At 43.9% G+C, this 57,671-nt stretch carries 59 protein-coding genes (2 of these 59 running past the window's edge); 10 read left to right on the plus strand and 49 right to left on the minus strand.

The genetic code is table 11. The features are described from left to right. Positions 1-137, plus strand: partial view of a DUF1697 domain-containing protein gene (locus tag ATG70_RS16705; RefSeq protein WP_098445383.1) — the final stretch only. It extends 418 nt beyond the left edge of the window; the window shows 137 of its 555 coding nt (coding positions 419-555); the start codon falls outside the window, past its left edge; it ends in the stop codon at positions 135-137. 50 nt (positions 138-187) lie between these two features. On the opposite strand, the gene ATG70_RS16710 is transcribed toward ATG70_RS16705, so the two are convergent. From ATG70_RS16710 to ATG70_RS16785, 15 genes are all read right to left on the minus strand, one after another. Beyond that, positions 188-589, minus strand: coding sequence for a F0F1 ATP synthase subunit epsilon (locus tag ATG70_RS16710; protein ID WP_098445384.1), 402 nt, complete (start codon positions 587-589; stop codon positions 188-190). A gap of 117 nt (positions 590-706) precedes the next feature. Then, positions 707-2,116, minus strand: a complete 1,410-nt coding sequence (gene atpD / locus ATG70_RS16715) for a F0F1 ATP synthase subunit beta (RefSeq protein WP_098445385.1) — start codon at positions 2,114-2,116, stop codon at positions 707-709. Between the two features lie 84 nt (positions 2,117-2,200). Further along, positions 2,201-3,064 carry a F0F1 ATP synthase subunit gamma gene (locus ATG70_RS16720; protein ID WP_048311367.1) on the minus strand — a complete coding sequence of 288 codons (864 nt, stop codon included), beginning with the start codon at positions 3,062-3,064 and terminating at the stop codon, positions 2,201-2,203. Between the two features lie 49 nt (positions 3,065-3,113). Then, positions 3,114-4,622: a F0F1 ATP synthase subunit alpha gene (gene atpA, locus ATG70_RS16725; protein ID WP_098445386.1), complete on the minus strand. Its 1,509-nt coding sequence runs from the start codon at positions 4,620-4,622 to the stop codon at positions 3,114-3,116. Positions 4,623-4,641: 19 nt separating this feature from the next. Beyond that, on the minus strand, positions 4,642-5,196 hold the full coding sequence (locus tag ATG70_RS16730) for a F0F1 ATP synthase subunit delta (protein ID WP_098445387.1): 555 nt from the start codon (positions 5,194-5,196) through the stop codon (positions 4,642-4,644). Beyond that, on the minus strand, positions 5,193-5,702 hold the full coding sequence (gene atpF, locus ATG70_RS16735; protein WP_098445388.1) for a F0F1 ATP synthase subunit B: 510 nt from the start codon (positions 5,700-5,702) through the stop codon (positions 5,193-5,195). Before atpF ends, ATG70_RS16730 begins: the two co-directional genes overlap by 4 nt. A gap of 103 nt (positions 5,703-5,805) precedes the next feature. Further along, the gene (gene atpE / locus ATG70_RS16740) at positions 5,806-6,018 is read right to left on the minus strand and encodes a F0F1 ATP synthase subunit C (protein WP_048311363.1); all 213 of its coding nucleotides are present in this window, start codon (positions 6,016-6,018) and stop codon (positions 5,806-5,808) included. Positions 6,019-6,082: 64 nt separating this feature from the next. Beyond that, on the minus strand, positions 6,083-6,793 hold the full coding sequence (gene atpB / locus ATG70_RS16745) for a F0F1 ATP synthase subunit A (RefSeq protein ID WP_098445389.1): 711 nt from the start codon (positions 6,791-6,793) through the stop codon (positions 6,083-6,085). A gap of 19 nt (positions 6,794-6,812) precedes the next feature. Then, the gene (locus ATG70_RS16750) at positions 6,813-7,181 is read right to left on the minus strand and encodes an ATP synthase subunit I (protein ID WP_098445390.1); all 369 of its coding nucleotides are present in this window, start codon (positions 7,179-7,181) and stop codon (positions 6,813-6,815) included. Further along, positions 7,182-7,412, minus strand: coding sequence for an AtpZ/AtpI family protein (locus ATG70_RS16755; protein ID WP_098445391.1), 231 nt, complete (start codon positions 7,410-7,412; stop codon positions 7,182-7,184). A gap of 301 nt (positions 7,413-7,713) precedes the next feature. Continuing rightward, entirely contained in the window at positions 7,714-8,343 is a 630-nt protein-coding gene (gene upp / locus ATG70_RS16760; protein WP_098445392.1) for a uracil phosphoribosyltransferase, read from the minus strand. Positions 8,344-8,774: 431 nt separating this feature from the next. After that, positions 8,775-10,022: a serine hydroxymethyltransferase gene (glyA, locus tag ATG70_RS16770; protein WP_098445394.1), complete on the minus strand. Its 1,248-nt coding sequence runs from the start codon at positions 10,020-10,022 to the stop codon at positions 8,775-8,777. Between the two features lie 137 nt (positions 10,023-10,159). Further along, positions 10,160-10,732, minus strand: a complete 573-nt coding sequence (locus ATG70_RS16775) for a TIGR01440 family protein (protein ID WP_224881512.1) — start codon at positions 10,730-10,732, stop codon at positions 10,160-10,162. A 13-nt stretch (positions 10,733-10,745) separates the two neighbouring features. Next, a complete protein-coding gene (gene rpiB, locus ATG70_RS16780; RefSeq protein WP_098445396.1) occupies positions 10,746-11,189 on the minus strand; it encodes a ribose 5-phosphate isomerase B in 444 nt (147 codons plus the stop codon). A gap of 2 nt (positions 11,190-11,191) precedes the next feature. Further along, positions 11,192-11,827 carry a low molecular weight protein arginine phosphatase gene (locus ATG70_RS16785; protein WP_098445397.1) on the minus strand — a complete coding sequence of 212 codons (636 nt, stop codon included), beginning with the start codon at positions 11,825-11,827 and terminating at the stop codon, positions 11,192-11,194. 139 nt (positions 11,828-11,966) lie between these two features. Between ATG70_RS16785 and hflK the strand changes: the two genes are divergently transcribed. After that, a complete protein-coding gene (gene hflK, locus ATG70_RS16790; protein ID WP_098445398.1) occupies positions 11,967-12,932 on the plus strand; it encodes an FtsH protease activity modulator HflK in 966 nt (321 codons plus the stop codon). Next, on the plus strand, positions 12,925-13,854 hold the full coding sequence (gene hflC, locus ATG70_RS16795) for a protease modulator HflC (RefSeq protein WP_098445399.1): 930 nt from the start codon (positions 12,925-12,927) through the stop codon (positions 13,852-13,854). Before hflK ends, hflC begins: the two co-directional genes overlap by 8 nt. 92 nt (positions 13,855-13,946) lie before the next feature. Here hflC and ATG70_RS16800 read toward each other — a convergent pair whose 3' ends face one another. Beyond that, positions 13,947-14,504: a manganese efflux pump MntP gene (locus ATG70_RS16800; protein WP_098445400.1), complete on the minus strand. Its 558-nt coding sequence runs from the start codon at positions 14,502-14,504 to the stop codon at positions 13,947-13,949. Positions 14,505-14,647: 143 nt separating this feature from the next. On the opposite strand from ATG70_RS16800, the gene ATG70_RS16805 reads away from it, so the two are divergent. Further along, positions 14,648-14,908 (plus strand): DUF2533 family protein, encoded by a 261-nt coding sequence (locus tag ATG70_RS16805; RefSeq protein WP_098445401.1) that lies wholly within the window; start codon positions 14,648-14,650, stop codon positions 14,906-14,908. A 41-nt stretch (positions 14,909-14,949) separates the two neighbouring features. Here the strand turns inward: ATG70_RS16805 and ATG70_RS16810 are convergent, their stop codons facing one another. From ATG70_RS16810 to prfA, 5 genes are all read right to left on the minus strand, one after another. Continuing rightward, entirely contained in the window at positions 14,950-15,990 is a 1,041-nt protein-coding gene (locus ATG70_RS16810; RefSeq protein ID WP_098445867.1) for an L-threonylcarbamoyladenylate synthase, read from the minus strand. A 188-nt stretch (positions 15,991-16,178) separates the two neighbouring features. Then, a complete protein-coding gene (locus ATG70_RS16815; protein WP_098445402.1) occupies positions 16,179-16,610 on the minus strand; it encodes a GNAT family N-acetyltransferase in 432 nt (143 codons plus the stop codon). A 76-nt stretch (positions 16,611-16,686) separates the two neighbouring features. Continuing rightward, positions 16,687-17,295 (minus strand): stage II sporulation protein R, encoded by a 609-nt coding sequence (gene spoIIR / locus ATG70_RS16820; protein WP_098445403.1) that lies wholly within the window; start codon positions 17,293-17,295, stop codon positions 16,687-16,689. Between the two features lie 93 nt (positions 17,296-17,388). Continuing rightward, complete coding sequence (gene prmC / locus ATG70_RS16825; RefSeq protein WP_098445868.1) at positions 17,389-18,234, minus strand: peptide chain release factor N(5)-glutamine methyltransferase; 846 nt, start codon at positions 18,232-18,234, stop codon at positions 17,389-17,391. 7 nt (positions 18,235-18,241) lie between these two features. Then, a complete protein-coding gene (prfA, locus tag ATG70_RS16830) occupies positions 18,242-19,312 on the minus strand; it encodes a peptide chain release factor 1 (RefSeq protein ID WP_098445404.1) in 1,071 nt (356 codons plus the stop codon). A 152-nt stretch (positions 19,313-19,464) separates the two neighbouring features. Between prfA and ATG70_RS16835 the strand changes: the two genes are divergently transcribed. Continuing rightward, positions 19,465-20,799: a CoA-disulfide reductase gene (locus tag ATG70_RS16835; RefSeq protein ID WP_098445405.1), complete on the plus strand. Its 1,335-nt coding sequence runs from the start codon at positions 19,465-19,467 to the stop codon at positions 20,797-20,799. A 30-nt stretch (positions 20,800-20,829) separates the two neighbouring features. Here ATG70_RS16835 and ATG70_RS16840 read toward each other — a convergent pair whose 3' ends face one another. From ATG70_RS16840 to ATG70_RS16880, 9 genes are all read right to left on the minus strand, one after another. After that, a complete protein-coding gene (locus tag ATG70_RS16840) occupies positions 20,830-21,204 on the minus strand; it encodes a hypothetical protein (RefSeq protein ID WP_098445406.1) in 375 nt (124 codons plus the stop codon). 126 nt (positions 21,205-21,330) lie between these two features. Beyond that, entirely contained in the window at positions 21,331-21,948 is a 618-nt protein-coding gene (locus tag ATG70_RS16845) for a thymidine kinase (protein WP_098445407.1), read from the minus strand. Between the two features lie 303 nt (positions 21,949-22,251). Beyond that, positions 22,252-22,458, minus strand: a complete 207-nt coding sequence (gene rpmE, locus ATG70_RS16850; protein ID WP_098445408.1) for a 50S ribosomal protein L31 — start codon at positions 22,456-22,458, stop codon at positions 22,252-22,254. Positions 22,459-22,610: 152 nt separating this feature from the next. Then, the gene (rho, locus tag ATG70_RS16855; protein ID WP_098445409.1) at positions 22,611-23,876 is read right to left on the minus strand and encodes a transcription termination factor Rho; all 1,266 of its coding nucleotides are present in this window, start codon (positions 23,874-23,876) and stop codon (positions 22,611-22,613) included. Between the two features lie 488 nt (positions 23,877-24,364). Beyond that, complete coding sequence (gene glpX / locus ATG70_RS16860) at positions 24,365-25,333, minus strand: class II fructose-bisphosphatase (protein ID WP_098445410.1); 969 nt, start codon at positions 25,331-25,333, stop codon at positions 24,365-24,367. 92 nt (positions 25,334-25,425) lie between these two features. Beyond that, positions 25,426-26,715, minus strand: a complete 1,290-nt coding sequence (locus ATG70_RS16865; RefSeq protein WP_098445411.1) for a UDP-N-acetylglucosamine 1-carboxyvinyltransferase — start codon at positions 26,713-26,715, stop codon at positions 25,426-25,428. 104 nt (positions 26,716-26,819) lie between these two features. Beyond that, a complete protein-coding gene (fsa, locus tag ATG70_RS16870) occupies positions 26,820-27,473 on the minus strand; it encodes a fructose-6-phosphate aldolase (RefSeq protein WP_098445412.1) in 654 nt (217 codons plus the stop codon). A 185-nt stretch (positions 27,474-27,658) separates the two neighbouring features. Then, entirely contained in the window at positions 27,659-28,522 is an 864-nt protein-coding gene (gene fba / locus ATG70_RS16875; RefSeq protein WP_098445413.1) for a class II fructose-1,6-bisphosphate aldolase, read from the minus strand. Between the two features lie 291 nt (positions 28,523-28,813). After that, complete coding sequence (locus ATG70_RS16880; RefSeq protein WP_098445414.1) at positions 28,814-29,182, minus strand: response regulator; 369 nt, start codon at positions 29,180-29,182, stop codon at positions 28,814-28,816. Between the two features lie 257 nt (positions 29,183-29,439). Between ATG70_RS16880 and ATG70_RS16885 the strand changes: the two genes are divergently transcribed. Next, positions 29,440-29,970, plus strand: a complete 531-nt coding sequence (locus ATG70_RS16885) for a DUF2529 family protein (protein ID WP_098445415.1) — start codon at positions 29,440-29,442, stop codon at positions 29,968-29,970. 222 nt (positions 29,971-30,192) lie between these two features. Here ATG70_RS16885 and ATG70_RS16890 read toward each other — a convergent pair whose 3' ends face one another. From ATG70_RS16890 to ATG70_RS16935, 10 genes are all read right to left on the minus strand, one after another. Further along, entirely contained in the window at positions 30,193-31,803 is a 1,611-nt protein-coding gene (locus tag ATG70_RS16890) for a CTP synthase (protein ID WP_098445416.1), read from the minus strand. 315 nt (positions 31,804-32,118) lie between these two features. Beyond that, positions 32,119-32,607, minus strand: a complete 489-nt coding sequence (gene rpoE / locus ATG70_RS16895) for a DNA-directed RNA polymerase subunit delta (protein ID WP_257147742.1) — start codon at positions 32,605-32,607, stop codon at positions 32,119-32,121. 286 nt (positions 32,608-32,893) lie between these two features. Then, entirely contained in the window at positions 32,894-36,157 is a 3,264-nt protein-coding gene (icmF, locus tag ATG70_RS16900; protein ID WP_098445417.1) for a fused isobutyryl-CoA mutase/GTPase IcmF, read from the minus strand. Positions 36,158-36,170: 13 nt separating this feature from the next. Beyond that, complete coding sequence (locus tag ATG70_RS16905) at positions 36,171-36,776, minus strand: TetR/AcrR family transcriptional regulator (protein WP_098445870.1); 606 nt, start codon at positions 36,774-36,776, stop codon at positions 36,171-36,173. Positions 36,777-36,793: 17 nt separating this feature from the next. After that, on the minus strand, positions 36,794-37,756 hold the full coding sequence (gene meaB / locus ATG70_RS16910) for a methylmalonyl Co-A mutase-associated GTPase MeaB (RefSeq protein WP_098445418.1): 963 nt from the start codon (positions 37,754-37,756) through the stop codon (positions 36,794-36,796). Between the two features lie 8 nt (positions 37,757-37,764). Then, entirely contained in the window at positions 37,765-38,907 is a 1,143-nt protein-coding gene (locus tag ATG70_RS16915) for an acyl-CoA dehydrogenase (protein WP_098445419.1), read from the minus strand. Between the two features lie 138 nt (positions 38,908-39,045). Then, positions 39,046-40,188 carry an acyl-CoA dehydrogenase gene (locus ATG70_RS16920; RefSeq protein ID WP_098445420.1) on the minus strand — a complete coding sequence of 381 codons (1,143 nt, stop codon included), beginning with the start codon at positions 40,186-40,188 and terminating at the stop codon, positions 39,046-39,048. Positions 40,189-40,208: 20 nt separating this feature from the next. Beyond that, positions 40,209-41,063, minus strand: a complete 855-nt coding sequence (locus ATG70_RS16925; protein ID WP_098445421.1) for a 3-hydroxybutyryl-CoA dehydrogenase — start codon at positions 41,061-41,063, stop codon at positions 40,209-40,211. A 14-nt stretch (positions 41,064-41,077) separates the two neighbouring features. Then, entirely contained in the window at positions 41,078-42,256 is a 1,179-nt protein-coding gene (locus tag ATG70_RS16930; protein WP_098445422.1) for an acetyl-CoA C-acetyltransferase, read from the minus strand. Positions 42,257-42,398: 142 nt separating this feature from the next. Next, positions 42,399-44,507: a heterodisulfide reductase-related iron-sulfur binding cluster gene (locus ATG70_RS16935; protein ID WP_098445423.1), complete on the minus strand. Its 2,109-nt coding sequence runs from the start codon at positions 44,505-44,507 to the stop codon at positions 42,399-42,401. A 241-nt stretch (positions 44,508-44,748) separates the two neighbouring features. On the opposite strand from ATG70_RS16935, the gene cls reads away from it, so the two are divergent. Together cls and uvsE are read left to right on the plus strand one after the other, a co-directional pair. After that, the gene (gene cls, locus ATG70_RS16940) at positions 44,749-45,930 is read left to right on the plus strand and encodes a cardiolipin synthase (protein WP_098445424.1); all 1,182 of its coding nucleotides are present in this window, start codon (positions 44,749-44,751) and stop codon (positions 45,928-45,930) included. A gap of 84 nt (positions 45,931-46,014) precedes the next feature. Next, the gene (gene uvsE, locus ATG70_RS16945; protein WP_098445871.1) at positions 46,015-46,971 is read left to right on the plus strand and encodes a UV DNA damage repair endonuclease UvsE; all 957 of its coding nucleotides are present in this window, start codon (positions 46,015-46,017) and stop codon (positions 46,969-46,971) included. Here the strand turns inward: uvsE and ATG70_RS16950 are convergent. From ATG70_RS16950 to bacA, 7 genes are all read right to left on the minus strand, one after another. Continuing rightward, positions 46,943-47,716: an alpha/beta fold hydrolase gene (locus ATG70_RS16950; protein WP_098445425.1), complete on the minus strand. Its 774-nt coding sequence runs from the start codon at positions 47,714-47,716 to the stop codon at positions 46,943-46,945. The two genes, uvsE and ATG70_RS16950, sit on opposite strands and share 29 nt — an antisense overlap. 18 nt (positions 47,717-47,734) lie before the next feature. Then, a complete protein-coding gene (locus ATG70_RS16955; protein ID WP_098445426.1) occupies positions 47,735-47,905 on the minus strand; it encodes a XapX domain-containing protein in 171 nt (56 codons plus the stop codon). A 114-nt stretch (positions 47,906-48,019) separates the two neighbouring features. Continuing rightward, positions 48,020-49,681, minus strand: coding sequence for an arginine--tRNA ligase (gene argS / locus ATG70_RS16960; protein ID WP_098445427.1), 1,662 nt, complete (start codon positions 49,679-49,681; stop codon positions 48,020-48,022). After that, on the minus strand, positions 49,678-50,106 hold the full coding sequence (locus ATG70_RS16965; protein ID WP_098445428.1) for a DUF1934 domain-containing protein: 429 nt from the start codon (positions 50,104-50,106) through the stop codon (positions 49,678-49,680). The genes argS and ATG70_RS16965 overlap by 4 nt, the downstream gene beginning before the upstream one ends. Positions 50,107-50,312: 206 nt before the next feature. Then, the gene (gene speB / locus ATG70_RS16970; protein WP_098445872.1) at positions 50,313-51,191 is read right to left on the minus strand and encodes an agmatinase; all 879 of its coding nucleotides are present in this window, start codon (positions 51,189-51,191) and stop codon (positions 50,313-50,315) included. Between the two features lie 2 nt (positions 51,192-51,193). After that, on the minus strand, positions 51,194-52,021 hold the full coding sequence (gene speE, locus ATG70_RS16975) for a polyamine aminopropyltransferase (protein ID WP_098445429.1): 828 nt from the start codon (positions 52,019-52,021) through the stop codon (positions 51,194-51,196). Positions 52,022-52,293: 272 nt separating this feature from the next. Further along, positions 52,294-53,073 (minus strand): undecaprenyl-diphosphate phosphatase, encoded by a 780-nt coding sequence (gene bacA / locus ATG70_RS16980; RefSeq protein ID WP_098445430.1) that lies wholly within the window; start codon positions 53,071-53,073, stop codon positions 52,294-52,296. 188 nt (positions 53,074-53,261) lie between these two features. On the opposite strand from bacA, the gene ATG70_RS16985 reads away from it, so the two are divergent. Beyond that, positions 53,262-55,319, plus strand: a complete 2,058-nt coding sequence (locus ATG70_RS16985) for a transglycosylase domain-containing protein (protein WP_098445431.1) — start codon at positions 53,262-53,264, stop codon at positions 55,317-55,319. Positions 55,320-55,344: 25 nt separating this feature from the next. Here the strand turns inward: ATG70_RS16985 and ATG70_RS16990 are convergent, their stop codons facing one another. Continuing rightward, entirely contained in the window at positions 55,345-55,590 is a 246-nt protein-coding gene (locus ATG70_RS16990; protein ID WP_098445432.1) for a DUF2164 domain-containing protein, read from the minus strand. Positions 55,591-55,767: 177 nt separating this feature from the next. Beyond that, positions 55,768-56,295, minus strand: a complete 528-nt coding sequence (locus ATG70_RS16995; RefSeq protein WP_098445433.1) for a YwhD family protein — start codon at positions 56,293-56,295, stop codon at positions 55,768-55,770. 187 nt (positions 56,296-56,482) lie between these two features. Here ATG70_RS16995 and ATG70_RS17000 point away from each other — a divergent pair, with 187 nt between their 5' ends. Then, on the plus strand, positions 56,483-57,671 hold the 5' portion of the coding sequence (locus ATG70_RS17000; RefSeq protein ID WP_098445434.1) for an NCS2 family permease. It continues 128 nt past the right edge of the window; 1,189 of the gene's 1,317 nt are visible here — the first part of the coding sequence; it begins with the start codon at positions 56,483-56,485; its stop codon lies beyond the right edge, outside the window.

Below are 57,671 nucleotides of genomic sequence, written 5' to 3' on the forward strand. Positions count from 1 at the left end.
GGGAAATTTATTTACTGTTTCATGAGAGCATTCGAAATTCAAAACTTGCGGCCTTCATCACTCGGTCTAATGAGTATGCGACCGTACGAAATTGGAAAACGATTAACAAAATGAATAGCTTACTACCGAATGTATAGTCTTAATTGCAAAAAAGCACCAGCGGGAAATTCCCGCTGGTGCTTTCCATTTATTTACCTGCCAAATCAAGGCGGTTGATTGCACGCTTAAGCGCTAGCTCAGCGCGTTTGAAATCAACATTGTCTTGCTTCGCTTGATCCAAGCGTTGTTCCGCTCTTTCCTTCGCTGCACGTGCGCGTTCCACGTCAATATCAGAAGGTAATTCAGCAGACTCAGCAAGGATCGTGACTTGCTTTGGCCTTACTTCAACAAACCCACCGCTAACGGCCAGTAAATGTGTATCCGCTCCATTTTTGAAACGCACCGCATTGATTGTAAGAGGGGCAACAAGCGGAATGTGTCCTGGTAAAATACCGAGCTCACCGCTCTTTGCTTTTACGCTGACCAATTCAGCTTCCCCTTCGTATACCGGGCCGTCAGGGGTGACTACACTGACTTTCAATGTATTCATTGTACCCCTCCCTGGGTGTGGTGATCGGAATTAGAGAAAGTAGAAGAAATTTAGCTAATCGCTGCTAAATCAAAAGTTCGTGCGGTAGACAAGTTAGGTCTCCGCACTACTTTTGCTTTACGCCATTTGTTTCGCTTTCTCTACTACTTCTTCAATTGTCCCAACAAGACGGAATGCGTCCTCTGGAATATCATCGTGTTTACCATCAAGGATTTCTTTGAATCCTTTGATTGTTTCTTTAACTGGTACGTATGAACCTTTTTGTCCAGTAAACTGTTCAGCTACGTGGAAGTTCTGAGAAAGGAAGAACTGAATGCGACGAGCGCGAGAAACAGTTAGCTTATCTTCATCAGAAAGCTCATCCATACCAAGAATTGCGATGATGTCTTGAAGCTCTTTGTAGCGCTGAAGTGTTTGTTGCACTTCACGCGCAGTGTTGTAGTGCTCATCTCCAACGATTTCAGGAGAAAGCGCACGAGAAGTTGAAGCAAGTGGATCCACCGCTGGGTAGATACCTTGTTCAGATAATTTACGTTCAAGGTTCGTTGTTGCATCAAGGTGAGCAAACGTCGTTGCCGGAGCCGGGTCAGTATAGTCATCGGCTGGTACGTAGATTGCCTGGATTGAAGTAACAGAACCTTTGTTAGTTGACGTAATACGCTCTTGAAGTTGACCCATCTCAGTAGCAAGTGTAGGCTGGTAACCTACTGCTGATGGCATACGACCAAGCAATGCCGATACCTCTGAACCAGCTTGTGTAAAGCGGTAGATGTTATCGATAAAGAGAAGAACGTCTTGTCCTTGCTCATCACGGAAGTATTCTGCCATTGTAAGACCTGAAAGGGCAACACGCATACGTGCACCTGGTGGTTCGTTCATCTGACCGAATACCATTGCTGTTTTCTTAATAACGCCAGAATCAGTCATCTCGTAGTAAAGGTCATTACCTTCACGCGTACGTTCACCAACACCAGCGAATACAGAAATACCGCCGTGCTCTTGTGCGATGTTGTTGATCAGTTCCTGGATCAGTACCGTTTTACCTACACCGGCACCACCGAAGAGACCGATCTTACCACCTTTAACGTATGGTGCAAGAAGATCTACTACTTTAATTCCTGTTTCAAGAATATCAGTAGTTGTTGAAAGTTCATCGAATACCGGTGCAAGACGGTGAATCGGATCACGGCGAACTTCGCCGATCTCTTCATTAAGGTCGATTTTCTCACCTAGTACGTTAAATACACGTCCTAGTGTGATATCTCCAACTGGAACGGAGATTGGTGCACCTGTATCGAGTGTTTCAACTCCACGTACAAGTCCGTCTGTTGAACCCATTGCTACGGTACGAACAGAGTTATCGCCAAGGTGAAGCGCGACTTCAAGCGTCAATTCGATGCTCTCTTCAGCACCAGTTTGAGCGATATAGTTAACTTTAAGGGCGTTGTAGATTTCTGGGAGCTTGCCGCTCTCAAACTTAACGTCTACAACCGGACCCATAACCTGGGTAATGTATCCCTTGTTCATCCTGTTCCCTCCTAACTTGCTTTAAGCTGCCAAAACAATAAGCATTCCTGTTTGGCATTTAAGACTATCTAATTCATTTCATTTCTACTCGAGTGCTGCCGCTCCACTTACAATCTCAGTAAGTTCCTGAGTGATTGAAGCCTGACGAGCACGGTTGTAAGAAAGTGTAAGGTCGCCGATAAGATCGTCCGCATTGTCTGTCGCACTTCTCATCGCTGTCATACGAGATGCGTGCTCTGCTGCTTTCGCATCGAGAAGAGCTCCGTAGATCAAGCTTTCAGCATATTGAGGAAGGAGGATCTCAAGAATTTCTTCTTCTGATGGCTCATACTCGTAGCTTGCCAGTGATTTGCCTCCACCTGTCTCAATATCCGTTAACGGAAGAAGTTTTCTCTCCGTTAAATCTTGCTGAATGGCACTTACATAGTGGTTGTAATAAAGATAAAGCTCATCGAAAGCTCCGTCTTCAAACATACCTACTGTTCGAGACGCAATGTCTTTAATGTCTGCAAAAGCAGGCTGATCAGAAAGACCAACGATACTTTCGACAACAGGCATTCCGCGCTTTTTAAAGAAGGAAAGTCCTACTTTACCAGCTACGATAATCGCGTACTCATCAGTTGAGTTATGACGCTCATTAATTGTTCTATACACATGACGTAGTACCGAGCTATTGTATGCCCCAGCAAGTCCACGGTCGGATGTGATCACCACATAGCCCGTTTTCTTCACTTCACGGCTTTCTAACATCGGATGACTTCCGCCGCTCGATCCATTTGCAATGCTTCCAACAACTTCTTGAATTTTCTCCATATATGGAACGAATGACTTGGCATTCATTTCAGCACGGTTCAATTTCGCAGCCGAAACCATCTGCATTGCTTTTGTAATCTGCTTTGTTTTCTTCGTCGATGTAATTCTCGACTTAATATCGCGTAAAGATGCCATTCATTTCACCACCTTTTAAGCTGGCCGCGGCGTTTCCGCCGCATCCCTCTTATTCAGATACTGCGAAGCTCTTTTTGAATTCTTCGATTGCACCGTTGAATTCTTTTTCATCAGGAAGAGCTTTTGTTTCACGAATTGTATTGAAAATGTCTTTCTTATTGTGTTCGATCCATGTCATCATTTCAGATTCAAAACGCTGGATATCGGTAACAGGGATATCGTCAAGGAATCCACGAGTTAGAGCGTAAAGAATCGCAACCTGCTTCTCAACAGCAAGTGGCTTGTTTAGCCCCTGCTTAAGAACTTCAACCGTACGAGCACCGCGGTTCAGCTTCGCTTGTGTTGCTTTATCAAGATCAGATCCGAACTGAGCAAATGCTTCTAGCTCACGGTATGATGCAAGGTCAAGACGTAGTGTACCGGCAACCTTCTTCATCGCTTTAATCTGAGCGGAACCACCTACACGGGATACGGAAAGACCGGCGTTAACCGCTGGACGTACACCCGAGAAGAAGAGATCAGATTGTAGGAAGATCTGTCCATCAGTGATGGAGATAACGTTAGTTGGGATATAAGCTGATACGTCGCCAGCTTGAGTTTCGATAAACGGAAGGGCAGTTAGTGAACCTGCTCCTTTTGCATCACTAAGCTTCGCTGCACGCTCAAGAAGGCGTGAGTGAAGATAGAATACATCCCCTGGATATGCTTCACGACCTGGAGGACGACGAAGTAGTAGGGAAAGTTCACGGTATGCAGAAGCCTGCTTTGTTAAATCATCGTATACAACAAGAACGTGCTTGCCGTTATACATGAATTCTTCACCCATTGTTACACCAGCATATGGTGCAAGGAAAAGAAGTGGAGAAGGCTGAGATGCGCCTGCCGTTACAACGATTGTGTAATCAAGGGCACCCTGCTTACGAAGCGTTTCAACAACGCCACGTACCGTAGATTCTTTCTGACCAATTGCAACGTAGATACAGATCATATCTTCGTCTTTTTGGTTTAGGATTGTATCGATTGCAATCGAAGTCTTACCAGTCTGACGGTCACCGATGATTAGCTCACGCTGTCCGCGTCCGATTGGAATAAGAGAGTCAATTGCTTTGATTCCTGTTTGAAGTGGCTCATGTACTGATTTACGATCCATAACCCCTGGTGCCGGACTTTCGATCGGACGAGTTTTTGTTGTACCTAGTGGGCCCTGTCCATCAACAGGTTGTCCAAGAGGGTTTACAACACGGCCAAGAAGTTCTTCACCGACTGGAACTTCCATGATGCGTCCAGTACGACGTACTTCATCGCCTTCACGAATTTCAGTGTATGGTCCAAGGATAATGATACCAACGTTGCTCTCCTCTAGGTTCTGAGCCATACCCATAACACCGTTTGAAAATTCAACAAGCTCTCCTGCCATCACGTTATCGAGACCGTGGGCACGAGCAATACCATCACCAATCTGGATAACGGTACCAACATCATCAACTTTAATATCAGTTTGATAATTTGCGATTTGCTGCTTGATCAGCGCACTGATTTCTTCAGCATTGATGCTCATGCATATTCACCCCTATCTTCTAGCTCTTCGCTGAAACTAATTCTCGTTCCATGCGTTTAAGTTTTCCGCTAATGCTACCGTCAAAAATGCGATTACCAATACGTACTTTAATACCACCGATTAAAGTAGGATCGATCACATTCTCGATCAGAAGCGTTGTTTTGCCTACTTGTTTCGCAAATACTGCAGAGACCTTCATCTGCTCCTCTTCCGTTAGAGGCTTCACAGAATAAACTTTCGCTACTGCTGTTTGCTTTTGTTCATAAGCGAGTGTTTCATATTGATCAACAAGTTCGAAAACGATTGCTGTACGCTTACGTTCGATCAGTGTAAAAAGCATATTCATCACGTGAGTGGATAGAGACGACCCAAAACTAGTCTGGATCATGTTCTTCTTCTCAGCTGTTGTGAATTTTGGATGTTTCAACACATTCATTAAATCTGGCGTTTGATGAAAGACATCTTTAACAACAGTTAGCTCATTCTTGATTTGCTCGACGTTATCGTTCTCACGAGCGATGTCAAAAAGAGCACCGGCATAACGTTTTGCGATTACTGCATGTTCTCTACTCATTTCTGATCGCCTGCCTGGTCAAGATACTCATCGATCAGCTGCTTTTGTGCGCGCTCATCAAGTTCCTTCTCAACAACTTTTGAAGCAATCATGACAGATAAAGAAGCTACCTGTTCACGTAGAGAGGCAACTGCACTTTCACGTTCACGTTTGATTTCAGCAGTAGCCGCTTCTTTCAAACGCTCGGATTCAAGACGAGCCGCTTCAATCATTTCCTGACCTTGTTGGTCAGCCATTTGTTTTTGATTCTCAAGCATAGCTTTCGCTTCCTGACGAACACGCTTCATTTCATCGCGCTGCTCATTCAAAAATGCTTCAGCTTCTTTACGGTTCTTCTCAGCTGAGTCGATTTCGTTCGCAATGTGCTGCTCACGTTCTTTCATGATGCCCATGAGCGGGCCCCATGCAAACTTCTTAAGTAGTGCAAGAAGAACAATAAATGCGACAAGTTGGAAAAGAATATCGCCTGCAGCAAATCCTGCTCCTAGAATTAAACTATTGAACACCGTGTTCACTCCCTTCAGAGGTCATACAAAACGAATGGCGAAGGTTTCATTTCGAAACTTTCTCCGCCATCATGAAACAAATCCGTATCTTTATCTAATTGAATTATTGACCCATTACGATAAATGCAATAACGACCGCAATAATTGGAAGTGCCTCAACTAGTGCAATACCGATAAACATTGTTGTTTGAAGCGTACCACGAAGTTCTGGCTGACGAGCAATTCCCTCAACTGTACTCTTTACGATAAGACCGTTACCAATCCCGGCACCTACTGCCGCTAAACCTACTGCAATTGCAGCTGCTAATAAACCCATGCTAAATTTCCTCCTTATAATTCATAAATATTTTTATATAATAATAACTCATTGATACCTTGTTTTAATGGTCGTCTGCCACTTTATGCGCCATGTAAACCATTGTTAGCATTGTAAAGATAAACGCCTGAATTGTACCGACAAAGATACTAAATCCTTGCCATAACAGCATAGGAAGAAAGGCTCCAAGCGCTCCAGCAATTCCTGCGCCACCGAGTCCTGCGAGAAGTCCAAGCAGAATTTCACCAGCGTAGATATTACCATAAAGACGAAGGCCAAGAGTTAAGGTGTTCGAGAATTCTTCAATAATTTTAAAAGGAAATAGGAATTTCAGTGGACTTACAAATCCTCTTCCGTACTCCTTCGCACCTTTCATCTTAATACCGTAATAATGTGTTAACAACACGACCATCGTTGCTAAGGTTAGCGTGATCGTTGGATCTGCAGTTGGAGACTTCCACCAAAGTTCAGAATCGACGGCAATGGCGAACGGTAGCCCCAGCATGTTTGATACAAAGATATACATGAGTAGCGTCATCCCAAGAAACAGGAAGCGTCCACCAGTTTTCCAATCCATTGTGCTTCCAATAAGTCCTTTAACAAAGTCCATTACCCACTCAATGAAGTTCTGCAATCCCGTAGGTCGCATCGCTAAGGAGCGAGTTGTCACTACTGCAAGAATGAATACAATGGCAGAAGCAATCGTGATCATCAAGACATTGGATAGATTGAAAGTCATTCCTAAAAATTCAGTTGTAGGTGCATGATGTTCCAACAGCTTTTCACCTCTCTTCCTACTTAAAGCGTATTTTGGATATTGAATCTATGAGAATGATAAGGTAGGTTGTCATTAACCCACTTACCACACCTAGCAAATTGAAATACTCTGGGTATCTTAATGCAATCAGTACGGCGAGTCCAGCAACAGCTTGTCTTGTTAGTAAACCAAGTGACCTTGCCTTTGTCCCTTTTACTGTAGCTTCACCAAGGCGATCGACCTTACGATACATGTTGAATAGGTTGTAAATACTTAAGATGGTGCCAAGAATTAACCCGAGGAATAATGCTTTATATGAGGTAATCCCCCAACCCATTACGAAAATGGCGAGCAAATACAGGGTGAATTGCATGTAGCGGCGAAAACTTTGAGTGTATTCTGTCATTTAATCTTCCCCTGTAAACTTATGTAGAAGACGAACCAATCCATAAACTCCTCCGCCCAAACCGAGCAAAAGACCAATTATGAGAAAAAGTGGAAAAGTGTCGAATAGGCGATCCATCCATCTCCCCAAAAATACCCCCGTAAGGATCGATCCAACAAGATAAGAAAGGATTGTCGTATAGAGAGCCATCGCCTTCAATAAAAGCGCTCCTTTGCTATAAAGGTAAGTCATTGAAAAGGATGTTTCGAGTAAATGAAAACCTTATCACTATACCCTTTGTAAGTCTACAATAGGGTGTACATGATGTCAATGTGTTTGGAGGAAATGGTGTGATCAAATTCACAAATGAAAAAACGCTTAAAAAAGCCTGTAATACCAAGGATAGTAACGCTTACAGGAGCAGAGTTGTGGTAATCAAAGAAAACAGGGAATGATTCCCTGTTATTTAAGGTCGAATTTGTCACTTTTTTTTCACATTTGTTGATATATCGACAAAAAAATCTCTTCCCGAGAAGGAAGAGATTTTTCCAAATTACTTCGTTCCGTACAAACGATCTCCGGCATCGCCAAGACCTGGAACAATGTAGCCTTTTTCATTTAGTTTCTCATCAAGACCTGCGATGTAAATATCGACATCAGGGTGCGCATCGTTAAGAAGCTCTACGCCTTCAGGTGCTGCGATCAGACACATCATTTTAATGTTTTTCGCTCCGCGTTTTTTAAGGGAGTTGATCGCTTCAACAGCCGAACCACCTGTTGCAAGCATTGGATCAATCACGATGAATTCACGTTCTTCAATATCAGCAGGAAGCTTCACATAGTATTCTACAGGTTGAAGCGTTTCAGGATCACGATAAAGACCAACGTGTCCTACTTTTGCAGCAGGAATTAACTTAAGGATTCCGTCTGTCATGCCAAGACCGGCTCTTAGAATCGGAACTAGTCCAAGCTTTTTACCTGAAAGAACCTTTGATTTCGCTTCGGTTACAGGCGTTTTGACCATCACTTCTTCAGTCGGAAGCTCTCTTGTAATTTCATAAGCCATTAACGCTGCCACTTCGTCCACAAGTTCACGGAACTCCTTCGTTCCTGTTTTCTCATCACGAATGTATGTAAGCTTATGCTGAATCAACGGATGATCGAACACGTATACTTTACCCATCGTATGCACTCCCCTTTTCGTTTTGGTTTCGTTCCTAAATCTTCTTCGCAATTTTACAGAAAAACGCGAGTTGATTCAAGGCTTTCAAAAATGATGAAATATTCACGCTCTTCCCACTGAGATTCATCTACAATTTAACAACCCATTATTGACTAAAAACGCCGGGAAAAGATGATCTCCCGGCGTCAGTGTCTATTTAATACACTCTTTTCGTAGATATTGTTGCTTTTAGATAAGTGGTTAATTTCCGCTCCAGGATGCTCGCTTTCCGCGGGGCGGGCGGTGAGCCTCCTCGTCGCTTTCGCTCCTGTGGGGTCTCACCTGTCCCGCTAGTCCCGCAGGAGTCGAGCATCCTTCCGCTACAATTAGCGAAGTGTGGTTTTTTATTCAATAATTGATTCAAAAGCAACCATCTATTAGAAAAGAGCTATTTAATAAGAAATATTTTCATACATTGGGAATTTAGCAGTAAGGTCTTGAACACGCTTCTCTGCTTTTTGAAGAGCATCCGCGTCTTCATGTTGCTTCAACACATCACCAATTATACTTGCGATTTCTTCCATTTCTGCTTCACCAAATCCTCGAGACGTTACAGCTGCCGTACCGATACGAAGGCCGCTCGTTACGAATGGGCTTTGTGGATCAAATGGGATCGTATTTTTATTCGTTGTAATGCCAATATCATCAAGGGCTTTTTCAGCCACTTTCCCTGTCAACTCAAGGCTTTGTAAATCTAGAAGGACAAGGTGATTGTCCGTGCCGTTTGAGACGAGGTTAATGCCCTCTTTTTCAAGTGCTGAAGCGAGTTTCTTCGCATTTGCAACAACCTTTTCAGAGTAACCTTTAAAATCGTCAGAAAGAGCTTCACCGAATGCAACCGCTTTTGCTGCGATCACGTGCATGAGTGGTCCCCCTTGAATACCAGGGAAAATCGACTTATCAATTTTCTTCGCAAATTCTTCTTTACAAAGAATCATGCCGCCACGCGGGCCACGAAGGGTTTTATGTGTTGTTGTCGTTACGAAATGGGCGTGTGGCACAGGGTTTGGATGATGACCAGTTGCAACTAGACCTGCAATATGCGCCATATCCACCATCAAGTAAGCATCCACTTCATCTGCAATTTCACGGAATCGTTTAAAATCAATTTCACGCGGATAAGCACTCGCACCCGCAACGATTAGCTTTGGACGATGCGCTTTTGCTTTCTCAAGAACGTCTTCGTAATCAATGCGATGTGAGTCTTTGTCAACGCCATACTCCACGAAGTTATATTGCACGCCACTGAAGTTAACAGGGCTACCGTGAGTCAAATGCCCACCATGAGAAAGGTTCATGCCAAGAACAGTATCACCCTGCTCAAGAATCGTGAAATAAACAGCCATGTTAGCTTGTGCACCTGAGTGAGGTTGCACGTTCACATGCTCTGCACCAAACAGCTGCTTCGCACGGTCTCTTGCAATATTTTCAGCGACATCGACATATTCACAGCCACCGTAATAACGTCGACCTGGATAGCCTTCCGCATACTTATTTGTTAAAACAGACCCTTGCGCCTCCATAACGGCTTCTGATACAAAGTTCTCTGATGCGATAAGTTCAATCTTGCTGCGCTGTCTACCAAGCTCGTCTTTCATTGCCTGTAAAAGTTCTTGATCCTGCTTTGCTAGGTTTTGCATTGATATCCCCTTTCCATCCCACACAAATTACCATTCGTGAACACGAACAGTTCGTATTTAATCTCGATTGCATTGTACCACAGAAGTTCGAATCCGTATATTAGATAAATGAACTAAATTATTGTTCGGTTTTAAGACTAAAAGCAGTGCTCATTTTTTCCTGGATACGACGCACGCTCTCCACCAATTAACTTTGGTCTTGAACGAACCATCGTCACGTGAGCCTCACCGATCGACGTGTGTCGCCCTCTCACAGGTACTGCTACATGCCGGATGTGCATACCAATAAACGTATCCCCTATGTCAATCCCGGCATCTGCTGAAATGAACTCCACAAGGACCGGATCTGCCATGTTTGCATACGCATGCGTGGCCATGGAACCACCTGCTCGTGTTGTCGGAATTGCTGCGACAATATCATACCCTTTCGCATAAGCTGTTTCACGTTCAACGACTAGTGCTCGATTTAAATGCTCGCAGCACTGAAAGGCAAGCTGAACACCTGTTTCTTTTTGAAAGACTTGAACACTTTCATAAATCGCTTCTGCAGCTGAAATGGTGCCCGCCGTTCCGATTCGCTGACCGACTACTTCACTTGAGCTCATCCCAACGACAAGTAAATGACGCTCTGAAAGACGCGCATCTTTCTGAAGGTCCCCGAGCGCTTCTAGCGTATGACGGGTGATTTGACGCGCTGTTTGTTCATTCACAGAAAACGCCTCCTTATCCCTTTGCTTCGTATTCCGTAATCTTACCGACTCGTTTTGCATGGCGACCTGCTTCATACTCTGTCTCAAGCCACACCTTCGCAATTTCAGTCGCAAGTCCTGGTCCAATAATACGCTCGCCCATTGCTAAGACGTTTGAATCATTATGCTGTCTTGTGGCTTTCGCACTGAAAAGATCATGCACGAGCGCACAGCGAATGCCATTTACTTTATTCGCTGCAATCGACATTCCGATCCCCGTACCGCAAATTAAAATACCGCGATCCGCTTCACCACCAGCTACTTTCTCGGCTACAGGGATCGCATAGTCAGGATAATCAACTGAATCATGGCAGTCACAGCCAAGATCGATCGGCTCCATCCCTAATTCTTGAATTACGTGAATAATGTCTTCTTTAATTTTCACACCAGCATGATCAGCACCTACGGCAACTTTCATGGTTATCCCTCCAATTCTTCTCGATCGAGCCGCTCAATCATTCGCTCAATCGCTTCCTCAATTTCTGCATATGTTGTTCGATATTGCTCAATGGTTCCACCAAACGGATCCGATATATCCATCGAAGGTAACGCTTGTTCAAGCGTTTGCAACTCACTTAACTCTTTTCTCATTTCTGCTTCGAATTGTTGACGCTTTTCAGCTTGTTTTTCTGTATCCAATTTTGTGATGTCATGAAGAAAAGCCGCTCGCTTCATTTCGATTTCAGCTGCTTTTTCCTGGTACTCATCGTACTTTTTTTCATTTTCTGTTGCGGCATATTCTTTTAAGGTATACACCTTATGAGAAATTTCAGGGAAATCCCGAAGCACGAGCGCTTTATGACTACTCGTCATCGTTAGGAGAAGATCGCCCCATTCTGCTAGATTCCGATCCAACATTTTCGCTGTATGCGTAAATGGTACGTTTTTCTCTTCTAAAAGTATTTCTACCTGACGGCTCGCCGGTGCGCCATTCGCTGCAAAAACGCCAGCCGATTTCGCTTCAATTTTGTTGTTTTTATTTTTTAAGATCACTTCCGCCATTGGGCTGCGGCATGTGTTACCTGTACACACAAATACAACTCTCACCTTGTCCACTTCCCTTCCCTTCTTATTATGAGAGAAGAAAGGGGATAAATCCACCCCTCGCGCGTAGCGAAAAAAACTTGAAGTTCTGAAACCTTTTTGTCATCTGTCCGTAATACTTGTAAGAAGCAAATCAAGGGGGGAAAGTCGCATGTCACAAAGAAAAGTCGTTATTTTAGCAGGAAGCATTGTTCTATTTCTTATTCTTGGCATAATCCTCGTTACAAGCTGGTATACGGTGGATGAATCCGAGCAGGCTGTCATTATGACGTTCGGAAAAGTTGATGAAGAAATTAGCGATGCTGGTCTTCATTTTAAACTTCCATGGCCGATCCAGCAGGTCGATATTCTACCAAGAGAAACATTCAGCTTAACGTTCGGATACGATGAGGAAGATGGAAAGATTGTGGACTATCCAGAGGAAACCAAAATGGTTACTGGAGATGAGAACATCGTGCTCGCTGACCTCGTCGTTCAGTGGCGTATCACTAATCCAAAACAATACTTATATTACTCAGACGAACCGAAAGAAATTCTCTACAATGCGACTTCTTCTTCATTAAGAGGCGTTATCGGTAGTTCCGAAATCGATGAAGCGTTAACGTCAGGAAAAGCGGAAATTGAAGGAAACGTTCGAGACATTCTTACTAAATTGATAGATCGCTACGAAATTGGCATTTCCATACTTGATGTAAAGCTTCAAGACGTGGAACTCCCAAATGATGAAGTACGAAAAGCGTTCACGAACGTTGTCGATGCGCGCGAACAAAAAGAAACGACCATCTATGGAGCGAAGAAATACAAAAACCAGGAACTGAGCGTTGTGGAAGGTCAAAAAGATGCGCGTATTTCCAAAGCAGAAGGTGAAAAAGCACAGCGAATCGAGCAGGCGCGTGGTGATGTCGCGACATTTAACGCTCTCTACAATGAATACAAGAACAATCCAGATATCACAAGACAGCGACTTGTCTTAGAAACGCTTGAAGAAGTGCTACCTGATACAAAGATTTATATTACCGATGAAGGCGGAGACACGGTGAAGTATTTACCGATCCAACCGGCGCAAGAGAAAACGACTGAAACACCGAAGCCAAAGGAGAGTGAAAAGAATGAGTGAGAACGTTTTTAATATGGATGAACATCGCCGTAAGATGAGTCCCGGCAAAATCGTAAAGAGCATTCTACTTATTGTTCTCCTCCTCCTTATCATTGGCAGCATTTTCAGCACTCTCTTCGTTGTAAAGGAAGGCGAGTACAAAGTGATTCGTCAATTCGGAGACGTTGTTAAGATTGAAACGGAGCCTGGACTAAAGATGAAGGTGCCCTTTATCCAATCTGTGACGACACTTCCAAAGTATCAAATGCTTTATGATGTGAATCCAGAAGAAATCACAACGAAAGATAAAAAGCGGATGACTGTTGATAACTATGCAGTTTGGTCAGTTAGTGACCCACAGGATATGATTACTAACGCACGGACGATTGAAAATGCGGAAGCAAAAATGGGGGAATTCATTTTCTCCGTTATTCGCTCAGAGCTTGGTCAGCTTGAGTACGACCAGATCATTAACGAAGAAAAGTCGAATCGAGGAAGTTTTAATGACAATGTGCGAGAGCGCGTGAATGAATTACTTGAACGCGATTCATACGGCATCCAAGTGACAGATGTGCGCATGAAGCGGACCGACCTTCCTGATGCGAATGAACAGTCTGTATACCAACGTATGATTTCAGAGCGTGAATCGAAAGCACAAGAGTACCTATCTCAAGGGGATGCCGACTCCGATCGAATCAAAGCAGAAACAGATAAAGAGGTTGATACGATTCTTGCCAAGGCCGATGCGGATGCGGAAGAAATTCGCGCAGAAGGTGAATCCGAAGCGGCTAAAATCTACAATAAAGCATTTAGCAAAGACCCCGAATTCTATGAACTTTACCGCACGCTTGAGTCGTATAAAACAACGCTAAACGACGAAACCGTGATTATGTTACCAGCAAATTCACCGTATGCGAGGCTTTTACAGGGCATTACGGAGTAAATTTTTTCAGGGAGGCCGCTTGTATGACCGAGCGCCCTCCCTGAAAGTGCTTTATTGGCCAAATCCCCACCAGCCCACACATCATCACACCATTACACGATCAACAACTTCAACCCAAAACAAAATAAGATGCAGCCTCCAAGCAGTTCGCTATAAGAACCGATCCAGCGCTGGAACTTTCGACCCATCATTAAACCAGACCAGGTTAAAAACATGCTGATCAGGCCGAACAATAGAATCGTGACAAATACTCTTGCTCCATAAATACCAAGACTTAGACCAACGGAAAAACTATCAAGACTAACGCTCAACGAAAAAACAAGCAGGCCGAATCCGATAGGGGTTACAAACGGTTTATCTCGCGATGATAGTGAAGAAAGTCCCATTTGAATACCGAGTAACAGCAAAAGGCCGCCGCCGACCATCGTCGCGACCGTGCCAAAATGTTCGGATAAAACGCGGCCAATCATCATTCCGGCAAGAGGCATTCCCATATGAAAAAGTCCAATCACCACACCGATTTTGGCAATTTGGCGGAGACGGAGCGGAATCATACCCATGCCAAGTCCAACTGAAAAAGCATCCATACCGAGAGCAAATGCCATTATGCTTAATGTGGCGAGCTCTCCAATTAATGCAGTGGAAATCATTCCATCTCCCCCCGGGACGTGCTATTCAACTTTTATGCACGTCCTCTTGAAAATAGAAGGGAAAGAATGAATAATAGATTAAGTAAGGCTCGTTAAGGGTAGTGTTTTAGTAATGATTGAGCCAAATTGGAGGAACGAATACGATGAGTGTGCATAAAGGGATTTCGAATCAGCTTAGTCAAAAAAACAGGGAAATCAATTTGTTTATTCAGTTAGATAAAGAGCGAGAAGCCGCAATTGCGCATGCCACCGAATTATGTGCAGCTAACGAACCATTTACAACGGATCGCATTAACGAACTTTCTCTACAAATTAATGAACTTGCAAAACAAGGAAGCATTCCTACCCGTACGTATGTAACACCGCAAATGGTAGAAGAGTTCGTCAACAAAAAACGCAGCTAGTCTATAGTAAAAACCCGCTCAAGGCCTGAGCGGGTTTTTTGTTATTCTTTGATTACACGATTGCTGGCTGCTTTTGATAGCCGGTTCATTACGGCTGCTCCTACGCCCTCATGTGTAAACATTTCGCTATAAATTTCATCAACGTCTGATTCATCGAACTGCCTTAGGACATCATACAAGCGGTTCGCAACTGAAATCAGATCTGCTCTTGTTCCGCACGGGATGACCACGTCGGCACGGTACGTTGCTTTCGATTCTTCCGTTGCGAGAACACCAATCTTTTTACCTTCTGCTCTACGCTTGTCCACAAGTGATTGCAAGTATGACGGGGAACCATCCACAAGCGTGACCGGAGCCGTCGGAGCATAGTGTGTGTACTTCACGCCAGGGGATTTTGGCTTTTGCCCTTCGTCACTTAGCGCTGGATCTACGTTCACTTCCCCAACAACTTCTTCTAACTGCTCTTTCGTCACACCACCCGGACGGAGGATCGTCACGTAATCGCCTGAACAATCTACAACCGTTGACTCAAGCCCTACACCTGTCGAACCGCCGTCCACAATACCAGCAATTCTGCCACTTAAATCATGAATCACATGTTTCGCTGTGGTTGGACTCGGTTTTCCTGATAAGTTTGCACTTGGCGCGGCGAGTGGTAAATTTGCCGCCTTTAAAAGCGCAAGTGCCACTGGATGGTCAGGCATACGAATGGCCACCGTATCAAGCCCCGCGGTCACATTTGAAGCTACGCTCTTACCACCAGGTAATACAATCGTTAATGGCCCTGGCCAGAATGCATTCATTAGCTTATCCGCTTGTTTTGGAATATGCGATACTAACTTTTCCACATGTGGACGACTCGCCACGTGTACAATCAGTGGATTATCCGCAGGACGGCCTTTCGCACTGAATATTTTGGCCACAGCTTCTTCCGATAGCGCGTTTCCCCCTAGGCCATAGACGGTTTCAGTAGGAAACGCGACGACTTCATTACGTTGTAAACATTCGGCAGCTTCCACAACCTGTGGATAAACTTTTTCGCTATCCACATTTTCATCCACATACCAAACATTTGTGTGGATACCTTCCACGTTATTCACCTTCTTATTCAATAAATGCTAATAAACCCGGTTATTTCGGGATAATAAGTGATCTTTCCACAGAATTCTACACAATTCGTAAAAACGCTTCCTTCCGCTTAACACACAAGTATCCACACAATGTGGATAACACATGTTCGATTTGTGTATAACCATGTTGATGAGATCAGCTAGTTTAAACGTTTTCTCATAATCACTCGCTGATCTGATTGATTGGAAAATAGCTCATTTTCCCTTACTAACTTTGGTACTTCTTCAACGGGAATTGTCGAGAAACCGAAAACTTGAAAGAAAAATGATTCTTCTTTTGATGTAAGAAACAACTCGTCCAAATTTGCTTTTTTCGCGAAAAGAAGTACCTGGTCAAAAAACTGTAATAATCCTTCAGAAGTTGATTCAGAGCTATTTAAGACGAGTGCTCTTAGAAGACCTGACGCACCTATCGTTTCAAGTCCAATCACGCCTAGCAGGTCTTTTTTTTCTGATTCTGCGATAAGAAACGACTCAATATTAGGTAGCCCGTCCACATCAAGGCCGGATTGCATAACAAAATTCCTAACGGCTACGGCATCATCTGTCGTTGCTTTTCTAACGAGAAACAAATGGATCTCCTCCTTCAATTTTCACACAAAACCGTTCTGTTATGGTCTTATGCGTTGAAGAAGGAGAATAGACCAGTTAGCTGAATATTCCTTTCACCCAGTCCACAATCGTATCCATGATTTTCACCAAGAAGAAGTCAACTTCCACGTCTTCTGCAGGCTCTTCTACAGGCGCGTCGCTTTCTGCCTGAACAGCGTCCCCATTTGAGAAGTCAAGGAAACAAAGCGGTGGGAAAAGAACGCACCACCAGTTATCCCCAAGACCTTCCCCAATTGTGATTAAGACGGCTTCGTAATCACCGGCAGGGTAAACAAAATCGCCATACAGTTTCGTTGGAAACGCGACTTCTCCAAAAGAAACAGAAAATGATTCACTGCTCCCAATCTGATCAAGCTCTTTTTCTACAATCGCTTCAATTTCATTCAAATGACTTTTAATCACGCTACGCGAATCTTCAATGGAAGTTAAATCAGCGACCCACTTATTAATTGATTCGTTTACTTCATCACGAATGCTACGCTTTACTGATTGATCTTCTTCACTATTACTATTTGCTAAAATGCGAAGACGAATCGCTTCGTCTGGAATAATCTGCTGATTTGCTGTAACAACTCCCGAACCCTGGAGACTTGAAGCAAGAATAAAAAATGAGATTAATAGATTAATAAGTCCTCTTTGATTCATCTTGTATCCCGTCCCTTCTAGCTCTCATTCTGGCCAGATTCATACGTTTTAAACGTAGAACTGTTCACCAGAATGTGAGTAGAATCGACAGGGTTACGTTACAACACCAAATACCATTCGTTCTTTCCCACTAATATCTTTCACAACCTCGACCCGAATACGCTCACCAAAAGAAGCTTCGAGCATTGCGGCAACTGTTCTTGCCTGCTTCTCGCCTACCTCAAATCCAATTAACCCTGGAGAAGAAATCAGCCCAGGCAAACCTTCCGCAAGTCTGCGATAAAGTACATAGCCATCTTCTCCTCCTACAAGAGCACGAATCGGTTCATGGTCTCGAACTAATGGGTCAAGAGCGGCATATTCTTCTTCTGAAATGTAAGGAGGATTAGAAACGACGATATCAAACGTTTGTCCTTGTAACGGCTGAAGTAGATCACCGTGAAGAAACGAGATGGGAGCGTCAAGCTGACGTGCATTTTCCTTCGCTACCTTAAGGGCCTCCTGAGAAATATCCACTGCTTTGACGTTTTGATTTTGCAGTTCTAGCGCAAGACTAATGGCAATTGCCCCGCTTCCAGTACCGATGTCGGCGATCGTGGCTTTTTCCGGGTTAGGAAACAGCCTTTTTGACCTAGAAAGAATGCCTTCCACAAGCTCTTCTGTTTCAGGTCTTGGCACGAGGACATGATGATTCACGCGGAACGTTCGTCCGTAGAACTCTTCTTTTCCAACGATGTGCTGGACAGGAATACCGCTCGCGTGCTCGTTTATTTTCGCTTCAAAACTTGCAAAATCCGGCATTTGATCTTGCATTTGAAGTAAGAGTTCTGTTCTTGATACGTTTAACTCGTGTTTGATCAGCCACTCGGCAGCAGATGCTTCACGTCCGTGCTTCTCTAAAAAAGAAGAAGCCCATTTAAGGGCTTCGAATACAGTCATCATAGGGTCACTCTCCAGCTTCCGCCATTAAGCGCGTTTGTTCTTCTGTAATAAGCGCATCAATGAACTCATCAAGCTTACCTTGAAGGATCTGGTCAAGCTTTTGGATCGTTAAGTTAATTCTGTGATCCGTTACGCGGTTTTGCGGGAAGTTGTACGTGCGAATACGTTCAGAACGGTCGCCAGTACCAACAGCGGATTTACGGTTATCGTCATACTCTTTCTGTGCTTCCTGCTGGAACTTATCATACACACGAGCACGAAGAACCTTCATCGCTTTTTCTTTGTTCTTAATCTGAGATTTTTCATCCTGACACGAAACGACAACACCAGTTGGCATATGCGTTAAGCGAACCGCTGACATCGTTGTATTAACACTCTGTCCACCTGGTCCACTTGAAGTAAAGGTATCAACACGAATGTCTTTATCATGAATGTCAACTTCTACTTCTTCTGCTTCAGGAAGCACCGCAACGGTTGCCGTAGACGTATGAATACGACCACCAGATTCTGTTGACGGAACGCGCTGAACGCGGTGTGCTCCGTTCTCATACTTCATTTTTGAATAAGCGCCAGCACCGTTGATCATAAAGATTATCTCTTTAAAACCACCGAGCTCGGTTGAACTTGATTCAATGACTTCAGACTTCCAACCTTGCATTTCAGCAAAGCGGCTGTACATTTTGTACAAGTCACCTGCAAATAGAGCGGCTTCATCTCCACCCGCTGCTCCGCGAACCTCGATAATTACGTTCTTATCATCGTTCGGGTCTTTTGGAAGAAGTAGCACGCGCAACCGCTCCGCATACTCTTCTTCTTTAGGTGTAAGCTCGGAAAGCTCAGCCTTCACCATTTCACGCATTTCTGCATCTTTTTCTTCCTCAAGCATCGCTTTCGCATCTTGAATGCCTTCGAGAATTTCCTTATATTCACGATACACCTGAACGGTTTCCTCAAGACTTGATTGCTCTTTGGAATATTCCCGGAGTTTCGTCGTGTCATTAATGACTTCTGGATCACTCAACAACTGATTTAACTTATCATAACGTTCTTCAACAATTTCTAAACGGTCTAACAAGATCTTTCACCTCGTTTTCGTTGCATAACATTCTAATTATAGTATAGGACATTTCACAGGTCAAAAGCAAAAATAGCTTGAACTTGATTTATTCAGGGTAAACTGGAAGTAGGTTAGTAAAAATGAACGATTCCGGAAGGGGCGGTTTGAACATGAAATTCGTCATTATTGGCGGCGATGCAGCTGGTATGAGTGCAGCAATGCAAATTATTCGAAATGATGAGGAAGCGGAAGTTGTGACGCTTGAGAAGGGGAATATCTACTCTTATGGGCAGTGCGGCCTCCCTTATGTCATTAGCGGAAAAATTGAATCCACTGAAAAACTTATCGCTAGATCTGTCGATACGTTTCGAGAGAAGTATGGCATCGATGCTCGTGTGTATCATGAAGTAACAAATGTGGATACCGATAAAAAAATTGTAAAAGGAATCAATTTAAAGTCCGGCGAACATTTTACCGAAAAATACGATAAGCTGCTGATCGCGACAGGGGTTAGTCCTGTGAAACCAAATTGGGAAGGAATCGATCTTAACGGAATACATACATTAAAAACGATTCCGGATGCTGAGAAGGTAATCAATGATTTGGATGACTCCGTTAAAAACGTTGCGGTTATTGGAGGGGGCTACATCGGACTTGAAATGGCTGAAACGTTCCGTGAACTTGGTAAAAATGTGCGCATCATTGAACTAGGGCCGCACCTCGCTAGCATTTTTGATGAAGACATGGCGAAGATGATTCATGATGAGGCAGAGCGAAACGAGGTTGCCGTTCATACAAACGAAGGCGTGCAATCTTTTAAAGGTGAAAAGCGCGTGAAAAAGATCGTAACAGATAAAGGAGAATATGAAGCAGATCTCGTTCTCGTTTCTGTTGGAGTAAAGCCTAATACAGGTTTCCTTAAGGAGTGCGGGCTACACACCGCTTCTAACGGGGCAATACAGGTGAATCGCTACATGCAAACGAGTAAAGAAGACGTCTATGCCGCTGGAGACTGTGCGACACATTACCATCGTGTCAAAGAACGTGATGACTTTGTTCCTCTAGGGACGACAGCAAATAAACAGGGACGTATTGCAGGACTAAATATGGTCGGACAGCCGAATACGTTTAAAGGAATTGTCGGTACTTCTGTTATTAAATTCTTTGACTTAACGCTTGGTCGGACAGGGCTTTCAACAAGTGAAGCAGAAGAACTAAACTTACCGTTCGCTAGCTGTTCTACTGAAGCGACAGATATCGCTGGATACTACCCTGATGCACGAGAGCTTTGTGTCAAAATCATTTTCCGAGATGATAACGAGCGCATCCTTGGCGGGCAGTTTATTGGAAAGTATGGCGTGGATAAGCGCGTTGACGTACTTGCGACTGCTCTTTATCATCAAATGACGTTACATGACATCGAGGACCTCGACCTCGCCTACGCTCCACCTTACAACAGCGTTTGGGATCCGTTGCAACAAGCAGCAAGACGAGCACAGCATTAATAAAAATAACCCTCTCGTTGATGAGAGGGTTTATCTTGCTCGCACGTGTATTTTGTATCTTGGCACTGCTTGATAAATTTTAGCAGCAAGCGTTTTTTTCTGATTATTTAGTTCGGCTTCTTGTTTATTCGTAAATTTAACATTTACCCACGCATGGTTGCCTGTAATCGAAATCAATCCAGCATCGAAACCTTCTGCCTCGACTACCTCTCGAATTTTATCTTGATCGTCACTAATCGTTGGCTTGTCCACGCTCATATTCCGATAGGACTGTGGGTTCAGATTAATATCGGTATTTAAATTTTGACCTTCTCCCGCCTGTCCATTTGCTTCTGGCGGCTTGAGTGGCGAACAGGCTGATACAAGCAACAGAAACACAAGCATCATCCAGGTTATCTTTCTCATCAGTCGGTCACCTCCTGTTTTTAAGGTGCCCAACAAATGATGGTTAGATTCAAATCAGCGCTTTTCTTATCCTTTCGTTACGAATCCACTATTTCGAAAGCACAAAAAAAGCCCGGTTTCCCGGACTTACTTTGAGATTTCTTGTTCTTGATGATCCCGTGCCGTCGGCTTCCCAGGCACTTTATGACAGTGACGACAGCGCGGTTCATAAGACTCAGATGCACCGACAAGGATGATCGGATCCTCGTAATGAGCAGGCTTGCCATCAATAAGACGCTGCGTACGACTTGCTGGAGAACCACACACGACACAAATCGCTTGAAGCTTTGTGACGGATTCTGCAACCGTTAAAAGTTTTGGAACTTGTCCAAAAGCTTCACCGCGGAAATCCTGATCCAGTCCTGCAACGATCACACGAACCCCTTCATCCGCAAGCTGTTGCGTTACATCAACAATGCCTTCATCAAAAAACTGCACTTCATCAACTGCAACCATATCCGTATCTTCTGCAACGCGGTCCAGGATCGCCTGTGAATGATCAACCGGAACAGCGATGACGGACATTCCATTATGAGATACAACAGATTCTTCGCTATATCTGTTATCCACTTTTGGTTTAAACACCTGAACTTTTTGTTTGGCATAAGTCGCTCGTCTTACACGACGAATTAATTCTTCAGACTTCCCGGAAAACATACTCCCGCAAACAACCTCAATCCAGCCGCTGTACTTCATAACATGCATTCAACCGCTTCTCCTTTCCCAGCATAAGCATAAAAAAATGACTGATCAGCGCAGTCCTTATTTTGCGTATACTTTCATCCAATTATTGATCGTAGAGTGCTTACAAGAAGCAATCACTCGTATTCGCTTAAAAAGGCTTCGCCCATCTTAAAAATCATCCTTCATAGGAAGAAACGAGTGAACAATGGTTTGTTCGAACCGTTTCTTCCTACAAATATGTGCAAAGTAGCTCTGCATGATGATCATTTCTTGCTTCATTGAGTTAAAAAACAGGCAAGGAGTAAAAACTTGCCTGTTCTATCATTAACCTTTTAGGTTGTATTTTTTTCTAAACTTATCTACGCGTCCACCAGCGTCATTGAACTTCTGACGTCCAGTATAGAATGGATGGCACTCAGAGCAAACCTCTACGCTCACGCCGTCCTGTTTTGTAGAACCAGTTTCGAATTCGTTACCGCAAGCACATCTTACCTTAATGGTTTCATAACCAGGATGAATCGCTTGTTTCATGAATTTCATCTCCTTCCGCCCTGATTCCTGAGGAAACAGAGTTAAATGAAGCTAAAAGGCAGTGCCTTTTAGCTTCTGCACACATAGACGTATTATAGCAGGGTGTTCCAGACAATGCAATTGATCATCTTGTGACGAAACACCTTCATTCTTTACCTGGAAGAACCGCTTTTTTCTTTCTCAAACAGGTCGAAAAACTCACGATTTTCTTTCGTTTTCTTCAGACGCTTTAAGAAATTATCCACGAATTCAAAGGAGTCATCCATGCTCTTACGTATCGTCCAAAGCATTTCAAGCTGTTCTTTTGGAAGAAGCAACTCTTCTTTACGCGTACCAGAGCGACGAATATCAATCGCAGGGAAGACACGGCGTTCTGCGAGACGACGATCTAGATGAAGCTCCATGTTACCCGTTCCTTTAAATTCTTCATAAATGACGTCATCCATGCGTGAACCTGTCTCAACTAGCGCTGTTGCTAAAATCGTCAAGCTTCCACCTTCTTCAATGTTTCGCGCCGCACCAAAGAATCGTTTTGGACGATGGAAGGCTGCAGGATCAATACCACCGGAAAGCGTACGTCCACTTGGTGGGATAACGAGGTTATAGGCACGAGCAAGACGTGTAATACTATCCAAAAGGATGACAACATCTTTCTTATGCTCAACCAATCGCATCGCACGTTCGAGCACAAGCTCAGCTACTTTAATATGGTTATCTGGCGTTTCATCAAACGTTGAATGAACCACATCGCCATCAACGGAACGCTCAATATCCGTCACTTCCTCAGGACGCTCGTCAATGAGAAGAACGATTAATTCCGTTTCAGGATGGTTCGTTGTAATGCTATTAGCAATTTCCTTCAAAAGCATCGTTTTACCAGCTTTAGGTGGCGCTACGATTAGACCACGCTGCCCATACCCAACTGGTGAAATCATGTCGATGATGCGAGTAGACAGATTGCCTGATTTGTTTTCGAAATTCATGCGCTTCTCAGGATAAAGCGGTGTTAGCGCTGGAAAATGGACGCGTTCTTTCGAAGAATCAGGGTCCTCCCCGTTCACTGCCGCTACGTGCAAAAGTCCGTAGTAGCGTTCATTTTCTTTTGGAGGACGCACCTTACCAGAAACGCGATCCCCGTTACGAAGGTCAAATCTGCGAATTTGAGATGCCGAGATATAAATGTCTTCTGCGCTTGGCGAGTAGTTGATCGGGCGAAGGAAACCAAATCCTTCAGACGAAATAATTTCAAGAATCCCTTCCATGAACAGAAGTCCTGATTGCTCTGCCTGGGCTTTTAAAATAGCGAAAACAAGCTCTCGTTTGTTTAACTTACTATAGTAAGAGACTTTGTATAATCGAGCCTGTTCATAAAGCTCTTTTAATGTCATTTGTTCTAGTTCTGATATATTTACTGCCATGTTGACACCACACTTTTTAAATGATTATGGGTTTTACCCAAATGATTGGAAAATGAAATAAGTGCACAAAAGGTTCATTCAAACAACAGAGGTATGTTGTGTACAGATCGTCCTTTTGATTATGAATAATAAAGAAAGAGAGAAAGAGTTTGTTGAGACCCTGTGAGAGGCTAGTATGTGATCCATTCAGGAATCTCTTAAGTGAGAGTAGAGGAAGTGCACAACGAAGGTGTTGCTTAGCAATCGTTACTCTTGAACATGTTCTTCTTTAATGATTTTTGGCTCATTTTCGCCATTAACTAAATCGGGACAAGTGGTCCACTACGCGAATGACGACATTTGAGCCAAAAATCAACTTTTCCACTCAACGATGTTGAGCGAATAGTAATAGGAAATAATACAGCACCTTATAGTTTTACCAGATTCCTAAAAAATATTCAACATGAAATGATACTTGTGGTGTTGAATCATGTACGTCTAATGAACTTTTAAGAACGAATGACAAGGTCTGGTTTCTTTTTTAAACTGTGTTTTCCGTCTATAAAGCGAACAGTACCGGACTTTGCGCGCATAACAACCGATTGGGTCGTACCAGAAGTTCCCTGGAATCTAACACCCTTTAATAATTCGCCATCTGTCACGCCAGTTGCCGCAAAAATGGCATCTTCCCCTTTTACGAGATCCTCCATGTAAAGAACGCGGGAAACATCATGAATTCCCATCTCGTTACATCGTTTCAACTCTTCTTCATTTTGAGGGAGAAGTTTACCCTGTATTTCTCCACCGAGACATTTCAATGCAACGGCTGCAAGTACACCTTCAGGGGCACCACCAGACCCAAATAAAATATCAACGCCTGTGTCATCAAAGGCCGTGTTAATTGCCGCTGCCACATCTCCATCAGAAATAAGCTTAATTCTAGCGCCTGCAGCACGAACTTCTTCTATAATCTTTTCGTGCCGTTTGCGGTCTAATATGACCGCCACACAGTCTTCAATTTCTTTTCCTTTCGCTTCAGCAACCGCCTTCAAATTATCGTAAACGGAAGCGTTAATATCGATTTTGCCAACCGCTCTCGGTCCGACCGCAATTTTGTCCATGTACATGTCAGGTGCATGCAGCAAATTGCCGTGATCAGCTACCGCTAACACAGCGAGTGCATTCCACGTTCCTGCTGCTACGATATTGGTTCCTTCAAGAGGATCAACCGCGACGTCTACGCGGGGACCATAACCAGTTCCAAGTTTTTCACCGATATAAAGCATCGGGGCTTCATCCATTTCCCCTTCCCCGATAACCACCGTTCCCTTCATCGGTACCGTGTCAAACACATCCCGCATTGCCGTGGTCGCGGCATCATCAGCTTCTTCTTTCTTGCCTCTTCCCATCCAGCGTGCTGAAGCGAGCGCAGCAGCTTCTGTGACTCTGACAAGTTCCATCGTTAAACTTCTTTCCATCATGCTTTCCTCCCCCGGGGTGCGCAACGTTAGTAAAACGCTTTCAAAATAGAGATAACAGAATGGTGGTTTTCACCACCATTTCTGCTAATTTAAGAACTTTCTACTTCTTTCAACTCTTCTTGGTCTAATTTCTCACGCCAAACCCGCGCACCAAGATTGCTAAGCTTCTCAACGAGTCGCTCATAGCCACGATCAATGTGCTCCAGTCCTGAGACTTCCGTGACGCCTTCAGCCATTAGGCCAGCGACAACAAGGGCTGCACCAGCACGTAGATCTGAAGCACGCACCTTTGCTCCCTGGAGCTTCACAGCGCCATTAATTATGGCAGAACGTCCTTCAACCTTAACGTTCGCACCCATTCGACGTAGTTCATCGATATGTTTGAATCTTGCACTATAGATCGTATCGGTTACAATACTGCTACCTTCAGCATTTGTTAAGAGCGAAGTAAACGGCTGCTGAAGATCGGTTGGGAAGCCTGGATAAACAAGGGTTTTAAGATCAACGCCTTTCCAACCTTCACGCGGCGAACGAATAAAAACTTGATCTTCATTTGTCTCGACTTGTACACCCATCTCACGTAGTTTCGCAATAAGCGATTCTAAGTGCTGAGAAATAACATTGTCGATCACAACTTCATCACCCATCGCAGCTGCCATGATCATATATGTTCCTGCCTCAATGCGGTCAGGAATAATGGAATGATAGCAGCCGGTTAGCTCGTCCACGCCGTCAATTCGAATAACGTCCGTTCCAGCCCCTTTAATCTTTGCGCCCATGCTTGATAAAAGTGTGGCAACGTCAATGATTTCAGGTTCTTTAGCTGCATTTTCAATCACGGTACGACCTTTCGCACGAACCGCTGCAAGCATAATGTTAATCGTCGCTCCAACGCTTACAACATCAAGGTAAATGCGAGCGCCTCTTAGTTCATCTGCACGAAGGTAAATGGCCCCTTGTTCATTCGTTACTTTTGCGCCAAGCGCTTCAAATCCTTTAATATGCTGGTCAATCGGACGTGGTCCAAGATTACATCCGCCCGGAAGTCCGATAACCGCCTTGTTAAAACGACCTAACATCGCACCCATTAAATAATAAGAAGCACGTAGCTTCTTTACTTTGCCATTCGGCAGCGGCATCGCAATCATATCTTTAGGATTTACAGTTAATGTATTTCCATTTAGCTCAGCTTGTCCCCCGATTTCCTCAAGCAAATCACGGAGAATCCCAACGTCAGAAATGTTCGGCAAGTGATCAATAGTGACAGTGGAATCTGCTAGAATAGCCGCCGGGATTAATGCTACCGCACTATTCTTGGCCCCGCTCACCTGAACGGTTCCACTTAAACGGTGGCCTCCAGCGATCATCAACTTTTCCATAACGGTCTCCCTTCTTCGTCCGCATCGTATGTTCCTCATTCTGTCATGATACTTCATAAGAATAGTATGGGCAAAAACAGGAAGTTCATGCCAATTCGTTCATTTTATTCGTTTGCTTTTTTCGCTTCTTCCCAATCAGTAAGGAATTGATCTATTCCTTTGTCTGTTAGCGGGTGCTCAAGCATCTGAAGCACGACTTTCAACGGCATTGTGCCAATGTCAGCTCCGCGCAGGGCAGCTTCTGTTACGTGCATAGGGTGACGAATCGATGCAGCAATGATTTCAGTTTCGATGCCATGCACCGCGAACAGTTCAGAGATTTCAGAGATAAGATCAAGACCATTTTGACCGATATCATCAAGACGACCAAGGAATGGTGAGACGTAAGAAGCACCAGCTCGTGCTGCAAGCAATGCCTGGTTCGCAGAGAAAACAAGCGTTACGTTAGTCTTAATACCAGCTTCAGAGAATGCTTTAACTGCTTTCATTCCTTCACGGTTCATTGGTACTTTCACTGTAATGTTTGGAGCGATTTCAGCAAGCTGTTTACCTTCTTCAATCATTTCCTCAGCTGTAGTGGAAACCACTTCAGCACTAACCGATCCAGCTACAAGGCTAGTAATTTCACGAAGACGATCGTGAAAATTCACTTTCTCTTTCATAACGAGGGACGGATTCGTTGTTACACCTGAAACGATACCCATATCATGTGCTTCTTTAATGTCAGTTAAGTTTGCGGAATCTATGAAAATTTTCATTGCATTCGTCCTCCTTTAATTTAGAAAGCGTTTACGAGAAAAATTTTAACATATTTTGTTTTGCGTTAGCAGATTTGGTTGTAAATAAATGAAAAATAGTCGCAAGGTAGTAGGTAGGGGATTAAAAAACGGAAATCAGAAACCGCTCATAATAGAGCGGTTTTGATGATCCGATTTTAAGAAGATTATGCTTTGTTTGAAGAACCGAATTCACGCATTTTGCCAATTACTGTTTCTTTAATTGCATCGCGTGCAGGTCCCATGTATTTACGAGGATCGTAAAGATCTGGCTTTTCTTCAAGTACAGAACGAACTGCTTTAGCAGAAGAAATTTGGCTCTCCGTGTTAACGTTGATCTTAGCATGTCCAAATTTGATCGCTTTTTTAACGTCAGCTGTTGGAATACCAGTACCACCGTGAAGAACGAGAGGAACACCAGTCATTTTGCTGATTGTTTCCATGCGGTCGAATCCTAGGTTAGGTTCACCTTTGTAAGGACCGTGTACAGAACCAAGTGCAGGTGCGAAGCAGTCTACACCAGTTTCATTGATAAGGCGCTCACACTCTTCAGGAATCGCGTAAGCAGCATCAGCGTCTTCAACCACAAGATCGTCTTCTTGTCCGCCGATACGTCCAAGCTCAGCTTCTACAGAAACACCAACTGCATGTGCAGCTTCCACTACTTTAGAAGTAAGTGCGATGTTTTCGTCTAGAGGGTAGTGAGAACCATCGATCATAACAGAAGTGAATCCAGCATTGATTGCTTGCATACACTTCTCGAAGCTAGAACCGTGGTCAAGGTGGATCGCAACTGGTACTGTAACCTTGTACTCTTCCATAAGCGCTTCTACAATTGTAACAATTGTTTTGAATCCGCCCATGTAACGAGCAGCACCTTCAGAAACACCAAGGATAACTGGTGATTGTTCTTCTTGTGCAGCTTGTAGGATCGCTTGAGTGAACTCAAGGTTGTTAAGGTTAAATTGGCCAACTGCGTAGCCTTCTGCTTTACCTTTTTCGAGCATTTCTTTCATAGAAACTAAAGGCATGATAAATCCTCCTCAATCTAATTTAAAATTGCCAGGTCTGACCTGGAACATCTTAATAACGAATACCTGTTATTGAAGCATGCAGATGCATCCAGAAAAAACTGTCTTCTACAAGATGGCACAAACGTGGTGTTTTTATGTATGCCACAGCTTAAGAAATTTCAGCTAATCTGAATTCATTTGGTCTACAATTTATCCAAAAACACGGTTCTATTATAGCATATCACTTCTATAATAGAAGGGGAAAAAGCCTGATTTAATAGGATTTGTTTATGTAAGCGTTACCTTTTGTTATGAAAGCGATGCTAATTCTTTTTTGACTGTTGCTCGAATCTCATCGATGTCAAAAGGCTTCGCAAAATGCGTTATTGCCCCTAAGTCCATCGCTTCATGGATCATGTCTAATTCGCCATATGCCGTCATGATGATAACAAGCGCTCTTGCTTCCATTTTTTTGATTCGCTTTAAAATCTCTAGCCCATCCATTCCTGGGATTTTCATATCGAGAATAACTAAGTCAGGATCCTCACTTTTTACGATTGAGAGTGCTTGAACGCCGTTTGCTGCCTGGAATGTTTGATAGCCTTCTTTTTGAAAGATTTCGTTAAGAAGGATGCGTATACCGTATTGATCATCTACGATTAAGATTTTTTCATTCATATGTGAGCACCTACTTTTCCGTTAGTCTTATGTTTAAGTTCGCTTAAAGATCGCGAATCCCTTCCTGATTATACATTGAGGGCTGATATTCGCAAGTGTTGAACAGTTTCGTTATAATAGTGACCGGTTATACATGTAAAATGTATTCGCTCATCCCACCTCCTTTTCGCTAGCCATTCATTTGTATACCTATACCCAGATCGACACAAAATTAGCTTTCATTTTTTCATAAAAAAAAACAGAAAGGTAGTGATCCAATGCTTAAGATTTTCACGACTCAGTTAATGGGTAAATTTAAAGGGATTCAGGATCAGCATGAAATGATCATTGAAGATATTTCACGCTTGTTTGCTCAAATTATTACAGGCGGTGGTACAGTTTATTTCTATGGAGAAAACGAACTTCAGGGAGCTGCTCTTGAAGCAGTATACGGCTCTGAAAAGCTTCCCTCAAGTGCGATTCTTCATGATCCTGCCGATTTAACTGAGAATGATTGTGTCCTTTTATTTTCAAGGCTTAGTGAAGACGAAGCGGCTGCGAAGCATGCGGAAAAGTTTAAAGCGACTGGTGCAACGGTCGTCGGTATTTCCGCTACGCGAAAAGAATCCGATCCTATCCTTGAGCAAAACACCGATTTTCATATTAACACCGGATTAACGACCGGTCTTGTTCCAAATGATGAAGGAGAACGCATAGGTTATCCGGCCTTACTTACTTCGTTATATGTTTATCATGCTCTCTATTTAACCACTCGGGAAATACTAGAAGAACATGGCTACGAATTTTAAGACTATACAAAAAGACATCCCTTTCTCTGTAGAAAAGGATGTCTTTTTATTAGGCTCTTTTCGTAGATATTGTTGCTTTTAGATAAGTGGTTAATTTCCGCTCCTACCCGCTTTCCGCGGGGCGGGCGGTGAGCCTCCTTCCGCTACAATTAGCGAAGTGTGGTTTTTTATTCAATAATTGATTCAAAAGCATCAATCTATTAGAAAAGAGCCTTTTTTTAATTAGTTATTCGCCATTGAAGCGCCGATAAATTCTTTGAATAACGGCTGTGGACGTGTTGGACGAGACGTGAATTCTGGATGGAATTGTGAAGCGACAAACCACGGGTGATCTTTCACTTCAACGACTTCAACGAGACGGCCATCAGGGCTCGTACCAGAGAAAATGAATCCTGCCTCTTCCATTTGCGCACGATACTGGTTGCTGAACTCATAGCGGTGACGATGACGCTCATAGACGACTTCGTCATTGTAAGCAGCATAAGCCTTTGTACCTTCTGTTAGCTTACAAGGGTAAAGACCAAGACGAAGCGTACCACCAAGGTCCTCCACATCTTTTTGTTCAGGTAGAAGATCAATGACAGGGTATTTCGTTGTTGGCTTAATTTCGGCTGAATGCGCACCTTCTAGGTTTAGAACGTTGCGAGCAAATTCAACAGAAGCAAGCTGCATACCAAGACAGATACCTAAGAAAGGTACTTTGTTTTCACGCGCATACTGAATCGCCGTGATCTTTCCTTCGATTCCGCGATCACCGAAACCACCAGGAACAAGGATACCATCGACATCAGAAAGAAGCTCTTTTACATTCTCTTGTGTCACTGCTTCAGAGTTTACCCACTTAATATCAATGTCTGCGTCAAACGCATAGCCAGCATGCTTTAGAGATTCCACAACTGAAATATAAGCATCTTGAAGCGCTACATATTTACCAACGAGGGCGATTTTCGTTTTTCTAGAAAGGTTTTGAACCTTATCTACAAGTGCGTTCCACTCATCCATGTCCGCTTCCTGACAGTTTAGCTTCAGGTGCTGACAAGTAATTTCGTCAAGCTTCTGTTCTTGAAGAGCTAGAGGTACTTTGTAAAGCGTGTCAGCATCCTGTGCTTCGATCACGGCATGCTCATCGATGTCACAGAACAAAGCAATCTTGTCTTTCATTTCTTGAGGAACCGGCTGCTCAGCACGAACAACGATCACATTTGGCTGAATGCCAAGACTACGAAGTTCCTTTACACTATGCTGTGTTGGCTTTGTTTTCATTTCACCTGCAGCTTTTAAATAAGGAAGTAGCGTACAGTGAATGTACATCACATTTTCCTTACCAATATCACTCTTAATTTGACGGATTGCTTCAAGGAATGGAAGACTTTCGATGTCTCCAACTGTTCCACCGATTTCCGTAATCACGACATCAGCGTTTGTTTCATTTCCAGCACGGAAAATACGCTCTTTGATTTCATTCGTGATGTGTGGAATAACCTGAACCGTACCACCAAGGTAGTCACCGCGACGCTCTTTACGAAGAACAGTTGAGTAGACTTTACCTGTCGTTACGTTCGAGTATTTCGAAAGGTTGATATCGATGAAGCGCTCATAGTGACCAAGGTCAAGGTCTGTTTCAGCGCCATCATCCGTCACAAATACCTCTCCGTGTTGATAAGGACTCATTGTCCCCGGGTCAACGTTAATGTATGGATCGAATTTTTGAATCGTTACACTCACACCACGGTTTTTCAAAAGTCGTCCTAGTGAAGCTGCTGTGATTCCTTTACCAAGTGACGAAACAACACCGCCTGTTACAAAGATGTACTTCTTATGTTTTGCTGTCATCTTTCTGCCCCCTCATGGTTTGTATTCTGCCCTTTTAGAAAGGGAGAGGATTCATCTGAAACGAGAGATTTTATTTTTTTAATAAAATCCATGCAGATGGATACAATTTTCTTTACTTAAACGGAAGGTCCACTCTTACTGGCTAAAAGCTTCTCAATTTGAGTATAAAAACAAAAAAAAACAAAAGTGGCACCTGTCCCATAAATGGGGGGCACTTTTGTTTTTATATCGGATCTATAAATTAGTTTAGTATTTTGGTGAAGCCCAAAAATGATTCTACCGATTTCGCTACTGAAAGTCAAGAAGCGACAGAAATTATTTCTTTTCTTCTTCGTCGTCTTCCACGTCGTCGTCATCTTCATCATCTAGGTCTTCATCATCCAAATCTTCTGTATCATCATCGAAGTCGTCGTCATCAAAATCGTCAAGGTCATCAACTTCAAGATCTTCAAGATCGTCTTCATCATCTTCATCGAAACCAAGGTCATCTCCAGACTTCTTGCGTTTCTTAGGCTTGATTGTTGTTGCTAGCTCTTCTTGTGATTGCTCAACTGGGTACCAGCCTTTTAGACCCCACTGGTTGTCTCCAAGCGTTACAAATCGACCATCCGTGTTCAGGTTTGTATAAACTTCTGCAAGCATTTCCTGAAGCTGTGAGGAAGATAAACCTTTCATCTTTCCAATCTGGTCCATCAGTTTATAGAAAGAAACGGGTTTCTTCTCGTCCTGCAGGATGAAATACATAATATCAATCATGGATGTTTCTTGAATGTCTTCAGCAGACAGCTGTTTTACGCTACTCACGATATCGGCACTCCCTTTCAATTATCTCCTATGAATAATAGCTACTAAAAAAACGAGCATTTCTTTTAAAACGATCGCGTTTCATGTTGCTCGTTATACCCTAATGCAAAACATACCATTCATTATAAACAAATTTACACAATCTATGCTACGATTTTCAAACAAATCTATTGAAATAACAGGATTTAATCTTCCATACGCTCTTCTCTTTCGAACGAAAAGGAGGAAGGGAAGTCCTTCCTCCTACAATAATATGAACGCTTGCATTTGACAAGTTCTTTACTGCCTACATATTACGACGGTATTTCCCGCCCACTTCATAAAGAGCTCTTGTAATTTGGCCAAGGCTCGCGACCTTAACGGTTTCCATTAACTCTACAAAAATGTTTCCTTTACTAAGAGCGGCACGCTTCAAGCGATTAAGCGCTTCTTCTGTCTTTTCAGAATGCGCTTCCTGGAACTGCTTTAAGTTCGTAATCTGCTGTTCCTTCTCTTCTTTACTCGCTCGCGCAAGTTCCATGTTCCACTCTTCTTCTGCTGGTGGATTCGGATTTTTATACGTATTTACACCAACGATCGGAAGCTCGCCGCTATGCTTTAACATCTCGTAATGCATGGACTCTTCTTGAATTTTGCCGCGCTGGTACTGTGTTTCCATCGCACCTAAAACCCCACCGCGCGCATTGATTTTCTCAAATTCACTAAGAACGGCTTCTTCCACAAGGTCTGTTAATTCTTCGATAATAAACGAACCTTGGAGCGGGTTTTCGTTCTTCGTTAACCCGTGCTCTTTTGTAATAATCATTTGAATGGCCATCGCCCGACGAACCGACTCCTCTGTCGGCGTTGTTACCGCTTCATCGTATGCATTCGTGTGAAGCGAGTTGCAGTTGTCATGAATCGCCATTAAACCTTGTAGCGTTGTGCGTATATCATTAAAGTCCATCTCTTGCGCATGCAGAGAGCGACCTGACGTTTGAACATGATACTTTAACTTCTGACTGCGCGCATTAGCGCCGTACTTCTCGCGCATCACCGTTGCCCAAATTCTGCGGGCCACTCTTCCAATGACCGTATACTCTGGATCCAGTCCATTGCTAAAGAAGAACGAGAGATTTGGCGCAAATTTATCGATATCCATGCCGCGGCTTAAATAGTATTCCACATACGTAAAACCATTGGCAAGCGTAAATGCCAGCTGTGATATTGGATTGGCCCCAGCTTCTGCAATATGATACCCCGAAATCGATACAGAATAATAATTACGCACGTTTTCGTTAATAAAATATTCCTGAATATCTCCCATCATTCGAAGGGCAAATTCCGTTGAAAAGATGCACGTGTTCTGTCCTTGATCTTCTTTTAAAATATCAGCTTGAACCGTACCACGAACGGTGCTCAGCGTGTGTGCCTTAATCTTTGTAAGCTCCTCGGCGTTTGCTTTCCGGCCTTCTTTTTCTTCAAAGCGCTGGATTTGCTGCTGGATAGCCGTGTTCATAAACATCGCAAGAATGATTGGCGCGGGGCCGTTAATCGTCATCGATACCGAAGTCGAAGGCGCACACAAATCAAACCCTGCATAAAGCTTTTTCATATCATCAAGCGTACAAATGCTTACGCCACTTTCGCCAACTTTTCCGTAAATATCTGGTCGATAGTCTGGATCTTCTCCATATAGCGTGACGGAATCAAAGGCCGTGCTTAAGCGCTTTGCGTCTTCATTCTCAGAAAGGTAATGAAAGCGGCGATTCGTGCGCTCCGGTGTTCCTTCCCCTGCGAATTGACGCTTCGGGTCTTCGCCTTTTCGTTTAAACGGAAAAACACCCGCTGTATAAGGAAACGAGCCTGGTACGTTCTCTTTTAGAACCCAGCGAACGATTTCTCCCCAGTCCTCGTATTTCGGTAGAGAAACTTTAGGTATATCAAGGCCAGACAAACTCTTTGTCGTAAGCTCCGTCACGATTTCCTTCTCTCGGATCACCGTCACAAACTCTTTTCCGCTATACTTTTCTTTCACTTCAGGCCAGTTCTCGATGATTTTACGGGTTTCTGTATGCATGTCGTCCGTGTTTTGATCTTTCATCTTCGTTAGCATGGCAATTGTCTCATCGCTATCTTCCGCACTCACAAGCATCTCAATTGTACCTTGGAGCTGGAACGCTTTTCGCGCAAGCTGAACTTGTTTCTCAACATATTCATGATAGCGTCGAACGGAGCCAGAGATATCCTGTAAATATTGCTGGCGCTGCGGCGGAATAATCAAATTCAGCTTTTCAACAATATCACTCGTTTCGATGTTTGTTGCCCAGTCATTGCGACATTTGCGATGAATGGTATCAACCAATGCTTTAAAAAGGGTATTCGTTCCCGGGTCATTAAATTGACTGGCGATCGTGCCATAGACGGGCATTTGATCTAAATTTTGCTCAAACAGCATGTGACTGCGCTGATATTGCTTCTTTACATCACGCAAGGCATCTTCAGAACCTTTTCGCTCGTATTTATTAATGACAATCAAATCAGCAAAGTCGATCATATCAATTTTTTCAAGCTGAGAAGGCGCACCGAATTCACTTGTCATCACGTACATGGAAACATCGGAAATTTCAACGATCTCGGCATCCCCCTGGCCGATTCCGCTCGTTTCAATGATGATCAAGTCATAGCCAGCCGCCTTCACAACTGTTAGCGCTTCACGAATCGAAAGCGAAAGCTCGGTTTTTGATTTCCGAGTTGCAAGGCTTCTCATAAAGACGCGATCATTGTGAATCGCGTTCATACGAATTCTGTCACCGAGCAGAGCGCCGCCAGTCTTTTGTTTTGTCGGATCAATGGAAAGGATCGCAACCGTTTTATCATCAAATTCATTAATGAAACGTCGCACAAGCTCATCGGTTAAGGAACTTTTCCCCGCGCCACCGGTTCCAGTAATCCCAAGAACAGGTGAATCGGTTGCCATATTCTTCAGCTTATCGAACACTTGCTCAGCAGCGGCCGCCGTCTCTTCTGTGCGCTCTCCTCCATAGCTTTCCGCTAGCGTAATGAGACTTGATACAGCTTGAGGATCACGTTCATGCAAACGATCAATCTGATTATCAATTTGTTTAAATGTCGGGAAATCACATTCCTTGATCATGTGGTCGATCATGCCTTGAAGTCCAAGATCGCTGCCATCATCAGGTGAGAAAATACGTGATATTCCGTAGGCGTGAAGTTCTTTAATTTCCTTAGGAATAATGACGCCGCCTCCCCCACCATAAATCTTAACGTGAGAAGCCCCCTTTTCCTTCAAAAGATCGTACATGTATTTAAAATACTCCATGTGACCGCCCTGGTAGGAAGAAATCGCAATTCCCTGCGCATCTTCCTGAATCGCAGCATTGACAACTTCCTCAACAGACCGGTTATGACCAAGATGGATCACTTCTGCTCCACTTGCCTGCAAAATTCGACGCATAATGTTAATGGATGCATCGTGACCGTCAAATAAACTTGAAGCGGTTACAAAACGAACGTGGTTAACCGGTTTATACGTTTCAACTACACTCACTGCTGTTCCTCCTCTATACGTTTTTGGCTTCGATCGCCTGCATCAAAAATCCTTCTTGCATTTTGGTGTATTCTTCAATTGAATAATGTGAATGCAGCGCCCAACGCCTAAAGGTCCACATCTGCCCCTGCACAAGAATGTTATGCGCAGCGCCGTAGATCTCGTCTTCTGTCAGGCGTAGCTTCCCTTCCGTCACGCACTCTTCAATCAGTCGCTCAAAAATTTCGGCCATACCGAGTTCCTTTTTTAATACGTAGGGAAGCGTCTCCCGCGGGAGCGATTTTGCTTCCTGGTACATGACAAGCACTTCATCCTGCATATCATCCATGACATGATAAAATGCATGAAGGGCCTGCCTCAGCCGCTCAATCCCCGTTATATCTGGCTTCAGCTGTTCTTCGAGCCTCTCGCGCACTTCATCGTAGATACTGTCGCAAACAAGATACAGCACATCTTCTTTTTTTCGAATGTATTCATAAAGCGTCCCAATGCTAAACCCGGCGACACGAGCGATCTCTCTCGTTGTTGTCCGATGAAACCCTTTTTCTTTGAAAAGAGAGACCGCCGCTTTAATCATTTGCTCGCGACGTTTCTGGATCAGCTTCTCATCTTTCACCATCGAAGGCACGTTCTTCTTCACCTTCCCATCCCCTTCCTCTCAAGACTGCCGTCCATGTAATTCTGAAGCAGCTTTACAGCAGCTGAGTAAGGGTCAATGGAACCACTTGTCACTTCCTCGACCCAGCCTTTCTCCGTTTCTTCATATTCCATAAGCTTTTTCATCATTTCAGCATGCACTACTTCCATCACTTCACGCTCAAGGGACGTTTTACGCCGAGCATCACGCTCACCGGAAGCTTTGCTGTATTCAAAGTGTTCCTGCATTCGTTTCCACACTTTTTCAAGACCTAGATTCTGAACAGAGATCGCCTTTACAATTGGCGGGCGCCACGGTGCATCATGCTTCACAAGATCGAGCATACTTTCAAGCTCGGCAAGAAGCTTCGGAACGCCTGGTAAATCCGCTTTATTCACGACAAAGAGATCTGCAATTTCCATGATGCCAGCCTTAAAGACTTGCACGACATCTCCGCTACCCGGATTTAAAACGACCGCAATCGTATCCGCGATTTTCATAATGTCGAGCTCCGATTGCCCAACCCCGACCGTTTCAATCAAAATAACATCAAATCCAAACGCATCCATCAAACGAACGGTTTCTTTCGTCGTTCGCGATAGTCCTCCAAGGCTTCCTCTTGTTCCCATACTCCGAATAAATACGCCTTGATCTGTAAAATGCTCCGCCATCCGAACCCGATCGCCAAGAAGAGCCCCACCGCTAAACGGACTCGTCGGGTCAACAGCGACAACGCCAACGGTAAAGTTTTGTTTTCTTAAGTACGTAATCAGACGATTCACGAGTGAACTTTTTCCGGCGCCAGGTGACCCAGTCATGCCAATATAGTGGGCCCGCCCTGTCATCGGATGAATATCCTTCAGCAATTCTAATTTATCCTCAGCATCATTTTCGACAAGACTAATGGCTTTAGCGAGCGCTCGCTCATCCTTTTTTGAAAGTCGTTCTGCGAGTGGATGCATAGCGCTTCTTAATCAGCCATCAGCATTCTTGAAATAACAAGACGCTGAATTTCATTCGTACCTTCATAGATTTGCGTAATTTTCGCATCACGCATATAGCGCTCAACTGGATAATCCTTCGTATAGCCATAGCCACCAAAGACTTGCACCGCTTCTGTCGTCACTTCCATTGAAATATCACCGGCATATAGCTTAGACATCGCCGATTCTTTTCCGTACGGCAGACCCTGACTTTCTTTCCATGCTGCCTGGTAAGTTAATAGTCGAGCGGCTTCAATCTTTGTAGCCATATCTGCTAGCTTAAAGCCGATGCCTTGATTCTCACCAATCGGCTTACCAAACTGCTTACGCTCTTTCGCATACGCCGTAGCCGCATCTAGTGCCCCCTGCGCGATGCCAACTGCTTGAGCCGCAATCCCGTTACGTCCACCGTCAAGCGTCTTCATTGCGATCTTAAAGCCCTGACCTTCGTCGCCAAGACGATTTTCAACAGGTACACGGCAATCTTCAAAAATGATTTCTAGCGTTGGAGAGGAGCGAATGCCGAGCTTTTTCTCTTTTTTACCCATAGAGAAACCTGGCGTTCCTTTTTCAACGATAAAGGCCGTAATTCCTTTGTGACGCTTTTCTTTATCTGTTTGAGCAAACACGATATAAATCTCCGCTTCGCCGCCGTTTGTTATGAAAATCTTTGATCCATTTAAAATGTAGTGATCACCATCAAGCTTCGCTGTTGTTTTCATCCCACCTGCATCAGATCCTGATCCAGGCTCCGTTAGGCCGTAAGCACCCATAAGCTTCCCTTCTGCCATTGGACGGAGGAACTTTTGCTTCTGTTCTTCAGTGCCAAAAGCATTTAGCGGCCAGCCAGCTAGAGAGGTATGAGCGGATAAGGTTACTCCTGTAGAAGCACATACGCGAGAAAGCTCTTCCACTGCAATCACGTAGCTTAAATAATCTGAGCCAATGCCGCCGTACTCTTCAGACCATGGAATGCCCGTTAAGCCAAGTTCCGCCATTTGATCAAAAAGCTTGCGATCAAAGCGCTCTTCTTCATCACGCTCTGCTGCAGTTGGTTCGACTTCTTTCCTCGCAAAATCACGCACCATTTTGCGTAGCATTTCATGTTCTTCTGATAGTTGAAAATTCATCTCATTTCTCTCCCTTTTTGGTGGTTTGGACAATAAAAGTTGGTTTTGGCCAATATATTGGGTTTTTGGACAATAAAATGGATATCCCGGACTTTTCTGATCCAGCAGACGGGTCTAAACGGTCACTTCCGCTTTTCTTTATTTCATCAGGTTGCGACTAATCACGATCTTCTGGATTTCGCTCGTTCCTTCATAGATTTCGCATACTTTTGCATCGCGGAAGAGGCGTTCTACCGGATAATCTTTCGTGTAGCCGTATCCTCCGTAAACTTGAACTGCTTCAATCGAAGCTTTCACGGCCGCTTTCGATGCAAAGAGCTTCGCCATCGAGACTTCCTGCATGCAAGGGGTCCCGTGGTTTTTCAGGTCAGCCGCACGATAGGTTAGGAGTTTTGCCGCCTCTACTTCTGTTGCCATATCTGCAAGCTTGAACCCAAGCCCCTGATGCTGCCCAATCGGCTTCCCAAACTGATGACGCTCTTTCGCGTAAGCCGTTGCATAGTTCAGCGCTGCTTCTGCAATACCTAGTGACTGAGCAGCAATTCCAATGCGACCGCTTTCAAGATTCGCCATCGCAATTTTAAAGCCCTGCCCTTCTTCGCCAAGACGATTTTCAACAGGGACACGGCAATCTTCGAAAATGATCTCAACAGTATTTGAGCCGTTTAGACCCATTTTCTTTTCTTTCTTTCCGACGCTAAATCCAGGCATATCACGCTCAATAATAAAAGCAGTCACGCCTTTGCTTCCTTTTTCATCCGGATTCGTTCTAGCGAAGGCGACGTACGTATCTGCTTCGCCACCGTTTGTAATGAAGATTTTCGAGCCGTTCAAAATGTAATGATCTCCGTCTTTTACAGCGCGTGTTTTCATGCTACTTGCGTCTGAACCTGAACTCGGTTCCGTCAGTGCGAACGCACCAAGGTATTCACCAGTCGCTAGCTTTGGAATGTAGCGTTTTTTCTGTTCTTCTGTTCCAAACGCTAGTATCGGCAGTGTCCCAACGGACGTATGAACAGATAGAATCACGCCAACCGTGGCACTTACTTTTGAGAGCTCATGAATCGCAATAATATAAGAGGTATAGTCCATTTCCGCTCCGCCGTATGCTTCTGGAATCGGGATGCCCATTAAACCGAGCTCGCCCATTCGTTTGATCACTTCGCGTGGAAAGCGATCCGTCTCTTCCATTTCCTCAACGATTGGGGCGATTTCTTTTTCCGCAAAGTCCCGCACCATTTTCTGCATCATCTTCTGCTCTTCCGTAAATACAAGCTCCATGCTCGTTCCTCCTCGTGGTGTTAATCCTGGTATTGGTAGAAGCCTCTTCCTGTCTTACGTCCGAGCCAGCCGGCTTTTACATACTTTCGTAGTAGCGGACATGGGCGGTATTTGTCATCACCAAATCCTTCTTGAAGCGTTTCCATAATATACAAACACGTATCAAGCCCAATAAAATCAGCGAGTGTAAGCGGTCCCATCGGATGATTCATGCCGAGCTTCATTACGCTGTCGATATCTTCAGGAGACGCCACACCTTCATAAACGGTATAGATCGCTTCGTTGATCATTGGCATCAAAATTCGATTCGAAACAAATCCAGGGAAATCATTTACTTCCACCGCTGTTTTTCCAAGATCCACTGCCAGCTTTTCAACCGCTTGATAACTTTCATCCGTGGTCGCTAAGCCCCGAATAATTTCAACAAGCTTCATGACAGGTACCGGGTTCATAAAGTGCATGCCAATCACTTTCTCAGGGCGCTTTGTTGACGCCGCAATTTCCGTAATTGGAAGGGAAGATGTATTTGTCGCAAGGATTGTATGTTTCTCGGCAATTTCATCCAGGCGTGCAAAAAGGTTTCCCTTTACTTCCATGTTTTCAACTGCGGCTTCAATGACGATATCAACATGCTTTGCATCCTGCAGATCTGTCGTTGCTCTCAACCGCTCCATCGTTCCATTCATATCGTTCTGCGTGATTCGCTCTTTGGAAACTTGCTTCGATAGGTTTTTCTCAATTCCTGCGAGTCCTCTATCAATAAATTCCTGCTTTAAATCATTTAAATACACGGTATAGCCAGAAGCTGCACACACCTGCGCAATCCCTGACCCCATTTGTCCTGCACCAATCACCATAATTGTTTTGATTTCCATTGTCATGCTCCCTTCTATACTTGAACCATGATTGCGTCGCCTTGACCACCGCCGCTGCAGATCGCCGCTACCCCGATGCCACCGCCACGTCGTTTCAATTCATGAATAAGCGTTATTAAAATGCGCGCACCGCTTGCGCCAATTGGATGCCCAAGTGCCACTGCGCCCCCGTGTACATTCACCTTTTCTTCATCAAGAGAAGCAATTTTCCCGCTCGTTAGTGCGACAGCTGCGAACGCTTCATTGATTTCAAAAAGATCGATTTCTTCAAGCGATTTTCCTGCTTTCGTTAAAAGTTCATTGATCACAAGCCCCGGCGTCTTCGGAAAATCCTTTGCTTCAACGGCAATGGCCGTATGCGCAAGAATCGTTGCCATCACTTCTTTTCCTTCTTTCGAAGCGCGTTCTTCCGACATCAGGACAAGCGCTCCGGCTCCGTCATTAACGCCAGGTGCATTCCCCGCAGTAATCGTTCCGTCAGCACCGAAAACCGGCTTTAGTTTCGCGAGCTGCTCTTCCGTTGTGCCTTTTCTTGGCGCCTCATCATGTTCAACGACAAGAGGATCTCCCTTTCGCTGTGGCACTTCTACAGGGATAATTTCCTCTGCGAAAATGCCCCCTTCCATCGCTTTTACTGCTCGCTCCTGACTTCTTGTCGCCCAGCGATCCTGCTCTTCTCTAGAAATTTCATATTCTTCAGCAGTCGTATTTCCATAAACGCCCATATGACAGCCATCAAAGGAGCACGTTAAGCCATCATGGACCATAAGATCAACCACTTGTTTGTCACCCATTCGCATCCCCCAGCGCGCATCCTTCATGATGTATGGCGCGTTGCTCATCGATTCCATTCCACCAGCCACGATGACGTCTTCATCACCAGAGCGAATGATCTGATCGGCGAGAGTGACGCTACGAAGACCAGAGGCGCACACTTTGTTAATCGTTTCTGTTTTCACTTCCCACGGAATACCCGCATATCTTGCAGCCTGACGCGATGGGATTTGTCCCTGACCACCTTGAAGCACCGATCCCATGATCACTTCACCAACATCTCCTGGCTCAACTCCAGCGCGAACTAACGCTTCTTTGATCGCTGCTCCACCAAGCTTAGATGCTTCAATTGATTTTAAAGCCCCTCCAAATTTTCCAAATGGCGTTCTTACGCCACTAACGATGACCGTTTTGCCCACAAAAACCTCTCCTCTCTTTTTTTGAAAACGCTATCATTATTGCGTACGACTGAACGCTCGCTCACCTTACCGACAAAGCAACAAAGGAAAGAGCTCATGCCGGTCGTAAAAACCAGCATAAGCTAACCCTTTGCCAAACAGTCTATTGGAGAACGGCTTTCTTTTGAACAATCGAGCGTTCTAAAATCTCGACGATATCAAGTGTTGCTACTTCTTCTTCTACTTCTTTCGCTTTCGTCCCATCACTCATCATCGTTAAGCAATATGGACATGCGCTTCCGATAACGGATGGTTTCACACTTAGTGCCTGCTCGGTTCTCGTTACGTTAATACGAGAGCCTGTGTCTTCTTCTGTCCACATCAAACCACCACCTGCGCCACAGCACATACCGTTTTCGCGGTTGCGGTCCATCTCGATGACTTCAACGCCTGGAATACTGCGAAGAATTTCACGTGGTGGATCGTACACTTCGTTGTAACGGCCGAGGTAACAGGAATCATGATAGGTGATTCTCTCGTTTACTTCGTGCTTCGGCTTCAGTTTTCCTTCTTTAATCCAGTCATACAATAATTCTGTATGGTGATAAACCTCTGCTTCAAGCCCAAACTCTGGATACTCATTTTTGAGAGAGTTATAAGCATGAGGATCGATCGTCACGATTTTCGTAATGTTATGCTTCTGGAACGTTTCAATGTTTTTCTGAGCAAGGTCCTGGAATAAGAACTCGTTTCCTACACGTCGTGGGGTATCGCCAGAGTTCTTTTCTTTATTTCCAAGAATTGCGAATGAAATGCCTGCTTCATTCATGATTTTCGCAAAAGAAGCAGCAATCTTCTGGCTACGGTTATCGTAAGAGCCCATTGAGCCAACCCAGAAGAGGTATTCAAATTCTTCCCCTGCTTTTTCTTTTTCTTTTACCGTTGGTACAACGATATCGTCTCGTAGGTCGCGCCAGTTCTCACGCTCTTTCCGGCTAATGCCCCACGGGTTACCTTGTCGTTCAATGTTCGTGATTGCTCGCTGAACATCGCTATCCATCTTCCCTTCCATTAAGACAAGATGACGACGCATGTCAATGATCTTATCAACGTGCTCATTCTCAACCGGACATTGATCTTCACAGTTACGGCACGTTGTACAAGCCCAAATTTCTTCTTCCGTAATGACGTTCCCAATTAAATCTCCGCTTACAAGTCCTTCTGCTGCTGCAGCTGTTTCCTGCTGTTCACGGGATTGGTAAGCGATTTGATTTCCAGCTGTGTTTGAGAAGGCATACGCTGGAACCCAAGGTGTTCTTGATGTGACGGCTGCCCCTTTTTCCGTTAGATGATCACGTAGCTTAACAATTAAATCCATCGGAGAAAGTATTTTTCCTGTTGCAGTAGCAGGGCACATATTTGTACAGCGGCCACATTCTACACAAGCGTACAGATCAACGAGCTGCTTTTGGTTAAAATCTTCAATCGTATTGACGCCGTATGTTTCTTGACTTTCATCTTCAAAGTTAATGGATGAAAGCTGACCGACTTTGTGCGTTCGACCAAGAAAAACGTTCACTGGACCAGCAATTAAGTGAGCATGTTTCGATTGCGGTACGTACACCATGAACGTTAGTAGCACGAGCAAGTGGATCCACCAGAAAAAGAAGAATAGCGCAATCGCTGCTGTTTCATTGATCCATGAGAACAGGAACGCAATTCCTGAAGCTACTGGTGCGCTCCACGAGTAACCTGCATCATGCCAAATGATTTCCATACCGCCTGCAAATAGGACGGAAATCATAAGAAGACCGATAAATAAGAGGACAAGTCCTGCTTTAAAGCCTTTTTTCAATCGAGCAATGGCTTCAATATAGCGACGATAGAATGCCCATACTACCGCTGTTAAAATCATGAGCGTCACGAGCTCCTGGAAAAACGTAAACGCTGGATAAAGCGGTCCAAGAGGAAGGTGTGACCCCGGCGATAGACCTTTTACAATCATATCGATGGCACCAAATTGAACGAGAAGGAAACCGTAGAACATCATCACATGGATGGTTCCACTCTTCTTATCTTTTAGTAATTTCTTTTGCCCAAATACCTTAACTAGAATCGCTTCTAGTCGTTCTTTCATGGAATGATCAAATTCTGCTTTCTTTCCAAGCTTAATGTATTCGTATCGCGTCTTGACAACATACCCAAACAAAAACAGTGCGTAAGCGGTTACAAGAATGAAAGCAACCCAGTTAGCGATCAATAAAACATCCATGTTGGCAAACCTCTCCTTTCGAGTCATTCCTTCTTAGCCGCTTCTAAGTTGCTTGAACGATGGTGCTCCCCGAATGTCCAAACCATTTATGAAAACGCTTTTAAGTCAGAATGAAAGTAATTTTCTGACTTTAGTATAACACAAAAACAAATGAATGAGCATTCAGTCAGAGATTTTTTTTTACTTTTTTCAAGTTTAGGACAAACTATGTCCATATCAGCAGTGGAAAGAGGTGAAATGGATGGGGTTCTTTTTGATCATTGTTCTTGTCCTCCTATTATGGATAACGATTGACCTTCACTTGGGCAATAAAAAGAGAAAACAAGCTTCTTCCTCCCAATTAGAGATGACCGGAAATGCCACTTTCATCGGTGATGGAGATGATTTTTTCAGAAAGCTACTTAGTGATGTAGACGCTGCAGTTCAGGAAATCCAAATGATGTTTTATATTTTTCGAGATGACGATACAGGACATATGGTGATTGATCAATTATGCAAAAAAGCTGCTTCGGGTGTGCACGTCTATCTCCTGGTTGACTACGGCGGTAGTCATGGATTAAAAAAAGCCACCATTAACAGAATGAGATCTTGCGGCATTCATTTTTCTTATTCTAGAAAAATATCTTTCCCTAAATTCTTTACTTCTTTAAATGAACGCAATCATCGTAAAATAACAGTTATCGATGGAGAGATTGGCTATGTTGGTGGATTTAATGTAGGAAATGAATATGCGGGAAAGGATCCAAAATTCGGTTATTGGCGAGACTACCATCTTCGGTTAACTGGCGAAGCAGTAAAAGGACTCCAAGATCAATTTCTACTCGATTGGAAAGAAAACCACCCTTCATCTATTGAATCGACTGTTTCACCCGATCTTCAAAAAGGGAATGAGGCGATCGCTTTCCATATTACAAATGGAACTGATGTTGAAGAAGCTTTTGTTTCTTACATTAATAAAGCGACTACATCGATAAAAATCGGCACACCTTATTACATTCCTGGTCAAACGGTTCAAACGAGTCTCTTGCGCGCGCTAAAATGCGGGGTTTCTGTGCAAATCATTTTGCCAATGCGGGCTGATCATCCGCTCGTAAAAGAAGCTTCCTACGAGTACCTAGTTGAACTGATTCAGGCTGGCGGCGAGGTGTATCAATATATGAACGGGTTTTATCATGCAAAAGTATTAGTGATTGATGATAGCTTTTGCGATATAGGCACAGCAAATTTCGATCAGAGAAGTTTTCACATTAATGGCGAGATCAATTGCCTCTTACACTCTCCTGATTTTGTTTCGGAAATCAAAGAGGTTATTAAAAAGGATCTCCTTCAGTCGGAGCGCCTGGAGTTAAAGCGACTTCAAGATCGAACGATTGGGAACCGCATGCTTGCTCCAATCGCACGCCTTTTTAGTCCGTTTCTTTAAGCTTGAATGTGCTTTGTTCCGTTTCAACTTAATTCCAGAGGGAATGGAACGATCAGACCTTTTAAGAAAGGAGTTGACCTCATGATGCAACTTCGTTTCGGCTATGTATCGAACGCGCTCGCATTATATGAAGCTTCCCCCGCGCGAACGATGACATTTGCGACGTGGTCAAAGCTATCGAAAGAAGAGCGAGAAGCCAAACTGCTCAGTATTACAGAGACGAATTTAAACAGTACGCTTCGAGCGCTTCATTATAATATTGCGCATGAAATTGATCTTTATCGGATGTCTTCATCCATCGTGCCGCTTGCAACGCATCCTGAAGCAACCTGGGATTATATCACGCCTTTTCGAGAACTGTTTGAAGAAATCGGAAATCTAGTTAAGAAGCACAAGCTTCGCGTAAGCTTCCACCCAAATCAATTTACGCTTTTTACAAGTCCCAAATCACACGTAACAGAAAATGCGATTGGCGATCTGAAGTATCATGTCGCCATGTTAGAGGCAATGGGTCTTGACACACGTTCGATCGTCAATATCCATATTGGTGGCGCTTATGGAGATAAAGTGGAGACGTTAAAACGATTTTATAAAAACTTCGATACGATCCCAACTGCCATCCGCTCGCACGTAACGCTTGAAAATGACGACAAAACGTATACTGCAAAAGAAACACTAGAAGCATGTGAGCAAACTGGCGTGCCGTTTATTTTCGACTACCATCATCATATGGCGAATCCAGGCGATGGCCTGCCTGATCGATTCTTCGAGCGAGTGTATAAGACATGGGAATCGCACGGCATTCGACCAAAATTCCACCTCTCTTCCCCAAAATCAACGAGTGCGTATCGCAGTCATGCTGATTATGTGGACAGTGAGTTTGCGATTCCGTTTCTTAACATGTTGAAAGAGCACGGAGAAGATGCAGACATTATGATTGAAGCAAAGAAAAAAGATCTCGCAGCTCTTCAGCTTGTCGAAGATCTTTCAGCCGTTCGCGGTGTAAAGCGACTTAACGGCGGTTCAATTCAATGGAAGTAGCAAACTGATAAATAATCTGATTTAACTCTCTCCATGATTTTGTTGGTAGCTCATGATACGCATTCGAGACGCGCACGAGTTTACAGTGCGGTACATATTTTTGATACTTTTTTTGATAATGATGAAAGTAAAAGGCGCGCTCTCCCGTTACGTGCAGAAACGGTATATGGAGCGCGCTTAGTTTGTTTGTGCACACATAACGACGTCCTTTTTCGTAAAAGTGCTCAAGCAGGTATGGATTCGTGCTAACGATGTACGAACGTAACATTTTAAACTCTGCCTCGCTTCTCGCATGTCCTTTCGCAAGAATCCAAGAAAGCACCTTCATCTTATGAACAAGCGCCTTCCCCGCTCGAAATTCAGCTTGGAGAAATGGATCGCTCACCTCAGAAAACCCACCACATAAAAGGAGTCCGGCTACTTTTGCTTGATGCTGAATGGCAAACTCCTGAGCGACACTTCCTCCGCTGGAATAGCCGATCAGCACTGCTTCTTTTATGCTGAGTGCCTCCATCAGAAGGTTTAAATCATTCGCTAACAGAGCAATCGAAAATTCCCTTGAACCTAATCCGCTTCTCCCGTGACCTCGCATATCAAAAACAATGATGCGAAAATGCTCCGCAAGCTTTCCCTGTTCATGAAACACAACATGTCCCATACCCGGTGGGTGAAGAAAAATTAGCGGCAGCCCGCTCCCTTTCTCTTCATAAAATAAGTCAATATCGTCTACCTTTATATGCGCCAAACCGTAAACCTCATTTCCTTATAATGAAAAAAATCCGACCATCCACTCGTACGCTTTAAACCCAAGGTAAATGCCAACAATACCAGCAATTCCTGCAAAAGCAGGCGGAGCTGGAATCGGAAGTTTTAAGAAAGCAAAAATAAGACCTACTAAAAATCCCGTTAATGTTGCGATTAATACTGTCTTCATCCCATCACCTCTTCTTTAAAGTATGACCGAATGAATGATTCATTATAAAAAATGATTGGAACGTCTTCATGATTATGAAAAAAGTCCTGTCGCAAAAGCGACAGGACTTCGTTATTACATTTTTTCTGGAGCTGTGACGCCGATCATCTCAAGCGTGTTTTGAATCGTTTGACGAACGGCCTGCATCAGCTTAAAGCGTGCTGCGCTTTTCGCAAGATCTTCTGAATCCAGCACGCGTTCCGCATTATAGAAACTGTGAAGCGCCTGAGCAAGCTCAAATGCATAGTTTGTGATGCGGTGCGTCATGCGCTTCTCCGCTGCTTCTGCAATTGCCTCAGGAAGTTCACCGAGCTTCTTAAGAAGGTCCATTTCTTTCTCAGATGTAATTAGAGAAAGATCTGCGTCTTCTGTTAAGCCCATTTCTTCGCCTTGACGAAGAATGCTACACACGCGAGCATGCGCATACTGCACGTAGTACACAGGGTTTTCGTTCGAACGAGATACAGCAAGATCCATATCAAAATCAAGATGTGAATCCGAGCTTCTCATGGAGAAGAAATAGCGCATCGCATCGATGCCCACTTCATCCATTAATTCACGAAGGGTAACGGCTTTCCCTGTTCGTTTACTCATCTTCATTTTCTCGCCGTCTTTAAAGAGATTCACCATCTGAATGATTTCCACTTCAAGCTGCTCACGCTTATAGCCAAGCGCTTCAATGGCTGCTTTCATTCTTGGGATGTAACCGTGATGGTCTGCTCCCCAGATATTGATCAACTTATCAAAACCGCGAGATAGCTTATCCTGGTGGTAAGCGATATCCGGCGTTAAGTACGTATAAGAGCCGTCACCTTTAATCAAAACGCGATCTTTGTCGTCGCCGTAAGTGGTTGAGCGGAACCAAGTTGCACCGTCCTGCTCAAACGTTTCACCGCGCTCTTTTAACTTCGCAAGAACGTTATCGATCTTGTTTGATTGATAAAGAGATGTTTCAGAGAACCAGACATCAAATTCAACGCCAAATTCCTTCAAATCTTTTTTAAGCTTTTCAAGCTCGCGCTCAAGGCCATATTCACGGAAATAAGCATAGCGCTCTTTGTCATTAAGTTGAAGGAGACGATCGCCTTCTTTCTCAACAAGGTCTTTCCCGAACTGCACGATATCCTGTCCTTGATAGCCATCTTCAGGCATGTCTTTTTCTTTTCCAAGTGCCTGCATGTAGCGCGCTTCAAGAGATACAGTAAGGTTATGAATCTGGTTTCCAGCGTCATTGATGTAATATTCACGTGATACATCATAACCAGCACGGTCTAGTACGTTACATAGCGTATCGCCTACTGCTGCTCCTCGCGCGTGACCAAGATGCAAGCTTCCAGTCGGATTGGCTGAAACGAACTCGACCTGGATTTTTTCATTCTTGTCAGCTGAACGACCGTAGTTATTTCCTTTATCAAGAATCGTTGGAATGAGCTCTGTTAAATAAGCTGTATCCATGAAAAAGTTAATAAATCCAGGACCCGCAATATCAATTTGTTTAATGCCTGCTTTTGTCATATCAAGATTCGCTTTTAGATCTTCTGCAATGGTACGAGGTGCTTTCTTAGCAATACGAGCAAGCTGCATCGCCATGTTCGTTGCATAATCACCGTGCGCTTTATCTTTCGGTGATTCCAGAATCACTTCAGGCATTTCACTTTCGGATGCAAGGTTCGCTTTGATGACGGCTTGCTTAATCTCTTCTTTTAACTGCTCTTTCTTTTGTTCGACACTGTTCATTGACTTGCTCCTTTCCAGCTTAGCGACAGCTCATGTCGCTGCGTTTCATCTTCTTCAAGGTAAAGCAAATAGCGTAGCGTTAAACGACCCTTCAACTTCTCCTTGTCCACCAGCTGCTCAATACGTTCTGTTCGAATTTGCATCGGCATCGCTCCGAACGGCGTTTTATAAAGAGATTCTGACACTTGTCCTGGCGCAAACTGCTGACGCATGGAAAGTGCTCCTCTTCGAATCACAGTCACTTGTTCTTGATCTATTTTTACCGTTGTTGAAACCTTCCCAATCTCCAGGCTTTCTTCATAACGCAAATAAAGCGCTTCGCCTTTCTCAACAAGGTTTCCCTGAACGGAATAATTTGTAGACTCTTTCTCTTTCCCTGACTGAATGCGGGAATCAATCGTTATTTCAATCGGATGATCACTCATCACTTCACGTCCTCACTAAATCATTAACTTTCTTATTATAAGAAAAGCGGAGGCGGCTTGTCCACCCCCGACAAGCTTAAGGTCACTCTCAGTGTGACGCTTTTTGTCACAATGAGAGGGGGATTAACGAAATGGCATAACTAAAAGTTCTTCCATTCTTTCCAATAAGAAAAGACTGTATTCAAATAGAATACAGCCTCTACGCTTTATTTCTTATGCGTCCAGCCAAGCAACATTTCACGGATAAATTTACTAGCTGCAATTGGCGTTTGTTCAGATGGATCGTATGCTGGAGCCACTTCAACAAGATCGGCTCCGACCACGTTCATTTCCGAACCTGCAATTGCCGCGATCGCTTCAAGTAATTCTTTGGATGTAATGCCACCTGCTTCAGCGGTGCCTGTTCCAGGTGCATGAGCAGGGTCAAGCACATCAATATCGATCGTAACGTACACGTTGCGTCCTTTTAACGTTGGGAGCGCCTTTTTCAAAGGCTCCGCAACGTCGAACTTATGCATGTGCATGCCAGACTCTTTCGCAAATTGAAATTCTTCACGCATGCCAGAGCGAATTCCAAACGAGTACACGTTCTCTGCACCAATCAACCCACAAATTTTACGAACAGGTGTGGAATGAGAAAGCGGTTCGCCTTCATACTCCTCTCGCAAATCTGCATGTGCGTCAATGTGAATCAATGCAAGATCATCGTACTTCTTATGAAATGCTTTAAGGATTGGCCACGTCACAAGGTGCTCGCCACCCATACCAAGTGGAAACTTTCCAGCTTCAAGCAACGAATCGATGTATTCTTCAATCATATCAATGCTTCGCTGTGGATTTCCAAATGGAAGTGGAATATCGCCTGCATCAAAGTACCGAATTTCTTCAAGATGACGATCGGCATAAGGACTATATTCTTCAAGACCGAGAGAAGCCTCGCGAATGCGACCTGGTCCAAAGCGAGAACCTGGGCGGAAGCTAACCGTCCAGTCCATCGGCATGCCGTAGATCACTACGTTACTTTCATCAAAAGACGGATTGCTTAGGATAAAAACGTTACCTGAATAAGCTTCATCGAACTTCATGCTCATTTAATGAGATCCTGTACGAATTTCGGAAGTGCGAAGCTAGCCGTGTGAAGCTCTTTTGTATAGTACTTTGTGTCAATGTCATGGAAGCGACTTTCAGGTACTTCAAGCGGATCGTTCTTTTTCGAACCAATCGTAAAGGTCCAGAGACCGCTTGGGTAAGTAGGAATGTTCGCTGTGTAAACGCGCGTAATCGGGAAAATCTCTCTTACGTCTTTGGATACTTGTGTAATTAAGTCTGCTTTAAACCATGGGTTGTCCGTCTGTGCAACGAAAATACCGTCTTCTTTTAAAGCTTTTGAAATACCTTCATAAAAGCCACGCTCAAAAAGCTTTGCAGCTGGTCCAACCGGTTCCGTTGAATCTACCATAATCACGTCGTATTCTCCTTCGCTTTTCGCGATATGCATAAAGCCGTCATCAACGAGCACTTCAACACGCTCGTTATCTAATGCTCCTGCAATGGAAGGCAAGTATTTCTTCGAGTACTCGATCACTTTGCCATCGATTTCAACGAGCGTTGCTTTTTCAACAGATGGGTGCTTCAATACTTCCCGAATGACACCACCATCTCCACCACCAACAACAAGAACGTGTTTTGGATTCGGATGCGTAAATAACGGTACGTGAGCGACCATTTCATGATAGACGAACTCATCTTTTTCCGTCGTCATAACCATGCCATCAAGAACAAGCATGTTTCCGAACTCTTCTGTTTCAATCATATCTAGACGCTGAAAGTCTGTTTGTTCTGTATGCAACGTCTGTTTAATTTTCGCCGTAATGCCAAAGCTTTCTGTCTGTTTCTCTGTGTACCATAATTCCATTTAAACCACTCCTCTATGTCAAATTGCTACACTAAGACCGTTCCCGAACCGCATAGGTCCAAACACCTTTAGTATGTAGCAAAAAAATGGATCTAAGCATCAGGAAAGCTTGCCACCAAACGGAAGCCATCGTTTTCCTTATCCTTTCGTCCCTTTAAAAAGTTTCTTAAAGCACAAGAAAAGTATAGTCGACTCTGCGTAAAAAGCAAGAGAATTTTCTACATTCATTTCTTGTTTCTAACAGTAATGAATTTGCCCCTCTTCCATTCACGCTAAAACAACACCATCCAAACAAAGAGAGCGAGTACAAATCGATAGATCGCAAAAGGGATCAATCGGACGCGTTCAATGAATTTAATAAATGTTACAATAGCGAAAAGCGCAACGACAAAGGCTGCCAAAAAGCCTGTCACAAATACTGGAACATCAGATACGGATAAAAACTGATAGCTTTTCAATAAATCATATCCGCTCGCCGCCACCATCATCGGAACCGCTAAAATAAACGAAAATTCTGCCGCTGTTTTGTGATTTGTTCCTAGTAAGACGCCGCCTGAAATCGTGGCGCCTGACCGTGAAAATCCTGGCCACAGTGCTAAACATTGAAAGAGACCAATCGAGAAAGCTTGCTTCAGCGTTAAGTCATCTAAACTTGAACTAACAGGAGCACGTTTTTTTAAATCAGCGAAAATCATTAACACGCCACCAACAATCAGTCCAATGACAACGGTATATGGCGAGAACAGATAACTTTTTATAAAACCATGAAGAAGGAAGCCCGCTACGACAGCTGGAATCATACCAAGGATGAGATGAACAAGGGTTAACCCTTCACTTGATTTTGGTGATAATAATGCAACAAATCGTTTTCGGTACATGACAACCACCGCAAGAATTGACCCAAGTTGAATGACGATTTCAAATGTCTTTGCCCTCTCTCCGGTGAAATCGAGCCAGTATCCTGTTAAGATCAAATGCCCTGTTGATGAAACTGGTAAAAATTCTGTTAGTCCTTCTACAATCCCAAGTATGATTGCAATCATGATCTCCATACGTTTCTCTCCCCGCTCTCAGTTAACATTGAGTATAGTTCATCTTATTCAAAAACTGGACAACTATTTTTCAAACTTATCGCAACCGTCATTCGTTTTTAACAAACAAGTATCTTTCATCAGGAAACGTGTTTAAGAGTTTCTATATTGTTACATACTAGATTTAAGACGATGTGGGGGTGAACCACATGAAATGGCTCAAGGATGAGCGATTCCATTATTGGAAGCGATGGACCATGCTTCTAAGTAAATTAATGATGATTGGCATCGTGTTAATCGGGATGTCTATGGGGATGCTTTATTTGCTAGCGGTGTTTATGGGAGCTCCCGAGCTTCAAGTCCCACAAACAACGATTTACTATGATCATGATGAAACTGTTATAAGCGAATCAAATCAAGATGGTCAGAACCGCTATTGGGTTGACCTTGAACATATTTCTCCTAACGTGATTGATGCAACAATCGCCATTGAGGACAGGCATTTCTATGATCATATGGGGTTTGATTTTAAACGGATCGGTGGGGCCATTCTCGCTGATTTAAAAGCAATGGCAAAAGTTCAAGGAGCTAGTACCATTACACAGCAATATGCGAGGAATCTCTTTTTAGAACATGATAAAACGTGGAAACGAAAAATCGCAGAAGCCTTTTACGCTTACCGACTCGAGGTTCATTATTCAAAAGAAGAGATTCTTGAAGGGTATTTAAATACGATTTACTATGGACACGGCTCTTACGGGATTGAGTCTGCAGCAAGAACGTACTTTGGCAAAAAAGCAGAGGAACTTTCTCTTGCAGAAGCGGCGATGCTTGCTGGGATTCCAAAAGGTCCTGGCTATTACTCTCCTTATGCCGATGCCGAGCGGGCAGAGGAACGGCAAAGCACCGTTCTCCAAGCGATGGTGTCGAACGATGTGCTATCTGAAGCGGAAGCAATGCAAGCAGAAACAGAAAATATGGCGCTCCAAACGTTCACGGAAGAAACGAAGTCCGACATCGCGCCTTATTTTGCTCAGGAAGTAAAAAAGGAATTAAGATCGGTGCTTTCACTTGATGAGCGTGTCATTGAGCAAGGTGGGCTCCATGTTTATACGACACTTAATGCTCAAATGCAAAAAGCAGCAGAAAAGTGGGTAGCCTCCTCCATTGACCAAAAAAGCGACATTCAGGCAGCGCTCGTCGCCATGGAACCGACGTCAGGAGCCGTTAATGTGATGATCGGAGGTCGTGATTATTCAGAAAGTAAATTCAATCGTGCCACGATGGCAAAGCGGACGCCAGGTTCCACGTTTAAACCGCTGTTGTATTATGCGGCTATCAAGAATGGCTTCACCCCTTCGACGCTTGTGCGAAGTGAGCCAACAACTTTTTACTATGATAACGAAAAGAAAACCTATTCTCCGCACAACTATGGAGACGTTTATGCGAATGAGGAAATTACTCTTGCACAAGCTTTAGCTCTTTCTGATAATGTTGTCGCGGTAAAAACACATATGTTTTTAGAGGAAAAAACGCTCGTTAATACGGCAAAATCATTTGGAATTACAAGTAAACTATCGGCCATCCCTTCCCTTGCGCTTGGAACAAAGCCTGTTGGGATGATGGAAATGACAGAAGCATATAGCATGCTAGCAAATGGTGGCTATAGCGTTTCTCCTTACTACATCGAGAAAGTAACGGATCGCGATGGCAAAGTGATTTATGAGCATTCATCACAATCTGAGCTTGTTTTAGATCCTGAGGCCGCTTTTGTGACGACCAGTATGATGACCGGCGTCTTCGATGAATCACTCAATGATTACACGCGCGTCACGGGGTCTGGCATTGATCACCTCTTAACGCGACCGGCTGCCGCCAAAACGGGGTCAACTTCTACAGATAGTTGGATGGTAGGATTTACACCGCAGCTTACCGCAGCGGTTTGGGTTGGATACGATAAAGGAGAGACATTGAATCATCGAAACGATGGCTCTTATACGAAAAAGATCTGGGCAAATTTTATCGAAGAGGCGCTAGCTGAGGAAAAAGCGACTGATTTTAAGAAACCAGATAATGTGGTTGGGATAGAGGTCGATCCTCAAACAGGACTGATCGCGACTGACAATTGCCCTGTGAAGCGCTTAACTTATTATATAGAAGGAACTGAGCCTTCACACCTTTGTGAAGATCATCCCGGAACTCCTTCTTCAGAGCAAGAAAAGCAGAAAAAAGGCATTTTCGATCGGTTCTTTAATTGGATTAGGTAAAAGACGGGTGCTACACCCGTCTTTCTTAGCGATTCACTTCTGGCTTCTTTAACGCCTCAAGGTCTTGTTCGATACTGATCCACTTTTGTTCTGTCATACCAATTGCGTCAGAAATTCCAGCGTTGTAAAGTGTCGGACCGATTTCGGACATCACAAAATGCAAAACGTTTTCAGCGGCAAGATCGCCAATTTCTTCATTTCGCTCTTCATAGAAAAATGATTGGATGCGCTCAACTAATTCTTTCTTTTTCGCACGTGAGATTTGATACACCTTGCTCACCCTCTCTAAGCAAACGCTTACGAAATCTTCCCTAGAACCAGAACAACCCGGGGAAACTTCCCCGGGCTGTTTTGGGTCCTAGCTATATGTGTTGCGTAACCATAAGTTTACGCTCAGTTTCAGGAAACCTCAAGGGATTTTATCAATTAGTCAGAAAACAACTCAAAGTTAGTCTTGAAGTCCTGCTTTCACTTCATCACTAGAACGTTCATAGACTTCTTTATCATACTCAATTAAATAGTTACGGAGCATTTGTTTTGATTTAGCATCCATATGATCGACAACGACTTTACCCTTCATGGATTTATCCATATTGTTTACATGCTCCGGCATGCTTTTCCATGCACGTTTCGCTTCTGCATTAAAGAAAAATTCACACGCGCCAATGCCATAATAGTGTGGTCCTTCTTCCGTACGTTGAAGGGTCACCCATACGATCCACGCTGTATGACCATCTGGCACTTCTTCGCGCGTCTTAACGAGCTTCTTGCGTTTTTCAAGAGCACTACGCGCGTGAAGCGCACCTACATCTACATAAATTTCGTCCGTTGTTGGATCGATAATGACAGGTGAAACGTTATCGAGGTTAATCGTACCTACTCCATAACCTCCGTGTCCGTCAGTAGAATCACCACTTAAAATGTTAAAACCTGTTGAAGGCTTCTTTTTCGGATTCTTTTCTTCTTCATTTGCCATTTCTTAGTACCTCCTTCAATCGCAATTGTCCGCTATCATTTTATCACAATTACCTGAATGGATTCATGTCACAGCCATTCACGGTTTTATCGGAATTGATTTTAGATTACCCCTTGTCAAATGCGTTTATTACGAATATTATAGTATTTGTGCTTAAAAAACGTTCGTATTTAATGGAGGTCTTACCATGTTTAACTCCTTTTTCCGCTTGAAAGAAAATGGAACAAACGTTAAAACAGAATTTCTTGCAGGATTAACCACTTTCCTGACAATGGTATATATCGTAATTGTTAACCCAATTATCCTATCCTCAACAGGGGTTCCGTTCGATACTGTCTTTATCGCAACGATTATTGCAGCCGTTGTCGGAACACTGTGGATGGGATTATTCGCAAATTACCCAATTGCAATTGCACCTGGTATGGGTCTAAATGCTTACTTCGCATTTTCCGTCGTAGGTGGACAGGCAGGCGTATCCTATCAAGTCGCCTTTGGCGCTGTTTTCATTGCGGGATTATTATTTATTATTCTTTCTCTAACCCCATTCCGTGAAAAGCTAATTGAAGCCATTCCTACAAATCTTAAGCTTGGTATCACAGCTGGAATTGGCTTATTCATTGCGTTTATCGGCCTTCGCATGACGGGCATTATCGTAGCCGATGAAGAGAACCTTGTTGGTCTTGGAAACCTTCATTCTCCTGAAGTGCTTTTAGCGCTTGTTGGCCTGATCATTACGCTTATTCTCATGGCCCGCAACGTTCCTGGGGCACTATTCTTCGGCATGATCGTTACTGCGATGATTGCGATCTTCACAGGACAGCTTGAATTTAAAGATGGCTTCATGCAAACACCTTCGGCTCCTGAATTCTTCATTTTCGGAAGCCCACTTCAGGCAATTAAAGATATGGTTGAATACGGCTTATACGCCGTTGTATTCTCCTTCTTACTCGTTACTTTATTTGATACAACCGGTACGATGGTTGGCGTTGCTGAACAAGCTGGTTTAATGAAAGGGAAGAAAATGCCGCGTGCACGTCAGGCACTTCTTGCTGACTCGATCGGCACAACAGTTGGAGCCATTTTTGGAACAAGCCCTACAAGTGCTTACCTTGAATCCTCAGCAGGCGTTGCGGCTGGTGGTCGAACTGGTTTAACATCTGTCGTCGTTTCAATCTTGTTCATTGTCTCTGCGTTCTTTGGCCCACTCGTCGGCTCTCTGTCAGGTCTTGCGGCGATTACAGCACCAACGCTCATTATCGTCGGAAGCTTAATGATTGGCGCCGTTGGCAAAATCGATTGGAGTGAGTTTGACGAAGCATTCCCAGCTTTCTTAATCATTCTCACAATGCCGCTAACTGCAAGTATTGCAACAGGAA

This window comes from Bacillus sp. es.036 (assembly GCF_002563635.1).
Classification (GTDB): domain Bacteria; phylum Bacillota; class Bacilli; order Bacillales; family Guptibacillaceae; genus Guptibacillus.

Coding starts and splice junctions, on each gene's coding strand:
- ATG70_RS16710 (WP_098445384.1), bottom strand. CDS start 589: ATGAATACATTGAAAGTCAGTGTAGTCACCCCTGACGGCCCGGTATAC.
- atpD (WP_098445385.1), bottom strand. CDS start 2,116: ATGAACAAGGGATACATTACCCAGGTTATGGGTCCGGTTGTAGACGTT.
- ATG70_RS16720 (WP_048311367.1), bottom strand. CDS start 3,064: ATGGCATCTTTACGCGATATTAAGTCGAGAATTACATCGACGAAGAAA.
- atpA (WP_098445386.1), bottom strand. CDS start 4,622: ATGAGCATCAATGCTGAAGAAATCAGTGCGCTGATCAAGCAGCAAATC.
- ATG70_RS16730 (WP_098445387.1), bottom strand. CDS start 5,196: ATGAGTAGAGAACATGCAGTAATCGCAAAACGTTATGCCGGTGCTCTT.
- atpE (WP_048311363.1), bottom strand. CDS start 6,018: ATGGGTTTATTAGCAGCTGCAATTGCAGTAGGTTTAGCGGCAGTAGGT.
- ATG70_RS16750 (WP_098445390.1), bottom strand. CDS start 7,181: ATGACAGAATACACTCAAAGTTTTCGCCGCTACATGCAATTCACCCTG.
- ATG70_RS16755 (WP_098445391.1), bottom strand. CDS start 7,412: ATGACTTACCTTTATAGCAAAGGAGCGCTTTTATTGAAGGCGATGGCT.
- upp (WP_098445392.1), bottom strand. CDS start 8,343: ATGGGTAAAGTATACGTGTTCGATCATCCGTTGATTCAGCATAAGCTT.
- glyA (WP_098445394.1), bottom strand. CDS start 10,022: ATGCAAAACCTAGCAAAGCAGGATCAAGAACTTTTACAGGCAATGAAA.
- rpiB (WP_098445396.1), bottom strand. CDS start 11,189: ATGAAAGTTGCCGTAGGTGCTGATCATGCTGGTGTGAAAATTAAAGAA.
- hflK (WP_098445398.1), top strand. CDS start 11,967: ATGTCACAAAGAAAAGTCGTTATTTTAGCAGGAAGCATTGTTCTATTT.
- hflC (WP_098445399.1), top strand. CDS start 12,925: ATGAGTGAGAACGTTTTTAATATGGATGAACATCGCCGTAAGATGAGT.
- ATG70_RS16800 (WP_098445400.1), bottom strand. CDS start 14,504: ATGATTTCCACTGCATTAATTGGAGAGCTCGCCACATTAAGCATAATG.
- ATG70_RS16805 (WP_098445401.1), top strand. CDS start 14,648: ATGAGTGTGCATAAAGGGATTTCGAATCAGCTTAGTCAAAAAAACAGG.
- spoIIR (WP_098445403.1), bottom strand. CDS start 17,295: ATGAATCAAAGAGGACTTATTAATCTATTAATCTCATTTTTTATTCTT.
- prmC (WP_098445868.1), bottom strand. CDS start 18,234: ATGACTGTATTCGAAGCCCTTAAATGGGCTTCTTCTTTTTTAGAGAAG.
- ATG70_RS16835 (WP_098445405.1), top strand. CDS start 19,465: ATGAAATTCGTCATTATTGGCGGCGATGCAGCTGGTATGAGTGCAGCA.
- ATG70_RS16840 (WP_098445406.1), bottom strand. CDS start 21,204: ATGAGAAAGATAACCTGGATGATGCTTGTGTTTCTGTTGCTTGTATCA.
- ATG70_RS16845 (WP_098445407.1), bottom strand. CDS start 21,948: ATGCATGTTATGAAGTACAGCGGCTGGATTGAGGTTGTTTGCGGGAGT.
- rpmE (WP_098445408.1), bottom strand. CDS start 22,458: ATGAAACAAGCGATTCATCCTGGTTATGAAACCATTAAGGTAAGATGT.
- rho (WP_098445409.1), bottom strand. CDS start 23,876: ATGGCAGTAAATATATCAGAACTAGAACAAATGACATTAAAAGAGCTT.
- glpX (WP_098445410.1), bottom strand. CDS start 25,333: ATGGAAAGAAGTTTAACGATGGAACTTGTCAGAGTCACAGAAGCTGCT.
- ATG70_RS16865 (WP_098445411.1), bottom strand. CDS start 26,715: ATGGAAAAGTTGATGATCGCTGGAGGCCACCGTTTAAGTGGAACCGTT.
- fsa (WP_098445412.1), bottom strand. CDS start 27,473: ATGAAAATTTTCATAGATTCCGCAAACTTAACTGACATTAAAGAAGCA.
- fba (WP_098445413.1), bottom strand. CDS start 28,522: ATGCCTTTAGTTTCTATGAAAGAAATGCTCGAAAAAGGTAAAGCAGAA.
- ATG70_RS16880 (WP_098445414.1), bottom strand. CDS start 29,182: ATGAATGAAAAAATCTTAATCGTAGATGATCAATACGGTATACGCATC.
- ATG70_RS16885 (WP_098445415.1), top strand. CDS start 29,440: ATGCTTAAGATTTTCACGACTCAGTTAATGGGTAAATTTAAAGGGATT.
- ATG70_RS16890 (WP_098445416.1), bottom strand. CDS start 31,803: ATGACAGCAAAACATAAGAAGTACATCTTTGTAACAGGCGGTGTTGTT.
- ATG70_RS16905 (WP_098445870.1), bottom strand. CDS start 36,776: ATGGTGAAAGATGAGAAGCTGATCCAGAAACGTCGCGAGCAAATGATT.
- meaB (WP_098445418.1), bottom strand. CDS start 37,756: ATGCATCCACTCGCAGAACGACTTTCAAAAAAGGATGAGCGAGCGCTC.
- ATG70_RS16915 (WP_098445419.1), bottom strand. CDS start 38,907: ATGAATTTTCAACTATCAGAAGAACATGAAATGCTACGCAAAATGGTG.
- ATG70_RS16920 (WP_098445420.1), bottom strand. CDS start 40,188: ATGGAGCTTGTATTTACGGAAGAGCAGAAGATGATGCAGAAAATGGTG.
- ATG70_RS16925 (WP_098445421.1), bottom strand. CDS start 41,063: ATGGAAATCAAAACAATTATGGTGATTGGTGCAGGACAAATGGGGTCA.
- ATG70_RS16935 (WP_098445423.1), bottom strand. CDS start 44,507: ATGGATGTTTTATTGATCGCTAACTGGGTTGCTTTCATTCTTGTAACC.
- cls (WP_098445424.1), top strand. CDS start 44,749: ATGGGGTTCTTTTTGATCATTGTTCTTGTCCTCCTATTATGGATAACG.
- uvsE (WP_098445871.1), top strand. CDS start 46,015: ATGCAACTTCGTTTCGGCTATGTATCGAACGCGCTCGCATTATATGAA.
- ATG70_RS16955 (WP_098445426.1), bottom strand. CDS start 47,905: ATGAAGACAGTATTAATCGCAACATTAACGGGATTTTTAGTAGGTCTT.
- argS (WP_098445427.1), bottom strand. CDS start 49,681: ATGAACAGTGTCGAACAAAAGAAAGAGCAGTTAAAAGAAGAGATTAAG.
- ATG70_RS16965 (WP_098445428.1), bottom strand. CDS start 50,106: ATGAGTGATCATCCGATTGAAATAACGATTGATTCCCGCATTCAGTCA.
- speB (WP_098445872.1), bottom strand. CDS start 51,191: ATGAAGTTCGATGAAGCTTATTCAGGTAACGTTTTTATCCTAAGCAAT.
- speE (WP_098445429.1), bottom strand. CDS start 52,021: ATGGAATTATGGTACACAGAGAAACAGACAGAAAGCTTTGGCATTACG.
- bacA (WP_098445430.1), bottom strand. CDS start 53,073: ATGGAGATCATGATTGCAATCATACTTGGGATTGTAGAAGGACTAACA.
- ATG70_RS16985 (WP_098445431.1), top strand. CDS start 53,262: ATGAAATGGCTCAAGGATGAGCGATTCCATTATTGGAAGCGATGGACC.
- ATG70_RS16995 (WP_098445433.1), bottom strand. CDS start 56,295: ATGGCAAATGAAGAAGAAAAGAATCCGAAAAAGAAGCCTTCAACAGGT.